53 protein-coding genes and 1 tRNA gene (2 of these 54 cut by a window edge) are annotated in these 57,671 nt (G+C 56.2%); 27 read left to right on the top strand and 27 right to left on the bottom strand.

All coding sequences use genetic code 11. From position 1 onward, the window contains the following. From COL8621_RS16910 to COL8621_RS16890, 5 genes are all read right to left on the bottom strand, one after another. Nucleotides 1–338, bottom strand: the 5' portion of a protein-coding gene (locus tag COL8621_RS16910) for a hypothetical protein (RefSeq protein WP_141137908.1). Its footprint begins 1,801 nt before the window's first position; the window shows 338 of its 2,139 coding nt (coding positions 1–338); the start codon lies at nt 336–338; the stop codon falls past the left edge of the window. After that, entirely contained in the window at nt 335–1,201 is an 867-nt protein-coding gene (gene motA / locus COL8621_RS16905; RefSeq protein ID WP_093968440.1) for a flagellar motor stator protein MotA, read from the bottom strand. Before motA ends, COL8621_RS16910 begins: the two co-directional genes overlap by 4 nt. 70 nt (nt 1,202–1,271) lie before the next feature. Further along, nucleotides 1,272–1,856, bottom strand: a complete 585-nt coding sequence (locus tag COL8621_RS16900; protein ID WP_093968439.1) for a MotE family protein — start codon at nt 1,854–1,856, stop codon at nt 1,272–1,274. After that, nucleotides 1,853–2,272 carry a DUF6468 domain-containing protein gene (locus COL8621_RS16895; RefSeq protein WP_093968438.1) on the bottom strand — a complete coding sequence of 140 codons (420 nt, stop codon included), beginning with the start codon at nt 2,270–2,272 and terminating at the stop codon, nt 1,853–1,855. The genes COL8621_RS16900 and COL8621_RS16895 overlap by 4 nt, the downstream gene beginning before the upstream one ends. Before the next feature lie 10 nt (nt 2,273–2,282). After that, complete coding sequence (locus COL8621_RS16890) at nt 2,283–2,774, bottom strand: flagellar basal body-associated FliL family protein (RefSeq protein ID WP_093968437.1); 492 nt, start codon at nt 2,772–2,774, stop codon at nt 2,283–2,285. Nucleotides 2,775–2,902: 128 nt separating this feature from the next. Between COL8621_RS16890 and fliF the strand changes: the two genes are divergently transcribed. The 5 genes from fliF (at nt 2,903) to COL8621_RS16865 (ending at nt 7,497) form a co-directional block, all read left to right on the top strand. Beyond that, nucleotides 2,903–4,480, top strand: coding sequence for a flagellar basal-body MS-ring/collar protein FliF (gene fliF / locus COL8621_RS16885; RefSeq protein ID WP_093968436.1), 1,578 nt, complete (start codon nt 2,903–2,905; stop codon nt 4,478–4,480). Further along, the gene (locus COL8621_RS16880; RefSeq protein ID WP_093968435.1) at nt 4,480–5,067 is read left to right on the top strand and encodes a FliH/SctL family protein; all 588 of its coding nucleotides are present in this window, start codon (nt 4,480–4,482) and stop codon (nt 5,065–5,067) included. The genes fliF and COL8621_RS16880 overlap by 1 nt, the downstream gene beginning before the upstream one ends. After that, entirely contained in the window at nt 5,060–5,338 is a 279-nt protein-coding gene (locus COL8621_RS16875) for a FliM/FliN family flagellar motor switch protein (RefSeq protein WP_093968434.1), read from the top strand. The genes COL8621_RS16880 and COL8621_RS16875 overlap by 8 nt, the downstream gene beginning before the upstream one ends. Next, entirely contained in the window at nt 5,338–6,066 is a 729-nt protein-coding gene (gene fliP / locus COL8621_RS16870; RefSeq protein ID WP_093968433.1) for a flagellar type III secretion system pore protein FliP, read from the top strand. The genes COL8621_RS16875 and fliP overlap by 1 nt, the downstream gene beginning before the upstream one ends. Nucleotides 6,067–6,192: 126 nt before the next feature. Beyond that, complete coding sequence (locus COL8621_RS16865) at nt 6,193–7,497, top strand: UDP-glucose dehydrogenase family protein (protein WP_093968432.1); 1,305 nt, start codon at nt 6,193–6,195, stop codon at nt 7,495–7,497. A gap of 21 nt (nt 7,498–7,518) precedes the next feature. On the opposite strand, the gene COL8621_RS16860 is transcribed toward COL8621_RS16865, so the two are convergent. The 7 genes from COL8621_RS16860 to COL8621_RS16830 all read right to left on the bottom strand — a co-directional run bounded on the left by COL8621_RS16860 (nt 7,519) and on the right by COL8621_RS16830 (nt 16,035). Beyond that, a complete protein-coding gene (locus tag COL8621_RS16860; protein ID WP_093968431.1) occupies nt 7,519–8,721 on the bottom strand; it encodes a glycosyltransferase family 4 protein in 1,203 nt (400 codons plus the stop codon). 150 nt (nt 8,722–8,871) lie between these two features. Continuing rightward, entirely contained in the window at nt 8,872–10,695 is a 1,824-nt protein-coding gene (locus COL8621_RS16855) for a polysaccharide biosynthesis protein (protein WP_176438524.1), read from the bottom strand. Nucleotides 10,696–11,555: 860 nt separating this feature from the next. Then, nucleotides 11,556–12,572: a GDP-mannose 4,6-dehydratase gene (locus COL8621_RS16850; RefSeq protein ID WP_093968429.1), complete on the bottom strand. Its 1,017-nt coding sequence runs from the start codon at nt 12,570–12,572 to the stop codon at nt 11,556–11,558. Between the two features lie 89 nt (nt 12,573–12,661). After that, entirely contained in the window at nt 12,662–13,819 is a 1,158-nt protein-coding gene (locus COL8621_RS16845; protein ID WP_093968428.1) for a DegT/DnrJ/EryC1/StrS family aminotransferase, read from the bottom strand. 10 nt (nt 13,820–13,829) lie between these two features. After that, nucleotides 13,830–14,516, bottom strand: coding sequence for a PIG-L deacetylase family protein (locus tag COL8621_RS16840; RefSeq protein ID WP_093968427.1), 687 nt, complete (start codon nt 14,514–14,516; stop codon nt 13,830–13,832). After that, nucleotides 14,513–15,427 (bottom strand): methionyl-tRNA formyltransferase, encoded by a 915-nt coding sequence (locus COL8621_RS16835; protein ID WP_176438523.1) that lies wholly within the window; start codon nt 15,425–15,427, stop codon nt 14,513–14,515. Before COL8621_RS16835 ends, COL8621_RS16840 begins: the two co-directional genes overlap by 4 nt. Continuing rightward, the gene (locus COL8621_RS16830) at nt 15,424–16,035 is read right to left on the bottom strand and encodes a sugar transferase (protein ID WP_093968425.1); all 612 of its coding nucleotides are present in this window, start codon (nt 16,033–16,035) and stop codon (nt 15,424–15,426) included. The genes COL8621_RS16835 and COL8621_RS16830 overlap by 4 nt, the downstream gene beginning before the upstream one ends. A gap of 232 nt (nt 16,036–16,267) precedes the next feature. On the opposite strand from COL8621_RS16830, the gene COL8621_RS16825 reads away from it, so the two are divergent. The 5 genes from COL8621_RS16825 (at nt 16,268) to COL8621_RS16805 (ending at nt 23,729) form a co-directional block, all read left to right on the top strand. Then, a complete protein-coding gene (locus tag COL8621_RS16825; protein ID WP_093968424.1) occupies nt 16,268–17,395 on the top strand; it encodes a glycosyltransferase in 1,128 nt (375 codons plus the stop codon). A gap of 417 nt (nt 17,396–17,812) precedes the next feature. Beyond that, nucleotides 17,813–19,732, top strand: a complete 1,920-nt coding sequence (locus COL8621_RS16820; protein WP_093968423.1) for a GumC family protein — start codon at nt 17,813–17,815, stop codon at nt 19,730–19,732. Next, nucleotides 19,713–21,119, top strand: coding sequence for a hypothetical protein (locus COL8621_RS16815; protein WP_093968422.1), 1,407 nt, complete (start codon nt 19,713–19,715; stop codon nt 21,117–21,119). Before COL8621_RS16820 ends, COL8621_RS16815 begins: the two co-directional genes overlap by 20 nt. Next, nucleotides 21,116–22,465, top strand: a complete 1,350-nt coding sequence (locus tag COL8621_RS16810) for a lipopolysaccharide biosynthesis protein (RefSeq protein WP_093968421.1) — start codon at nt 21,116–21,118, stop codon at nt 22,463–22,465. The genes COL8621_RS16815 and COL8621_RS16810 overlap by 4 nt, the downstream gene beginning before the upstream one ends. 31 nt (nt 22,466–22,496) lie before the next feature. Further along, nucleotides 22,497–23,729 carry an O-antigen ligase family protein gene (locus tag COL8621_RS16805; protein ID WP_176438522.1) on the top strand — a complete coding sequence of 411 codons (1,233 nt, stop codon included), beginning with the start codon at nt 22,497–22,499 and terminating at the stop codon, nt 23,727–23,729. Here the strand turns inward: COL8621_RS16805 and COL8621_RS16800 are convergent. Beyond that, entirely contained in the window at nt 23,705–24,616 is a 912-nt protein-coding gene (locus tag COL8621_RS16800; protein ID WP_093968419.1) for a sulfotransferase family protein, read from the bottom strand. The two genes, COL8621_RS16805 and COL8621_RS16800, sit on opposite strands and share 25 nt — an antisense overlap. Nucleotides 24,617–24,821: 205 nt before the next feature. Here COL8621_RS16800 and COL8621_RS16795 point away from each other — a divergent pair, with 205 nt between their 5' ends. From COL8621_RS16795 to COL8621_RS16785, 3 genes are read left to right on the top strand one after another with little or no spacing between them, the layout of a single operon-like run. Then, nucleotides 24,822–26,084, top strand: a complete 1,263-nt coding sequence (locus tag COL8621_RS16795; protein WP_093968418.1) for a polysaccharide biosynthesis/export family protein — start codon at nt 24,822–24,824, stop codon at nt 26,082–26,084. A 36-nt stretch (nt 26,085–26,120) separates the two neighbouring features. Further along, nucleotides 26,121–27,311: a glycosyltransferase family 4 protein gene (locus tag COL8621_RS16790; protein ID WP_093968417.1), complete on the top strand. Its 1,191-nt coding sequence runs from the start codon at nt 26,121–26,123 to the stop codon at nt 27,309–27,311. Further along, the gene (locus COL8621_RS16785; RefSeq protein WP_093968416.1) at nt 27,308–28,138 is read left to right on the top strand and encodes a sulfotransferase family protein; all 831 of its coding nucleotides are present in this window, start codon (nt 27,308–27,310) and stop codon (nt 28,136–28,138) included. The genes COL8621_RS16790 and COL8621_RS16785 overlap by 4 nt, the downstream gene beginning before the upstream one ends. Here the strand turns inward: COL8621_RS16785 and COL8621_RS16780 are convergent. The 5 genes from COL8621_RS16780 to COL8621_RS16760 are packed head-to-tail and all read right to left on the bottom strand — an operon-like array spanning nt 28,133 to nt 33,589. Continuing rightward, entirely contained in the window at nt 28,133–30,091 is a 1,959-nt protein-coding gene (locus COL8621_RS16780; protein WP_176438521.1) for an acyltransferase family protein, read from the bottom strand. The genes COL8621_RS16785 and COL8621_RS16780 overlap by 6 nt on opposite strands. Next, nucleotides 30,072–30,977: an NAD-dependent epimerase/dehydratase family protein gene (locus COL8621_RS16775; protein ID WP_093968414.1), complete on the bottom strand. Its 906-nt coding sequence runs from the start codon at nt 30,975–30,977 to the stop codon at nt 30,072–30,074. The genes COL8621_RS16780 and COL8621_RS16775 overlap by 20 nt, the downstream gene beginning before the upstream one ends. Then, a complete protein-coding gene (locus tag COL8621_RS16770; protein ID WP_176438520.1) occupies nt 30,974–32,011 on the bottom strand; it encodes an ATP-grasp domain-containing protein in 1,038 nt (345 codons plus the stop codon). Before COL8621_RS16770 ends, COL8621_RS16775 begins: the two co-directional genes overlap by 4 nt. Next, nucleotides 32,011–32,802, bottom strand: a complete 792-nt coding sequence (locus tag COL8621_RS16765; protein ID WP_093968412.1) for a metallophosphoesterase family protein — start codon at nt 32,800–32,802, stop codon at nt 32,011–32,013. The genes COL8621_RS16770 and COL8621_RS16765 overlap by 1 nt, the downstream gene beginning before the upstream one ends. After that, nucleotides 32,792–33,589: a sulfotransferase family protein gene (locus COL8621_RS16760; protein ID WP_141137906.1), complete on the bottom strand. Its 798-nt coding sequence runs from the start codon at nt 33,587–33,589 to the stop codon at nt 32,792–32,794. Before COL8621_RS16760 ends, COL8621_RS16765 begins: the two co-directional genes overlap by 11 nt. An 80-nt stretch (nt 33,590–33,669) precedes the next feature. Here COL8621_RS16760 and COL8621_RS16755 point away from each other — a divergent pair, with 80 nt between their 5' ends. From COL8621_RS16755 to COL8621_RS16720, 8 genes are all read left to right on the top strand, one after another. Next, a complete protein-coding gene (locus COL8621_RS16755) occupies nt 33,670–34,245 on the top strand; it encodes a GtrA family protein (RefSeq protein ID WP_093968410.1) in 576 nt (191 codons plus the stop codon). Next, nucleotides 34,242–35,852 (top strand): glycosyltransferase family protein, encoded by a 1,611-nt coding sequence (locus COL8621_RS16750; protein WP_093968409.1) that lies wholly within the window; start codon nt 34,242–34,244, stop codon nt 35,850–35,852. Before COL8621_RS16755 ends, COL8621_RS16750 begins: the two co-directional genes overlap by 4 nt. Nucleotides 35,853–35,944: 92 nt before the next feature. After that, nucleotides 35,945–36,754: a glucose-1-phosphate cytidylyltransferase gene (gene rfbF, locus COL8621_RS16745; protein WP_093968408.1), complete on the top strand. Its 810-nt coding sequence runs from the start codon at nt 35,945–35,947 to the stop codon at nt 36,752–36,754. A gap of 6 nt (nt 36,755–36,760) precedes the next feature. After that, nucleotides 36,761–37,852 (top strand): CDP-glucose 4,6-dehydratase, encoded by a 1,092-nt coding sequence (gene rfbG, locus COL8621_RS16740; protein WP_093968407.1) that lies wholly within the window; start codon nt 36,761–36,763, stop codon nt 37,850–37,852. Nucleotides 37,853–37,898: 46 nt separating this feature from the next. Next, on the top strand, nt 37,899–39,086 hold the full coding sequence (locus COL8621_RS16735) for a DegT/DnrJ/EryC1/StrS family aminotransferase (protein WP_093968406.1): 1,188 nt from the start codon (nt 37,899–37,901) through the stop codon (nt 39,084–39,086). A gap of 29 nt (nt 39,087–39,115) precedes the next feature. Then, the gene (locus COL8621_RS16730; RefSeq protein WP_093968405.1) at nt 39,116–40,075 is read left to right on the top strand and encodes an NAD-dependent epimerase/dehydratase family protein; all 960 of its coding nucleotides are present in this window, start codon (nt 39,116–39,118) and stop codon (nt 40,073–40,075) included. Then, nucleotides 40,072–41,076, top strand: coding sequence for a glycosyltransferase family 2 protein (locus COL8621_RS16725; protein WP_093968404.1), 1,005 nt, complete (start codon nt 40,072–40,074; stop codon nt 41,074–41,076). Before COL8621_RS16730 ends, COL8621_RS16725 begins: the two co-directional genes overlap by 4 nt. Nucleotides 41,077–41,079: 3 nt before the next feature. Next, nucleotides 41,080–42,174: a glycosyltransferase family 4 protein gene (locus COL8621_RS16720; RefSeq protein ID WP_093968403.1), complete on the top strand. Its 1,095-nt coding sequence runs from the start codon at nt 41,080–41,082 to the stop codon at nt 42,172–42,174. Nucleotides 42,175–42,180: 6 nt separating this feature from the next. Here the strand turns inward: COL8621_RS16720 and COL8621_RS16715 are convergent, their stop codons facing one another. The 5 genes from COL8621_RS16715 to COL8621_RS16695 all read right to left on the bottom strand — a co-directional run bounded on the left by COL8621_RS16715 (nt 42,181) and on the right by COL8621_RS16695 (nt 48,025). Further along, entirely contained in the window at nt 42,181–43,287 is a 1,107-nt protein-coding gene (locus COL8621_RS16715) for a flagellar basal body P-ring protein FlgI (RefSeq protein ID WP_093968402.1), read from the bottom strand. Continuing rightward, complete coding sequence (locus COL8621_RS16710; RefSeq protein ID WP_093968401.1) at nt 43,284–44,297, bottom strand: flagellin; 1,014 nt, start codon at nt 44,295–44,297, stop codon at nt 43,284–43,286. Before COL8621_RS16710 ends, COL8621_RS16715 begins: the two co-directional genes overlap by 4 nt. Before the next feature lie 2 nt (nt 44,298–44,299). Next, complete coding sequence (flgK, locus tag COL8621_RS16705; RefSeq protein ID WP_093968400.1) at nt 44,300–45,751, bottom strand: flagellar hook-associated protein FlgK; 1,452 nt, start codon at nt 45,749–45,751, stop codon at nt 44,300–44,302. A 27-nt stretch (nt 45,752–45,778) separates the two neighbouring features. Further along, nucleotides 45,779–47,074: a flagellar hook protein FlgE gene (locus tag COL8621_RS16700; RefSeq protein WP_093968399.1), complete on the bottom strand. Its 1,296-nt coding sequence runs from the start codon at nt 47,072–47,074 to the stop codon at nt 45,779–45,781. A gap of 78 nt (nt 47,075–47,152) precedes the next feature. After that, nucleotides 47,153–48,025: a flagellar motor protein MotB gene (locus COL8621_RS16695; protein ID WP_093968398.1), complete on the bottom strand. Its 873-nt coding sequence runs from the start codon at nt 48,023–48,025 to the stop codon at nt 47,153–47,155. A gap of 204 nt (nt 48,026–48,229) precedes the next feature. Between COL8621_RS16695 and COL8621_RS16690 the strand changes: the two genes are divergently transcribed. The 5 genes from COL8621_RS16690 to COL8621_RS16670 all read left to right on the top strand — a co-directional run bounded on the left by COL8621_RS16690 (nt 48,230) and on the right by COL8621_RS16670 (nt 53,201). Beyond that, on the top strand, nt 48,230–49,159 hold the full coding sequence (locus COL8621_RS16690) for a VOC family protein (RefSeq protein WP_093968397.1): 930 nt from the start codon (nt 48,230–48,232) through the stop codon (nt 49,157–49,159). Nucleotides 49,160–49,165: 6 nt separating this feature from the next. Further along, a complete protein-coding gene (locus tag COL8621_RS16685; RefSeq protein ID WP_093968396.1) occupies nt 49,166–49,765 on the top strand; it encodes an alpha/beta hydrolase in 600 nt (199 codons plus the stop codon). Nucleotides 49,766–50,026: 261 nt separating this feature from the next. After that, nucleotides 50,027–51,001: an ABC transporter substrate-binding protein gene (locus tag COL8621_RS16680; protein ID WP_093968656.1), complete on the top strand. Its 975-nt coding sequence runs from the start codon at nt 50,027–50,029 to the stop codon at nt 50,999–51,001. 87 nt (nt 51,002–51,088) lie between these two features. After that, on the top strand, nt 51,089–52,141 hold the full coding sequence (locus COL8621_RS16675) for an ABC transporter permease (protein WP_093968395.1): 1,053 nt from the start codon (nt 51,089–51,091) through the stop codon (nt 52,139–52,141). A gap of 10 nt (nt 52,142–52,151) precedes the next feature. Next, nucleotides 52,152–53,201 carry a quaternary amine ABC transporter ATP-binding protein gene (locus COL8621_RS16670; RefSeq protein ID WP_093968394.1) on the top strand — a complete coding sequence of 350 codons (1,050 nt, stop codon included), beginning with the start codon at nt 52,152–52,154 and terminating at the stop codon, nt 53,199–53,201. A gap of 109 nt (nt 53,202–53,310) precedes the next feature. On the opposite strand, the gene COL8621_RS16665 is transcribed toward COL8621_RS16670, so the two are convergent. The 4 genes from COL8621_RS16665 to COL8621_RS16650 all read right to left on the bottom strand — a co-directional run bounded on the left by COL8621_RS16665 (nt 53,311) and on the right by COL8621_RS16650 (nt 56,951). Then, nucleotides 53,311–53,386, bottom strand: a tRNA-Thr gene (locus tag COL8621_RS16665). A gap of 50 nt (nt 53,387–53,436) precedes the next feature. Then, a complete protein-coding gene (locus COL8621_RS16660) occupies nt 53,437–54,924 on the bottom strand; it encodes a heme biosynthesis protein HemY (protein ID WP_093968393.1) in 1,488 nt (495 codons plus the stop codon). Nucleotides 54,925–54,935: 11 nt separating this feature from the next. Continuing rightward, a complete protein-coding gene (locus tag COL8621_RS16655) occupies nt 54,936–56,207 on the bottom strand; it encodes a COG4223 family protein (RefSeq protein WP_093968392.1) in 1,272 nt (423 codons plus the stop codon). Nucleotides 56,208–56,267: 60 nt separating this feature from the next. Beyond that, nucleotides 56,268–56,951 carry a uroporphyrinogen-III synthase gene (locus COL8621_RS16650; protein ID WP_141137905.1) on the bottom strand — a complete coding sequence of 228 codons (684 nt, stop codon included), beginning with the start codon at nt 56,949–56,951 and terminating at the stop codon, nt 56,268–56,270. A gap of 133 nt (nt 56,952–57,084) precedes the next feature. Between COL8621_RS16650 and tsaD the strand changes: the two genes are divergently transcribed. Next, nucleotides 57,085–57,671: the 5' portion of a tRNA (adenosine(37)-N6)-threonylcarbamoyltransferase complex transferase subunit TsaD gene (tsaD, locus tag COL8621_RS16645; RefSeq protein ID WP_093968390.1), read on the top strand. The gene runs 511 nt beyond the window's last position; only the first 587 of its 1,098 coding nucleotides appear in the window; its start codon is at nt 57,085–57,087; its stop codon lies off the right edge, out of view.

Below are 57,671 nucleotides of genomic sequence, written 5' to 3'. Positions count from 1 at the left end.
ATGTCGACCACAATACGCCCCGGTGAAACCTCGAACGCATCGACGTGGCATTCACAGGTGACCGACAGGTCTAAGCGTCCGGGGCGGGCAACAATATTGGCCAGCCGTGTTCGCGGGATGTAGTAAAATACCTTGCTTAGATCAAACGTCGTATCCGTGTTTTCCAGAACAAGAGTGTAGCCATCGCTGCTGGCCTCAACAGACCAGTCGACCCGCGTGCTGAGCGGAACCACTAACCGAGAGAAATCGGCGTGCTCACCCGATCGAACACGCACCGTTTCGGCACGGGCGGACGTGGCAAAGAGAATTGCAAAAAGAGCCAAGCCTAGGATTCTCATGCTGCGTCCTTTGTCGCCTTTAGCGCCTCTTCAAGGTCATTGAAGCTGGGGCGATAGTGGCTTGGCGTGTTCTGGCGTCCCACTTCGATGCAAAGGTTCATTGAATGGTTATGCAGATTCGCGACCAAGACTTCGCGGATCAGTTGGTAAAAGTGACCGTCTTCTTCAACGACCGTCTTAACCTTCGCCGCAAAAGGCCCCACCAACCCATAGGCAAGAAACACGCCCAAAAATGTGCCCACCAGCGCGCCGCCAATCAGTTTGCCCAAAATTTCGGGGGGCTGATCAATGGATCCCATTGTTTTGATCACGCCCAAAACCGCCGCAACAATTCCAAGCGCCGGAAGCCCGTCTGCGACTGTTTGCAAGGCATGACTGGAATGCATTGCATGGTGCAGGTTTGCGTCCATCCGCTTTTCCAACACCTCTTCCACCTGATGCGGATCATCGTAGTTCATTGATGCCGAACGCAGCGTATCACAGATAAGATCGACGGCCTCTCGATCCGCCGAAATCCTGGGGTATCTTTGAAAAATCGCCGAACTGTCTGGTCCTTCGATATGCTCTTCCAGACCAACGGGGTTTTGACGCGCCAGCCTTACAAGCTCAAACAGCAGACACAGAAGGTCGCGGTAATCATCGGGCTTCCACTTGGGGCCTTTGAACACCTTTCCCAGATCTTTGATCGTATGCTTGATCGCCGCCAGATCGTTGCTGATGACAAATGCACCAACGGCGGCACCACCGATCATGGTGAATTCGTAAGGAAGGGATTTCATGATAATCCCCATCTTGCCGCCAGCGGCCAAATAGCCGCCGAAAACCATAACGAAGATCATGATGATACCTACTATGCCGATCATTCGCTGTGCTCCGTTTTTTTCGATGAATCAGTCGCTGAAATGGTCGCATCCGATGGTAAAGAAACCCTGATCATTCGGTTGGCGCGTTTGCATTTCGGCCAGCCAAAATAACGCTGATCAGATAAGCGGTTTCGGGTTCCAGCCCGGTAAGAATCGCCGCGGCAGAATCGGCGCGCATGCGACCCAAGAAGCCGGCGGCAAATTCCGGGGCCATCGCGCCAAATAGCGAAACGGCATCTTTCGGCTTCATGCTTTCGTAGACGGAGGTCAGCCGGGCAAGGTCGCTTTCGGCGGCGCTATCGGCCAAGGTAATCGTCGCCTTAAGATCCCCTTCTGCGGCTTTTAATGCCGCCAACTGAACGCCAATCTCTTCACGGGCCAAATCTAACGTTTGCTGTGTTTGCAGTTGCGCGGTTTCAGTGATTTCAACCTTTGCCTCTCGCTCCTGCAGGGCTGCCAGAAGCATGGCAATATCGGGCGATGGCCCGCATTCGTTCGGCTGAGGAGCTTGGCTTGTAAACGCCTCCACCTGACGTGCGACGGCAAGGCCGGTGCCACTGCCCAGACGAATAAACCCGGAAATCGCCAGCATAGACGCCACGATCAGCAGCGCGCCACGCCCAGCCCGGCGGTTTGATCTTACCAGCTTTGTCATTCGGCCACCTCTGGTCGGCCGCGCAATATCAGCGGGTCGGGCTTTCCAACCGCTCGTGAACGAATGAACGAAAGCGGTCTTTCAGACGTTGATTTCGGCTCTAATTCAGTCTGTTTTGGCTTTTCGTCACCCATGGGTACATCGTGCAGAGATGCGACCAACAGCTCTAACCGCTGGGCAACGCCGTCTGCACGGTCGGTAAGTTGGGTAAGGGTTCCCGACGAATCTTGGGCGGAACTGCGCGCGGCGTCCAAGGCTCGGGTCATGTCATCGACCTGGGTCGATAATGCTGCGATCGCGCCGCCAACGCCTTTTTCAAGGTCATTGAAACGGCGCAGCCGGCGAGCAAGGATCATACAATAAAGCGCCGTGCCCAAAGCCCCGGCCACAAGAAGAATATCAGCGATCAACGCCATTTTTGCGCCCTCAGTTCAAGACAAATTCAGTGATAAGAAGATCGCGCACCTGACCCTCGCCGGTGACGATCTGGATGCGCCGCAACATCTGTGCCCGCAGGCGCACCAGCGTGGCGGATGTTTCCAAATCAGCCACATCAACGGCGCGAAGATAGCTGTTCAGGACGTCCAGAATGCGGGGCATCAAGTTGGTGACTTCAACCTCATGTCCGGGAACAACTTCGACAGAGGCGGCAAATTTCAAATGACGATTCGGAGATTCGGGCCCAAGCGAAACAATCAGCGGATCCAGCGCAACGAACGACACCCCGCTATCCTTTGCATCGTCTTTCTTGTGATCCTTGTCCGCCGCTTTTTCACCACCGATCGGCAAGTGCACCTTGCCAGAATAGACCGCAAAAAAAGCACCTGCGCCCAGTCCAAGGGCGAGGATCAGACCAATAAGAAGCGGTAACTTCGATTTCTTCGGCACCGGTTCGTCGGCAATATCTGTGGCTGCCATGTTCTCGTTCCATTCTTGTAACGCTCCTCCTTCTATACGCGGGTGGAAGCTAACCGATTGTTAAGCCTGATCAGGGAAGGATGGAGAGAAGACGGGGGCAGAAGCCCTGCAATAACCGGAGTATCGTCGTGCAACAGCTTACCGCTGTCTGGTCCAGCTTAGATATGCGTAAACGCGCCGTCGTTGCGCTTTCCACCATCGCCATGTTTGCAGCAATTCTTGCCATGTCCCGCATGGCCGCCGCGCCGAATATGGCGCTGCTATACTCTGGTTTAGAGGGGGGCGCGGCTGGAGAGGTTGTTCAGGCACTTGAACAGCGCGCCGTACCTTACGAGGTCCGCGGAGGGTCCATCTTTGTGGACAGTTCCCAGCGTGACGAATTGCGTATGACGCTGGCAAGCGACGGGCTGCCTGCGAATGGATCATCCGGGTACGAACTGCTTGATTCGCTGTCTGGGTTTGGGACCACCTCGCAGATGTTTGATGCTGCCTATTGGCGGGCAAAAGAAGGAGAACTGGCGCGCACGATCCTTGCCAGTCCACATATTCGTGCCGCGCGGGTCCATATTGCCAACGCGTCCGGCCAACCCTTCCGGCGCGACCTAAAGGTGTCTGCGTCTGTGACCGTGACGCCTGCGGGCGCGGGCTTTTCCAGTGCGCAGGCCAAGGCGCTGAGGTATCTCGTCGCGTCCTCTGTCGCTGGGCTGGCTCCTGAGGATGTCTCGGTCATCAACGGCACCGATGGTGTCATTCTTGTCGGGGACACTGGGGCGTCACAGACGGGCGAGGCAAACAATCGCGAGGCCGAGTTAAGGCAAAATGTAGAGCGTTTGCTTGCCGCCCGTATGGGTCCGGGCCGCGCGGTCGTCGAGGTTTCCGTTGAGACGGTGACAGACAGGGAATCGATTGTTGAAAGGCGGTTCGACCCCGACACCCGTGTGGCAATTTCGACTGACACTGAAGAACGCTCTACATCTGCCAATGATCAGGGAAGCGGCGCGGTAACGATTGCCAGCAATTTGCCCGATGGGGACGCTGGGACAAACCGTAATTCATCCAGCACCGATTCCGAAACGCGCGAAAGGGTCAATTACGAAGTCTCTGAAACTCAGCGCGAGGTCTTTAAATCGCCGGGCGCCATCAAACGCCTAAGCGTTGCCGTGTTGCTTGATGGTGTGCGTACCGTCGGGCCAGATGGCAAAGAGGTCTGGCAAGCGTTGCCTGCCGAAGACCTCGCATCACTGGAAGAGCTTGTTGCCTCCGCAGTTGGCTTTGACGAAGCGCGCGGTGACGTCATCACCTTAAAGTCGATGGAGTTCCAACCCGTCCCGGCATTGGGCACGGCAGCTCAGCCCGGGTTGATCCAGCGGATGGACATGAACCCGATGGAAATTCTGCAGCTGGGTGTGCTGGCGATTGTTGGAATCATCTTGGGCCTGTTTGTGGTCCGCCCCATCCTTCTGTCAAAACCGGTGCCGATCAGTGCAAGCCTGCCACCGCCTGCCACGCCCGGTTTAGATGGAGAGATTGAGACAGGCCAACCCTCGGTAGAGACGATGAATTTAGTCTCTGATACGGCCCAAAATGCCCTTCCAGTCGCAGTGACAGACCCCGTTGATCGTTTGCGCCAAATGATCGACGACCGCAGCGATGAAACGGTGGAAGTCCTTCGAACTTGGCTGGAAGAAGATGAGGAGCGCGTCTAGTGACACAGCCTTTAATTCTAGAAGATTTCACACCAATCGCACTGCCCAGCACGTCAGATGACCTAAACCCCGAAGGTCGCTTGGAAGTCTATGAAGAGGGGTACAAAGCTGGCTGGGAAGATGCCGCTGCGGCCGAAAACCAAAGCCAGACGCGCATCGCGCTGGACCTTGAAAAGGCGCTTCAGGACTTGTCGTTCACCTATCACGAGGCGCGCACACATGTCTTAAACAGTCTGGCACCGCTGCTAACGTTGATGGTCGATCAGGTTTTGCCAGATTTGGCCCACAGAGGGTTCGCTCAGGCGCTGGTGGATGTCACACGCGAAGCTGCCCACAAAGCAGCGGACGACCCTGTCGAACTGGTGGTGAACCCGGCAAATTATTCGTCCGTGGACGCAGTCTTACCAGCCGACTTGCCGTTTTCGATCACGCTTGTCCAAGATCAAAGCTTGGGGCCCGGTCAGGCCTATCTGCGGCTTGGTCAGTCAGAACAAAGCTTCGATATCGACTCTGTCCTCGTCAGCATCAGCACCGTCGTTTCAGATTTCCTTGGCGCTCAAAACGAAAAAGAAGTGAAGCATGGATAACCCCGAAAACACCGCTCAACAAAACCTTCTGACCAACGTCCCGTTGGAGGTCACTGTATCCGTCGGGCACGCACGCCCGATGATCAGCGATTTGCTTAACCTCAAACAGGGGGCCGTTCTGGCGTTGGACAAGCGGCTGGACGAACCCGTGGAACTTTTTGTTGGCGACAAGCTTATCGCCCGGGGCGAGCTTGAAGAATTAACCGGCGATCAGGCTGGTCAGCTTGCCGTGCGCTTGACCGAGGTCGCAGACCTTAAAAACAGTCTCTAATGCGCCTTAAATCACTTACCATATTCGCGGCCCTATTCTGCACACTCGCGTTTCCCGCAGTGGCCCAAGAGGTCACCATATCCATGGGCGAAGGCGGGAGCTTAACAGGGCGAAGTGTGCAGCTTATCGCACTTATTACCGTGCTCAGCATCGTCCCCGGGCTTGCGATTATGCTGACGTGTTTTCCGTTCATCGTAACGGTTTTGTCGATCTTGCGTCAGGCAATCGGGCTACAGCAATCGCCGCCGAACATGCTTATCGTCACGCTGGCATTGTTTCTGACCTATTTCGTGATGGAACCAACGTTTTCGCAAGCCTGGGACCAAGGACTAGAACCGCTGGTCGAAAATGAGATCCCCCTAGACGAAGCATTCGTCCGCGGGATCGCCCCTTTCCGCAGCTTCATGGCCGCACGCGTCGATGAAGAAACCTTCGCCTCGCTTCACAGCCTCCGGCCCCAAGCGGACGGCACGACCTTATCCAATGCACCGCTTTCCCTTCTGGTTCCGTCGTTCTTGTTGAGTGAGATTACACGCGCGTTTGAAATTGGCTTCCTGATCTACCTGCCGTTTTTGATCATCGATCTGGTTGTTGCGGCGATCCTGATGTCGATGGGCATGATGATGGTTCCGCCAGCCGTGGTTTCGATGCCGTTCAAGCTAGCATTCTTTGTCGTCGCCAACGGATGGACGCTTATCTCAGAGGCATTGGTACGCGGATATTTTTGATTGCGACGAATCCGCCAAATTGTGGAGAATCTGACTTAACTAGGAAGGTTACCGCCCGCCTCTCTTGACTTGTCCGGGCCGATCCACCATCCCCTTGTGTAGTTTCAGTTTTCCGGGAACGTACACATGAAGATTGCGATGATTGGTACGGGCTATGTTGGGCTCGTTTCTGGAGTTTGTTTTTCCGATTTCGGACATGAAGTAATTTGCGTGGACAAAGATCCACGTAAAATCGAGATGCTAGAACGGGGTGAGGTTCCTATTTACGAACCTGGCCTTGATGAGTTGATGGAAAAGAACGTCGCCGCTGGGCGTCTGTCTTTTACCGGCGACCTTAAGAAAGCCGTGGATGGCGTTGATGCAGTGTTTATCGCTGTGGGCACTCCGACACGCCGTGGCGACGGCCATGCTGACCTGACATATGTGATGGCCGCAGCCGAAGAAATCGCAAACGCCCTTACCGGCTATGCGGTAATCGTTACGAAATCGACCGTTCCGGTTGGCACCAACCGTCAGGTCGAAGAAACCGTGCGAAAAGCAAACCCAAATGCAGAGTTCGACGTCGCGTCGAACCCTGAATTCCTGCGTGAAGGTGCTGCGATTGACGATTTCATGCGCCCTGATCGCGTTGTGGTTGGCGTTGAATCCGAACGCGCGCAACAGGTTATGGGCGACATTTATCGCCCATTGTTCCTGCGCGACTTTCCGATCGTTTACACCGATCTGGAAAGCGCCGAGATGATCAAATACGCCGCCAACGCGTTTTTGGCGACGAAGATCACGTTCATCAACGAGATCGCCATGCTGTGCGAACGCACCGGTGCGAATATCAAATCCGTGTCCAAAGGCATGGGGCTGGATGGGCGCATCGGCAACAAGTTCTTGCATGCCGGACCTGGTTATGGTGGCTCTTGTTTCCCGAAAGATACCTCTGCGCTAGCGCGGATCGGGCAGGACCATTCCGCGCCACTTCAGATCACCGAAACCGTGATCAAGGTGAACGACGAAATCAAACGCCGTATGGTCGAAAAGCTTCAGGATTTGCTGGACGGCAGCTTTAACGGCAAGACCGTTGCGGTTTTGGGCGTAACTTTCAAACCCAATACCGATGACATGCGCGAAGCACCGTCTTTGACAATTGTTCCTGCGTTGATCGGTGGCGGCGCGAAAGTGCGCGTCGTTGACCCTCAAGGCCGTCGCGAAGGTGAAAGCCTGCTGCCCGGCGCAACATGGGTCGAAGACACCTACGAAGCCGCCAAAGACGCCGATCTTCTGGTTCTGCTGACGGAATGGAACGAATTCCGCGCGCTGGACCTTGGCCGCCTTGCAAAAGGAATGGCGACGCCGCGTATGGCAGACCTGCGCAACATCTATGACGAAAGCGACGCGACACGCGCCGGTTTCGAAAAATACGTTTCAGTCGGTCGCTGAAGCTGAATTTCCTGCGGCGGCTTATTGGGCCGCCGCAGTTTCCTTTTGACCGAGCTCCTCAGTCAACAGTTGCGGCGCGACTTCGCCCTCTAGGCCCATCGTGGTAAGAAGCAGGCGATTGATTTTGTGTACATCGTAAACATCGCAGGCCAGTTTCCGGCCTGCCGCACCCATCTGTGTGATCAGCGATGGGTCACGAATGAACTTTGCCATCGCCTCGGCCAAGCGTTCAGCGTCATGCGACGGGACAACAAAACCCGTTTCACCGTCGCGGATGGTGGTTCCACACCCCGGCGCGTCGGTGGTTATCACCGCACGGCCACAGGCCATAGCTTCCAAAATGGTGCGCGGAACCCCTTCACGCAGGACGGTCGGCAAGACAAAAACACCCGAATCCTGCAGGAATGGTCTCACATCACGGGTTTCACCAAGATAGTTTATCACCCCTTCGCTGACCCATTGATCAAGCTCTACACGCGTGACGGCATCGGGGTTGGTGTCCATCGGGCCAAGGATGCAAACCTCTGCCTTCAGTCCCTGAGCCTTTAGCCGCCGTGACGCTTCGACCAGCACGGGGATACCTTTGCTTTTCAACAAACGGCAAATCATGATGAAACGGACCGGGTCAGTCGGCGGCGGCGGCGCGTTAAACAAAGACGTATCAACGCCCGACCCAGGAACCGCATGCAATGGCACCGAGTCCGGAACCAAACGAAACTTGCGAATATCCTGCTCTTCGCTTGGGTTGTAGTAGAACGCGCCCTTCAATGATTTCAGGGCAAGACGGTGAAGCCGAACCGTGGTTGCACGCACCAGCGCGCGCTTGCCGGTTGGGTTTTCTTCCATGAACGCATAGCCCAGCCCGGTGAACAGCGCATATTGGTTTGGCACCCCGGCCAGCCGCGCCGCCATGCCGCCATAAACGATCGGCTTCATCGTATAGGGCACGATGTGGTCCGGTTTTTCCTTTTTGAAAATGCGATACAGGTCAACAAAGGTCTGGAAGTCCTGAACAGGGTTTGTGCCGGTGCGGTTCATACGGACATGACCGTGCCGGATACCCCATTTTTCAAGGATCGCAGCCGTCGGTTCGTCAATATCCGGCGCAAGGGCCAACACATCGTGCCCGTTAGCGACCATGCGCTTTAACAGCTCTATTCGGAAGTTAACCAACGACCAGCCGTACCCGGCAATAACGATGATTTTCTTGGGTAATTGTGACATGCAAAATCTACTCGACCTTCGGGTAATCTATGGCCCGATACTGTGCGTCTTAGGTGAATTGTCCAAGCCCGAAGAGCCGCCGCTGGCAATAAATCGGCGCCGCGTTGCGAAACGCGGCGCCTTAGTTGGTTATGCCATACGATGAAGCCGTTAAGCGACGTCGACGGTATCTTCGTTCTCGCTTGTCTTCACAGGAAGACGTTTCAGCGCCGAGTCTTTGTAGCCCGGAACAAGTGACGCCAATGCGGCGATCACATCGTCTGGGTTCCCGTCACGGGCCGCAACCTCCAGCTCGGCCATCGTTTGGCGAAGCGTGGCCAGACGCACACCATTAGGCCGAGCCGCACGAACGCCTTTGATCGGGCTTTCGTGCATCTCTTCATTTTCGTCGAACAGCTCTTCGAACAGTTTTTCACCGGGGCGGATGCCGACAATTTTGATGTCGATGTCCACACCGGGGCGCAGGCCAGCCAAGCGGATCATACGTTCGGCGACATCGATGATCTTTACCGGATCACCCATATCAAGAACGAAGATTTCGCCGGTGCCAACGCGATCTTCCAGACCATGCGCAGAGGCCAGCAGGGTCAGTTCCACCGCCTCGCGGATGGTCATGAAGAACCGCTCCATCTTGGCGTCGGTGACGGTCAGCGGGCCACCCTGAGAGATCTGGCGCTGGAACAGCGGGATCAAAGAGCCGGACGAACCAAGCACGTTACCGAACCGCACAGTCATGAAGCGGGTCTTGCTGCCGGCGTGAACCGCCGCACGATCCTGTGCCTGACAATAGAATTCGGCAACACGCTTGGTTGCGCCCATTACGTTGGTGGTATTCACCGCCTTGTCTGTCGAAACCTGAACCATCGCCAGCGCGTTATAGCGGCTGGAGGCATCGGCCACGTTACGTGCGCCAATAACGTTGGTCAGAACGCCTTCGCACGGGTTCAATTCGACCATCGGCACGTGCTTAAGCGCGGCGGCGTTAAACACCAGCTCAGGACGATGCTGATCGAAGATACCCATCACCCGACGACGGTCGCGAATGTCGCTCATATGAGCGCGGACTTTCACGTCCGGGAACATCTGATGCAGGTCCATGTCGATGGCGTACAGGTTGTATTCGCAGTTATCGATCAGCACGATCTCTTCCGGCTCAAGCGAGGCAACCTGACGGGTCAGTTCGCTGCCGATTGAACCACCGGCACCAGTGACCAGAACACGGCGTCCCTTGACCATCCGGCTTAGCATTTCGCGGCTGATAACCTTTTGCGGACGATCCAGAATGTCGGCAACGTCCACTTCCTGTGTGTCCAAGCTGCGCGGGTCTTTCATTTCGCGCAATTCGCCCAGACCCGGCAGCTTCGATACCTTCACGCCGCTGCGATCCGCCCATTTCAACAGCTTCTGCATGGCGTCGGCATCGAAATGGGTGATCGGCTCAGTCAGGACCAGCTTGCGGGGCTCCATACGTTCGGCTGTCATCGTGGCGATGACGTTGTCGATGTCACGGATAGAGCCAAGGATCGGCACGTCATGGAAGAACAGACCCTGTGTACCGCTGGAATCGTCAAGGATGCCCACCGGAACAAAGGTGCTATTAGGGTCACGGAGTATCGCGCGCAGGTACAAATCGCACGATACACCCGTGCCCACCAGAAGCAGGGGGATTTCTGCCTTGCGCTGACCCTCTTCGGTGCGCTGGATCGAGCTCCAGCTGCCGCGACGGGCGGCAACCCGGATAGCACCAAGCATCGAGAGAGAGACCAAGATCTGGATGACAAAAGTTGACCTGGGGATAGGATTCAACTCTGGCAATGCAGCCCAGACAAAGGCCACGGACAGGCACATCAGCAAAGACGCTTCTGCAATGGTTTTAAGGTCCCGGACGGACGTGGACGCCACGTGGCGACGGTAAAGACCGACAACCGGGAACAGCAATGCGCCTGCGACCATGGAAAGAGGTACAAGCGTCAACAATGGAGCATAGCGGGGGGCCTCATTAAAAAGGCCGAGGCGAAGAACCAACGCAAGGGCTATAGATACGCCGCAGATCATAATATCAGCTGCGAAAAGCCGTTTGTTTGCGTTGGTGCCTCTAATAATCGAAAAGTATGATTTTTTCAGTCGATCCACGATGATGGTGGCCAAGTGGCCCATCCCTGAATCTTCTGGTGAATAAACTTTAACTTTGGACATTATACCAACCTGAACAATTGAACGAACTTAGCTATTGACGTGCCGGGGCACACCTGAATGCGGAATCCCCCGCTTTCGAATTTTTTTGCATAGACCCCGATTAAATTCCGGGATTTCTATTTTATCAAATTGTCAGAAATTCTCATTTCTGCAGACCGCACCACAACGCAGTTATACGCGTAGCTTTACTTCCCTCGTAGGCAAGAATTTGCGTTTTAGCCTCAGAATGGAAGCCAAATATTGCTTATTTTTGCCAAGTTTCCCCTTGATCGACGAGTATGGAATCGCTGACTTTTCGAGGCTTTTGATGTTAAATCCTTTAAATTTAACCATTTATTATAAAATTGCATTGTTAATACTTGTGGCAAGAATGTGTCCAATCTAGGCGCCTATTTTTTAGGCATTACCCCGTATCATGGTGGCCCGCAAATCACGCTCCCTCTAAGGTTGTGCGTATTGAACGGCCAAGTTTACCTTACGTCCGTTGATTCGGGTTGCCAGGTGCGAATCGGTGCTGAAAATCCGCTGCGGATTCGAAGACGGCTGGTGCCAATTCAACGCAAAGCCCAAACCACTTTGGAAACAATCACGCCCTTAATTTCTTGATTGTACACCAATAAATTGCGCGGGTATTTCTTCTAAACGTCATAGAACTCGCGATACCAATCCACGAAGGATTTAACCCCCTCTGGCACCATCGTCTTTGGCTCATAGCCCGTCAGGCGCTTTAATAGGCTGGTATCCGCCCAGGTTGCGGGTACATCCCCAGGTTGCATTTCCATAAAATTCTTTTTGGCTTCGCGGCCGATCGCACCTTCGATTGCGTCCACGAAATCCATAAGCCGCACCGCTTCGGAGTTCCCAATATTGACCACGCGAAAGGGCGCAACTGGCGAAAGACTGTCGCCATCAACAATGTCGTCAGCCGACTGCGGGCGCACCGGTGGAACGTCAGCCAGCAGCCGGATACCTTCGACCAGATCGGTGACATAGGTGAAATCGCGGCTCATATCACCGTGGTTATAGATGTCGATCGGGTCACCATTCAAAATGGCGCGGGTAAACTTGAACAAGGCCATGTCCGGGCGCCCCCACGGCCCATAGACGGTGAAGAAACGGAACATCGTAATCGGAATGCCATATAGATGCGCATAGGAATGCGCCATCGCCTCGTTCGCCTTCTTCGTCGCGGCATAGAACGACATCTGCGTGTCGGCCTTGTGCGTTTCGGCATAGGGCATTTCGGTATTCGCGCCATACGCGGACGACGTAGAGGCCATCATCAAATGCGCCGTCGGGCATTGGTGCCGCACGGCCTCTAACAGCTCAAACACGCCAATAAGGTTGGATTCCAAGTACGAACGAGGCTCGTCTATGGAATAGCGCACACCCGCCTGTGCCGCCAAATGCACGATCAGATCTGGTTTCTCTTCCTTCAGAATGTCGCTTAGCACGCCGGGGTCTTCGACCCGCGCGATGACAGCCCGGAAATTGGGTGATTTGTTTAGGATCGCGTGGCGCTGTTCTTTTAGTGAAACGTCGTAATAATCGGTCATCGCGTCCAAACCGACAACCTTATAGCCATCTGCCAAAAGGCGCTGGCAAAGATGAAATCCGATAAATCCGGCAGAACCGGTGACAAAAGCTTTTTGCATGACAACGTCTTCTGATTGGTAGTTGGCGGTTATTCTCCTTAGACCGACACGTTCGGAAAAACGAGGGTGATCAACAGTTTAACTTTCAATTAAGCCGTAGCGTCGTGCGAAATCGCCAAAATGCAATTCGCAAGGTCGTTCATTTCCTCTTCGCTCCATGTGGGGTCGACGAGGAATGCAAGGCTGGTTTCCCCCAACTCTTGCGCAACTGGAAGGCCGTCAGGCGTGATGCCATTGTTCGAAAAGACCTTTTCCAGATAGATTTCAGAGCAGCTTCCAGAGAATGCCGGAAACCCTGCTTCAGAAATTTCAGCAACAATGCGGTCCCTGCTCCAACCGGGGGCCAGGTTTTCGGGCCGGACAAAGCAATAGAACCGGTAAAATGCATGGGTCACGCTGTCATCGGGCATGGGAACACGAAACAGCGCGGACTGTTGCAAAGCCTTCGCCAGAATCTTGGCGTTGCGGGTGCGCACGTCCCGCCAATGGTTCAGCCGGACCAACTGAACACGGCCCAGCGCGGCCGAAAGACCCGTCATCCGAAGGTTTGTGCCGATATGTTCGTGCAGCCAGCGAAAACCGGGCGGATGATCGGTGTTGTGTACGGTGTCATAGTCTTTGCCATGGTCTTTGTACGACCACGCCTTTGACCAAAGCGCGGTGTCATTTGTCACCAAAAGCCCACCTTCACCGCCCGTCGTCATGATTTTATCCTGACAGAACGAGAATGAGCCAAAGGTGCCGAACGTCCCAACGTGGCGATCCCCGATCATCGCGCCATGCGCTTGGGCGCAATCTTCGATGACCCACAGGCCATGTTCGTTCGCCAAATCCATGATGGCGGGCATATCACAGGGCCAACCCGCCAAATGCACGGGGATGATGCCCTTTGTACGCTCTGTAATCAGCGGGGCGATGGTTTCGGGCGTGATGTTCTGCGTATCGGCGTCAATTTCAGCGAAGACGGGGATGGCACCGAACAGTAACAGGCACGAGGCAGACGCGATAAAGGTGCGCGGCGTTACGATGACTTCGTCACCCGGTTGAAGGTCAAGGCAATGTAGGGCCGTGTTCAACGTCACGCTGCCATTGGCCAGTGCAAGGGCGTGCTTTACGCCGATGGCGGCACTGTATTCTTCCTCAAACGCGGTGACATCGGGGCCGGTCCATGCGTTGACCTTGCCCGAACGAAGCACGGCGCTGACGGCTGCGATCTGGTCTTCGTCGAAATGTGGCCATCTTGTCATCAGGTTGCCCTCAGCAAACGTGGCGGATCATGATAAAGCCTTCGCAGGCCATTCGGTGAACTGTTGCCCCGCGCAACGTCGCCAGTGCGCGCAGGCTGTTGATGGAACGTTCATGGGGCGCTTCGCGGACCTGACTTTCAAACAGGGCGAATGCCTCTAACTTTTGCTCAAGCGTGTCGGTGATATCGACAAACACGTTGGGCAAGAACGCAGGGGTCAGATAAGGCGCGTTCCAATTGGTTTCGGACAGCGTTTCATAGGCAAGGATTGTCGCAGGATAGGCCTCTTGATGCGGGCGGCTGGCCACCAGCGATGACAAAAAGACCAGCTGATGATCCATATGAATGTCGCCCAGATGCGGCGCAAAGATCAAATCGGGGGCAAGGTCGCGCACCAGACCGCCAAGGGCTGCGTTCAGTTCCTTGTGGGGTAACTCCGAAAGTTCAGCGGCGGGCAGATCCAGCCAATGTGTCTCTGTTACGCCCAAATGTTTGTGCGATAGGGCGGCCTCGGCCCGGATGCCGGCAACCATTTCATCGGAAAACGCGGGCGGGCGGCCACGGGTAACGACACATACATGAACCGGGCGGCCTATCGCGGCCAGCTTGGCCATCGTGCCGCCGACGCCCAGCACCTCATCGTCGGGGTGGGGGGCGATAACCAAAACAGGGCCAGTACCATAAAGAGGCGCAATCATTTCAACATTCCAAATTTGCTGTGTAATTTCGGGCGTGTGTCAGGGCCGTGCCAGTCGGTAACGTTCAAACACTGGCCGTCACCGCACATCACGGTAAGCGTATCACCATCAATCGCCTGAATTTGGCCGGGCATCCCGATATAGCGCGCGCTGTCTTCGCTGCGGGTTGCGGCGGTTATCACCACCTGCGTCCCATCTGCGCCATAGGTGAAAGCCCCCGGATAAGGCGGCCCAACAGCCCGGATCAAACGATGGATGTCTTCTGCGGGCTGCTGCCAATCGATCAAGCCATCTTCGGGCCCGCGGCGCGCGCAAATGGTCGCCTTGTCATGGTCTTGCACCCGGCGCGGCACGTCGCCAGCGGCCAAACGGTGCAACAAGGGGGGCAACAGCTCTTTGATCGCATCAAGCTGTTTGTCGTACAGCCCCCGCGCCGTTTCTTCGTGCGGATCGATCGGAAAAACCAGTTGCGCAGCGATATCGCCGGTGTCCGCCCCGTCGCCCAGCCAAAAAATTGACGCGCCAGAACGGTCTTCGCCCAACAAAATGGTCCAGGGGATAACCGCACGACCGCGCAGTTTGGGCAACGCCGTGGGGTGATACCCAAGGCAGCCGATACGCGGGATGGCGCGGAATTCTTCGTTGCACAGTTGAGACCAGCCGATCACCAGAACCACATCTGCATCCACATCCCGCAGCGCCGCAAGCGTTTCAGGCGCGTTCGATTTTTGGGTGTGGTGCACCTTGATCCCATGCTGTTCGGCCAGCGGGCCAAGATCAACAAAGTCAGAGTGCCGCTTTGCCAAATCGGGCGGCAGCGTCACCACCAATGCAGGCGCCCGGTCGCACGCGCACATCGTTTCCAACGCGCATTTCGTGCTTTCAACTGCGCCGACCAAAACTGACTTCATATTGTGGCCCCGCCAATTCCAGACTGCGCCAGCCATGTTTCAGATTCAGCCAAACGGCGGTCATTTCGCCGTTCGCCAAACAAGACAACGCCCACGGTTTCGGCCAGGATTTTCATATCCAGCGCAAAGCTTTTGTGTTCGGCATACCAAAGGTCCAACTTCAGCTTTTCTTCATGCGTCAGGTTGGTGTTGCCACTGACCTGCGCCCACCCGGTCAGCCCCGGACGCACGGCACAGCGCCTCTCTCCCAGTTCACCGAAGTCGCGGATGGTTTCTGGCAAAAGCGGGCGCGGGCCAACCAAGGCCATATCACCACGCAAAATCGCGAAAAGCTGTGGAAGTTCATCCAAACGGGTGCGGCGCAGAATGGCCGTCAGCCCGTTTTGACGATCAGCATCGGGCAGAAGGTTCCCGTCAGCATCACATTCCTCTGTCATGCTGCGAAACTTATGGATGCGAAAGGTCTTGCGCGTTTTCCCTGCACGCACTTGAGAGAACAGGATTGGCCGCCCAAGTGAAAAGCCGACAAGGACAGCCGTAATAGCCATCGGAATCAACAAGACAATAGCAGCACAAAAAACAGCGCAGATTTCAATAATGCGCGGCATACCCAAAAAGGCCCCTTACCACCTTACAAATTACTAAAGTTAACAAAAAATCTAATTTCTTTTGGTTAATACTGCACTTGCAGCGGAAATGGTCAAGCCCGTTCACCCTAGCATCGCCATGCAACAGGTTATTGAAAATCACCGGTTTTCCGGCTTGGTAGAATGCGATTGATTGAATAAGGTGCCCGCGTTGATCCGCGAATTGCGCGGTGTTTGTTTGAGTATTTGATTAATGAAAGTTCTACATTCGATTACCGGCACAAATGTCGGCGGTGCCGAGATTATGCTGTACCGTTTTTTACGTGCACTAGGTGACAGTGCAGCGGATCATGCCGTTGTTTCGCTGCTTCCGCATGGGCCAATTGGCCAACAAATCGCTGATTTGGGTGTTCCGATATACAGCGCCGACGCGGCACCCGGTGCCCCCTCGCCCAGTGCCCTGATGCGCCTTCGGGGGATCATCCAAAAGGTGTCGCCTGACGTCATTCAGGGGTGGATGTACCACGGCAATCTGGCCGCGAAACTGGCGACCATCGGAATGCGCGATCGCCCTGCGATCATCTGGGCCGTCCACCATTCGTTGCAGGACATCAAAAACGAAAAACGCTCTACGCAAGCCGTCGTTCGGGCCTCTGCCTTCCTGTCGGGTGGGATAGAGGGAATCACCTATTGCTCATCCGTGTCGCAAAAACAGCACGAGGCGGTCGGCTTCAAAAGCCAGCGCGCCGTGCTAATTCCCAACGCGATCGATTCCGACGAATTCAAACCAGATCATGACGCAAAAGCGCGCCTGGCAAAGCTGTGCGGCATCCCAAGCGAGCGGATCATTATCGGCAACGTTGCCCGTGATCACCCGATGAAGGATCAGGCCGCCATGGTGCGCGCCACCGCGGACCTTCTGGAAAAAGGGTATGACGTTCAGGCGGTGATTATTGGCAGTGGCCACAGCGATGGCCAAGCGCGCCGCGCCGCGGGCGAACTGGGCATCGATGATTGGGTGACCACGTTTGAAACCCGCTCTGACATTGCGGAAATCGTGCCGGGGTTCGACATCTTCCTGCTTTCCTCGGGCTGGGGCGAGGCTTTCCCGCTTGCCGTTGGCGAAGCGCTGGCTGCGGGTGTGCCCGCTGTCGTGACGGATGTGGGCGACAGTGGCTGGCTTGTCGGCGATTGTGGGATCGTTGTTCCACCGGGTGACGCGATCGCGCAAAGCGCCGGTGTTGAGAAGCTGCTTAAGCTTTCTGACAGCGCCCGAAAGGGAATCGGACTGGGCGGTCGTGACCGCGTTCGCGACCTCTTTTCGATGGATGGATACATCGCTGCGCATGATGAGTTGTACAAAAAGGCAGTACAAAGATAGGCTTGACGATCTTGAACAGTCAGATGAACCGCGCAATAGTTAACCTGTTTTCTGTTTCGTCAGGTTGGTCACAGCTAAGAAGTTTATCCACATTACGGGATTGTATTTCTATCGCTTTGGGCGTCCTTTCTCCGCAGTGTTTTAAAAGATGGAATCGATTTTCGGTTTCAATAGTCGATTGCCCGGTGCCAATTTTTGACCGGATCAGCGCTTTGGGGGCTGCTGGTGTTGGCCAATTTTTTGGGTCAGGGTTTGGTAAATGATAATGATTTCAGGTGGTGTGCCACTAATTATGCGTTTTATGGATCGTTGGTTTTGCGACGAAAAAAGCTTCGGTTCGAATGCACGACGGGTACAGCCTGAACCCGCGCCCTGTTGTTTTTTCACGCAAGGGGCCTGGGGTATGGAGTTCGTATTATGACGAAGCTTAGCGCGACGCCCCCAAGGATTTCGCTGCAAAATACCGCCGAACAGAACGGCGGCGTATATTCAAACCGCCCTTCCGAACGTATCGGAATGGAGGATATTTGGCTGATCCTTCGGCGCAATCTGATGATGATGGTGACGATCATTCTAACCGGGATGCTCGTTGCCGCAGTTGTCGTTCTTAGCCGCGACAAAGTTTACAATGCGCGGGCAACTATCGTTCTGAATCCAGCGGATACGCGCGTTAAACTTTCATCCTCGCAGCTTGAATCGGTCGATTTGACGCGCGCTGCGGTGGAAACTGAAATTGATGTGCTTCGCTCCCGCGAGTTTGCTTGGCGTGTCGCAAGATCGTTGGAACTGATGGAAAACCGCAGTTTCAACCCCTTCATCACCGTCGAAGACCCACCCGGAAGAGCCGAACAGCGCGACCTTGTTTTGAAAAAGCTTTTGTCCACCTATGCGGTGTTCCGGTCGGGCGAAAGCTTCGCCCTTGATATTTCGGCCAACTACTCTGATCCAACGCTTGCAGCGAAAATCGCCAACGCGGTCGCGGGCGAATACATCGCGCAGTCCCTTGCCGAAAAGCAATCAGATGCCACGAATTCAATCGAATTCCTGCACGCCCAAATTTCGTCCATCGAACAGAGCCTTTCGGAAAAAGAGGCTGAGGTCGCCACATATATCCGCGCCTCTAACCTGGATGACAACGAGCTGTCGGCCAAATTGCGGGCAGAGTTGGAGCGGCTAAAAGCGATCCACGAACTTCAGAAATCTGGTCAGGGCCAAGGCACCCCCGAAGAGCTTGAACAGCTTGGTATCGATCTGGCCGAAAAAACCGCTGCTCTAGAAGAGCGGACACGGGCAGAGCTTCGTCTGCTTATTCTTGAACGTGCGCTGGAAACGGAAAGAAACCGCTATCAGTCGCTTGTCGGACGGCTAAGCGACATCGAGGCGCAAAGTAACATTCTGGTCCCCGGCGCGCGTCAGGTCACCTTTGCCGAGGCGCCTCAGAGTCCGTCGTCGCCAAACATCAAAACCGCGATGGCGTTTTCATTTGTCGGGTTGGTCGGCCTGTCCTTCCTTCTTGCCTTTCTGCTTGAAGGGCTTGACCGGCGGGTCTGGAATGAAAAACACACGATCCGCGTAACAGGCTTGCCCAACTTGGGCTATATCCCGCGCGTCGACGGGTTGGGCCGCGACGCAGACTTCCAACCGGCGCAATATATCAAAGACAACCCACGCTCGGCCTTTGTGGAATCTCTGCGGGCGTTGTTCACGCTTCTAACGCGTTCACAAAAGACGCGGCAGTCGCCAATTATCATGATTAGTTCAGGCCTTCCAAACGAAGGAAAGTCGACCATCGCCGTGTCACTTTCGGTTTCAACGGCCAACGAACGCAGGCGGGTGTTGTTGATCGATTTTGACATTCACCGCCAAGGTGCCTCCAAGATGTTAGACCTGCCCAAGGTCGATCTACGCGCCGAAGATGTGCTGACCAAAAAGGTTCCGTTGTCGGCCTCTATTCAATCTGAAACCGGTATCGAAAACCTGCATTGCCTAACCTTCAAACGCGACTCGGGCTTTCCAAGCTGGCTGTTTAACGATCCTGAATGCCACTCAACACTTGATGAACTGCGCGAAGAATACGATCTTATTATCATCGATACGCCACCGATTCTGATTGTTGACGATGCCAGCCGACTGGCATCCGTGGCGGACGAGGCTTTGTTGGTCGCCCGCTGGGGCGAAACAACCGAAGATATTTTGCGCGACGCAGCAGAGCGTCTGCGGCAAATTGGTGTAACCGTTACAGGCACAGTCATTACAGATGTCGATGTGACAAAACAAAGGCGTTACGGCTATGGCGGATACGCAAGCTATTATGCTTATGGCAAAGACTATTACTGACAAACTGGCAAAGGTCGCCTTTCTTTTTATTACATTTATTTCGACAGGGTCAGCATTCGCATTAGGGGACGATGCCTTTCCCAACGCGCTTGGTTTTGGGGTAGACGCAAATGGTTGGCGCGGCGGCAAAGTTATCAATGTGACGTCACTTGCCGATTCCGGTAAAGGGACGTTGCGCGCGTGTGCCGAAGGCGGCCCCGCAGCACGTGTGTGTGTGTTCAAAGTCAGCGGAACGATCGCGCTAAACAGTTCGATCCGCGTGGGGGCAAACGTCTATATCGCCGGACAAACCGCACCCGGAGGCGGAATCCAGCTTAGGTTGGCACAATCTCAGGCCTCTCCGTTGCTGATAAAGAACACCAACAACGTCCTGATCCGGTATCTAAAGTCCCGCCCAGGCCCAAGCCCACAGCCCAGCGCAAGCGTTGATGGCGTCACTATCGAAGACAGCACCGATGTTTACTTGGATCATATGTCCATCGCGTTCGCGACGGATGAAAACGTCAACATCCACGTATCCAGCGGAGTTTCGACCAATATCACGATCGCCAACTCAATCATCGCTTATGGGCTGAACCACGCTAACCATCCCGATGGCAGCCATTCCAAGGGCATGCTGATCTGTTCAAGCGAAGGTTCGGGAAATAGCTGTGGGCGCATTTCGGTCTTGCGCAACCTGATCTCTCATAACCGCGACCGGAACCCGGATATCAAGGGCACGTCCATCGGCCCAATCGAGTTTCTGAACAACATCATTTACGACCCGATCAGCCAGTTCGGAGAGTTTTACAACCAACTTGGCGCGACCTCGGTCAACTATATTGGCAATGTCGCCTTGTCGGGCCCAAGCACGATCAACCAAACGCCCGAAGCCGTGCAGGCCTTTAACTCTGTCCCGGCCAACCAGTTCAAGATCTTCGTGCGCGACAACAAAGCCCTCAAACGGCGTCAATGCAACCGGGTCACCCGTTTCGCAGTGCTGAACGCCGCCGCGAAAGAGGCGCGCGTGACCCGCGCGATACGCCCTTTGGCCACACGAGCGATGACATCAACCGACGCCTTCGTTTCGGTCCTAAGCGTGGCGGGTGACCGTTTGCCCACCGGCGGGCATCTGGATTCATTGGACATCAAAATCCTTAACAACGTTCAAAACTGTACAGGATCCGTAATTGATAGCGTGTTGGAAGCCGGTGGATGGCCAAACCCGGCCGCCGGCACAGCCCCCAAGGATAGCGACGGTGACGGGCTTCCCGATACATACGAAGCGTCAAACCCTAACCTGAACCCGAACCAAGCGTCCAACGTATGGGCCACTGACCCGACCTCTGGCTGGTCGCATCTGGAAACCTATCTATCCTTGCTCGCCGGGGACTTTGTGACTCAATGAGCATGTTCGAACGGTTCAAAGCTGACCTGACAGGCGACGCGGTTTTCAATCGTGTTCTGAAGAATATGTCGTGGTTGTTTTCCGCTCATATCATGATCGCCGCGCTGGGATTGATCAGCCTTGCGGTAACCGCGCGGGCATTGGGGCCCGCAGGTCTGGGTATTCTGGCAATCGTTGAATCCTATGTCCGCATTGTTGACCGGCTGTTGCGTCTGGAACCGTGGCAAGCCGTCATCAAATACGGCGTCGATGCGTTAGAGCGCGAAGAAAAGGGGCGGTTCCACCGGCTGATCAAGCTTTCGATTCTGATCGACCTTGCCGGCGGGTTCTTGGCGGGTTCTGTGGCCATTGCACTTGCATGGTTCATCGCGCCGCGTCTGGGCCTGCCGGACGATGGTTTCAAATATATCTGCCTTGTCGCGCTTGCCCTGTTCCTTTCGCTTCGCCCTACGGGCATTGCGGTGCTGCGCATTTATGACCGGTTCGACAAACTGGCCAAACTGGACGTGTTCGTGGCCGTGTTGCGGCTGGTGCTATGCGTTCTGGCCTATTGGTTTGATCTGGGCATCTGGGCGTTTCTGGCGATCCTGCTGGTTCAGAGCCTTGCCGACGGCATCTTGGCCTTTGTCTATGCCTTGATTGAGCTGACCAAACGCGGCGACCATCACATCATGCGGACCCGCGCGCGCGACGCGATTAGCGAAAATCTGGGGTTCCTTCGCTTCCTCTGGAACTCCAACTTCAACGTGATTTTGCGGCAATCGTCCCAGCGATTTGACGTGATCATTCTTGCCGCGTTGGTCGACCCCGCCGCGGTGGGCTTCTTTCACGTGGCGAAACGCACCGCAAACGCAGCCCTTAGGTTTGGGCGCCCATTGCGTCAGGCGATATATCCAGAAATCGCACGCATCTGGGCACGGGGCGAAGTGGCGCGTTTTGCCCGCGTGGTAACCCGGACAAGCACGCTGGTCTTTCTTGTGGCCTTCGTTTGCTTCGTTCCCATCGCGCTGAACCTCCCCGCCATCCTTGCAACCTTCCTTGGCGAAGAATTCCGTGACGCGGCTAGCCTTGTAACGGTGCAGGCCTTGGCGGTTATTGTGTACCTTAGCGGGATCATTCTGAACCCCACCTTGCTGAGCATGGGTAAAGACAAAGAGCTGGTTCGGATCACCATCATTGCCACCATCGCGTTTTTCGCGCTGTTCGTGCCGCTTGTGAAAACGTTTGGTGCGACGGGTGCCGCGATCAGCCACTTGCTCTTTAACCTGATCTGGATGGCTGGATGCCTTGTGTTCCTATGGCGGGAAAGTCAGCGGCGACGGGCAAACAAGGTATCAGATGTATAATTCCGGGTATCATAACGGACCAGGCTCAGGCATGGCGGCTGCGTATGGTCAAATTCGCAATCCCGTTCTGGAACGCACAGAGCTTTTCCTCGTGACGCTCATGGTGTTCTTCGCACCGATGAATTACCTGCGCCTAAGCAGTCTCTATTTCACCCTAAGTGACGTGACTGGGCTTTTTGCCCTTCTGCTTGTCATCGTGAACCGCCGCCTTCCGCTGAATTTCTTCGGTGCGGCAACCGGGCTTTGGCTGTTTTCGTTTGCCCTGTTTACCGGCGGGTTGCTGATTGGGAGTCTGGTAAATGGCTCTATGACCTCGGGTATCGTGATTTTCGTGCAGTACACATACTCCATGATCTTGATCCCCATTGTGCTGGCCAGCCGACCGTTTGAGCAAACGGTGATGCTTACCAAGGTCTTTGTGTTAGGCGTCGCCGTTACGATGCTACACGGCGCGTATCTGGTTCATTTTGCGGACGACCCACCGGTACGTCTGGTATCAGGTAGCGGCAGGTTGCGTTCCCTGATCGAACGGGAAAACGCTGCGGCGGGGCTTGCAGCAATCTGCATTACATTCACCCTCTGGCTGTTCTTCGTGAAACGCATTTCTCTACCGCTTTGTCTGCTGCTTTTCGCGGCGCTGTTTTACGGCGTTCTGCTGACGGGGTCGAACACCGGGATTATCGCCACAGTCATTGGCATTTCCAGTTTGGTGCTGTTCAGCCGGTCGCGCAAACTGGTCTTTGCCACTTTGGGCCTTGGGGTGCTGGCCGTCGTGGTTACCCTGAATTGGGGCGATTTGTTCCTGCCAGAGGTGTTCCAAAAACGCGTACTGGGCGCGCTTGAATCTGGCGATCTACAAAAAGCGGGTACCTTCGAAGATCGGCTGTACCTGATACGAGAGGCCCTGGGCATCGCGAACGACAGGCTGTTTATCGGGTTGGGCGCAGACCAATATCGCGTTCTCAGCGAACACAGCGCGCCGGTCCACAACGCCTATCTGCTGATCCTAAGCGAAGGGGGGCTTATGTCCCTGATCGGAATGGCGGGCCTGATCCTTACCGGCATGTATCTGGGCACCGCTGCGATGCGCGAAAATCACAGCTATATGACCGGCGTTCTAACGATAACCATCGTGGTGTTGTTCGCGCTGATGCTAAATGCGTTCGCTCATTTTTACGCGCGGTTCTGGAACGTACCGTGGGTCTTGGCCCTTGCGCTAAGCGTTGCCCATGCCGGGTATCAACCTGACCCCGATGACATGTAACCGTATCGGCGAAGCTGTTCAGAGGTCACGCGCACAACCTTTTGCTGGTCGGCGGGCGTCATCTTGTCTTCCCAATTGTTGTCAAAACGCAGGGTTAGATCCTTTTTCATGCGAATACGGCTGCCTGCCATCTGGTGCGCAGGCATGATCGGCTGAGACTGTTCCAGCGCGGTGCAAATTGCCGACAGATCCATCCCAGTCGCGGCACCGATACGGGCGAACTCTTCTGCGGGCTGGGCGGCGAAATCTTCGTATCGGACGCGCACAAATTTGTCGGCCCCCACCTTCCGGCCAAGCCGTTCGGCAAAGCTGTTGTACATGCGCCACCGAATGGCGGTGCGATAAGGCGAACGCGCCTTGATCTTTTTCTGCACGCCCTTTTCGACATCAATTTCCATCGGGCGCGACATGGCATTGGCGACCCCGCGTGCATCACGCACCAAATGAATGACCCTAAGGTCGATCTGATCACTTTCAGCCAAGGCCAGCCCACGACCCGGCATTTTGGATGAATCCACCAAAACATCCGTTCCCGCCGCATCGGCGACCCCCTGAAACAGGCTGGCCGACAAATCCGCATAGCGTTTCACCGCCCCAAGGCCCAGTATCCGCGCGGGTGACACAAGCGGCTCCACCTGTTTGGCGAGGGAAAAGAACCCGTCAACGCCACCTGCCTGTGGCAACCATTGCGCCATCACGTCGGGCCAAAACTGGCATTCCTGAATGCGGGCCCCGCAGGCACAATATTCGTTATTTGCCCAAACATGGCGGCACATGGCGGCAATTTCGCCCGCGCCAAAGATTTTAGGATGCTGCCCAAGTGCAATATCTAGGATGGTCGAACCGCTGCGACCGTAACCAACGACGTAGATAACTTTCAAACTCACTTTAGGTGCCTTCCAAACAGCAAATCACTTGAAAAAATGAACGAATCTATGCTCCACTCTGTGCCATAGAACTTTTCCATCATGTGATGGTCAACTGGCCTGCGTATTACCGGCCACCGCGATTTGGAGCGTAATAGCATTGGACGACCCAAGTTGCGGTAAGTGGCCATACCGGATCGCAGGGCAGAGGCTTGAATATCCCCGTATGATGAAAACCCTGAAAGCTTTGATTGATATGAGAATTACCTGCTACGCGATGGTCTGCGCCATTGCGGCCTTGTTTGCCAATACCGCCGCCGCCGCAGACGCCTATCTGCTGAACGACCAAGACAAGCTGCTTCTGCGCGTCGGACAATGGAGCGCGCCAGAGCAAAGCTTTGTGTTTTGGAACGGGCTAAGCGGTGAATATGCCATCGGGCCAGACGGCAAGCTTTCCATCGCCTTGGTGGGCAGCGTCGAAGCACAGGGCAAAACCATCGAAGAGCTGACAGTTGAAATTTCTCAGCGCATTCAAAACGTGGTGGGGACGACGGCGCCGCCTGCCGTTTCGCTGGAAATCATTGCATATAAGCCGATCTATGTCGGTGGTTCCGTCAACGCGCCCGGTGCCTATCCGTATCGGTTCGGGATGACGGTGCAACAGGCCATTGCCGTTGCTGGCGGCCCCCCGCGCGCCGCGATCCCGCAAGAGACCGTTCCGCGCGAAGCCATCCGTCTGAGGGGCGAGATTGAGGGGTATAAGACCCGCATCGCCCGCCTTGAAATCGAACAACAACGGTTCGAAGCAGAGATTGCCGCATACAGCGGCCAGCAAGGCGAAGCTGGTACTTTGCCACTCTCGCAAACGGATGCAGCCGCGTTAGAGGCGAAAATCTTCGAGACGAACCAGAATTCGATCGAGGCGCAACAGACCCGCATCAGTGACCTTCGCACCCTATTGCAGGTCCAGATCAAGCGGCTGACCGACGAAATCAAACTGCGGGACGAACAAATCGTATTGGCCGCGCAGGAATTGGCCAATGTGCAGACGCTTCAGGAAAAAGGGCTGGCTGTGAATGCACGGCTGACCTCTCTTTCCACGGCGCTGAACGATCTGGAGGCGAAACGCATCCAACTTGAAATTGCCAAGCTGACCGCAGAACAGCAACTGAACCTTACCCAGCGCGATGAACTTTCCTTGCTGGATGACGCGCGCCTGCGCCGCATGTCCGAACTGAAATCATCGCAGATTGAGCTGGACGACGTGAAAATCAGGCTGGCCACCGCGCTTAGCCTGTATTCCGAAGCCGTAGCCCGCGGCACAATTGACGATGAGGCCGACCTTGAATTACCGGATCCGATTTATCGCGTGACGCGTCACAAAGATGATACCGTTGAACAGCTTGTTCTGCCCGCAACCGGCGTTCTTAAACCGGGCGACACGCTGCAAGTCGTGTTAGAAGACAGTTTTGAAGCGAGTGGGAATTAGCCCACCGATATTTTTTGAGTGTTCTAGGTTTTTTGAATGAAAAAGATTTCCATCCTTTACCCCTTTATCGGCGGGCCGACCGTCGGTGGCAGCCACATATCCGCGTTGAAGATGATCGCCGAACTGGACCGTGAAAAATATGATCCCAAGATCGTATTGCATCACACAGACGGCGAATTAGGCACTTATATCCACAGCCTTGGCCTTGATTACGAAGTGCTGCCGGATATCGAGATTATGGCCCCCAAATATAGCCGGACAGAGCGCAATGTCTCTGTTCTGGGCTATGCGTTCAAAACCTACGGCGCGATAAAGGCGGTGCTGCGCAGGTTAGACCCGGACATCGTGCATACGAACGACGGGCGCATGCATTCAAACTGGGTCATCCCCACCAAGATGAGCGGGCGGAAATTCATCTGGCATAACCGCGAGGGGCCTTCGGGCACGGGCGTGAACAAGCTTGCACCGCTGTTTGCCGACCGCATCCTAAGCGTTTCGTATTTCTCTAAGCCACAAAAGCCGATCAAGTCGGTCGACAAGATTTTCAGCGTCATCCGCAGCCCGTTTGAGTTTACCAAAACCGTGCCCGATAAAGCCGCTGCGCACAGCATGATCGCCAAAGAACTGAACCTGCCGGAAAACAGCATATTCGTTGGCTATTTCGGCGGCTTGAACGACCGCAAACGCCCGCTGAACTTTGTGCGCGCCGTTAAGGAAATTCAGGCCGAAATTCCGGGGCGGCCCGTTCATGGTCTGCTGTTCGGCAAGGTCATTTTACCCCAATCAAAACTGGATGAGCGCGCGATGGCATTGGCCGCTGATCTGGGTATCGCGGAGCAGGTGCACCTAATGGGCTATCGCAGCCCGATTGAGGAGTACATGGCTGGCGTTGATGCCCTGCTGATCACCGCAGTGAACGAACCCTTCGGGCGCACCCTGATCGAAGCTATGTATCTGCGCACCCCCGTTATCGCGACCCGCCACGGTGGCAACCCCGAGGCGATCACAGACGGCGAAACCGGGTTTCTGGTAAAGCCGGAATCGCCCGAGGCATTCGCCAAACCAATGGCCGACCTAATGCGCGACCCGACGCTTTTGAACCGTATCACCGAAGCGGCCCATAACGACGCGGCGAACAATTACGGGCTGAAGCGGACGGTAGATGCCGTCAGCAAAGTCTATGACGAACTAGCAGGGGTATCAGCCCCCCAGGGGGTAAGCGCATGATCGACCGTCCCGTTGATTTCCTGATTATCGGCGCGGCGAAATGCGCAACGACTTGGCTGCAAAACTCGCTGCAGAACGACCCGTCGATCTTTATGCCCGACGCCGAACTGCACTTCTTTTCACGTGAATACGACCGGGGGCTGGATTGGTACACGAACCACTTTACCCCGCGCGATGACAGCGTGATTTTGGGTGAAAAGTCGAACTCCTACCTGACAGAAGAAGACGCCGCACAACGGATCAAAGACACATATCCGAACGCCCGCTTGATCCTGCAGATGCGCAACCCGGTCGCGCGTGCCTATTCGGACTATTGCATGCTCTATCGGCGGGGTGCAGTGTCTGCCGACATTGAAAAGCATCTCGACCCTGATATCGCGGCTGATCAGCGGTTTATCCACAACGGTCGCTACGGCCATCACATGACCCGGTTTCTGAAGCTGTTTCCGGCGGAACAGTTCCTGTTTCTGTTCTTTGAGAATGTGAAGGTCGCACCGGAAACCCAGCTTGCCCAAATCGCAAATCACATTGGGTTCGAAGGCACGTTGTCACCGCCGCTTGGCAAAAAGGTGAAAGACCGCAGGGCCGCGATGGTGCCCCGCCCCTTGCGCGCAGCCATTAAGCCGCTACGCCCGTTGCTGGACCCGCTTCGCAACACCGCGCCGATGAAGTCGCTGCGAAACATGGTGGCCAAGCCCGTAGTCTATCCGCCGATCACGCCACAGCTGGTGGAAAAGCTTGATGCCTATTTCCGCCCCGATGTGAAGCTGTTGGAGGAGATCATGGGCAAAGACCTAAGCGACTGGATGGACAACCCCGGGCTATAGGCCGCCGTCGAACACCTTGCCCAAGATCGGGCTGATCAGTTTGGCGCCGTTTTCCGAAAGGTGGTCGTTGTCTTTGTAAAGAAGCACGCCATCGCGGCTGGCATGGCACAGCGCATCGTCACACAGCAGCCTATCGGGGATCAGCCCAATCGCGCCGGTCTTTTCAACGATGCTGGACAAGGCCGAGCGTGCACTTTCGCTGCGCGACAGATGCTCTTGGCGGGGGGTTGATAAGTGTTCCGCCGCAACCGCACCGCCCCGCATGGCGACGCGGGGAATGTCATGCGCGAACTCTGGCACAGGATAGATCAGGAACACTTGCTTTCCATCTGCCATCAGCTTCGCCACCGTCTTTCGCAGATGGGTTTCCAAGGCCTGCGCGGGGGGCAGTTTGTCTGACGCGGTAGAGACTAAATTGACGTCGCCAGCGTGGCCAAACGCCTCTAACGGGCCATAGCCGATGCCATCGAAATAGGCGGACCAACGCGCGATGATGACCACCTTGGTAATGCCTTGTCCCGCCGCACGGTCGGCCACGCGCGCGTTGAAGGTTGGACAGTCGTAATATCCGCTGCTGATGCGCTCGATATCAGCCACAGGCGGGCAACCGGGCCGGGCCATCATAATCGCACTGGTTTCAGACCTTTCAGCTTGCCGGATAAACTCTGGCAGCACAGCGATGGCGTGACTGTCCCCCCAGATCAAAACCGTCGGATTAGCCGCAGTGCCGAAACGACAGATCAGGTCTGTCGAGCTATCACTTTTAAGCGTTTCAGGGCAGGTTCGTGACGGTTCAAACCGGGCAATCTTTTGGAATTTGGTGGCGTTGTCCGGCAACCGCGCCGGAAAACCCGCTGTCAGGTGCGCGGCCACACCAAACCCAATCGTCAGGGCAGACGCCGCGATCGCCGAACTGAACACACGCATTGGCGCAATCCGCCAGCCATCGCCAGTACGGGCGCGAAACGGCTGTTCCACATACCGCCACGACAGCGCCGAAAGCAGCAGCGAAAGCGCGAAGATCACCGCGACCTGCAACGGCGAAAGCGCATCAACCAGCCAATATTGCGCGATGACAAAGACCGGCCAGTGCCACAGGTAAAACGAGTATGAGATTTTGCCGATACCAACCATCGGCCGCGTAGAAAGCACGCGCCGAACTGCCGACTGCGCACCGTTCCCCGCAACGATAATCGCGCCTGTCCCCAAACAGGGCAAAAGCGCAGTAAGCCCCGGAAACACCGTGTTGGGCGTGTAAAAGACGGACGCGGAAAGGATCGCCAGCAAACCCATTCCGGCCAGAACCGCGCGATAAATGCCATTCCGTGGGGCGGGCAGCGCCACAAGGGCGATCCAACAACCCACGCCCAATTCCCAAAACCGGAAGGGCATAAGGTAAAAAGCCGCAGCGGCATCACGGGTCAACATCCATTGCGCCGCCACTAGGCTGGCAAGGGATAGGCCAAGCATGACCCATCCCGCCCGCCGTAGCGCCAGCAACAGAAGCGGAACAACGAAATAGAATTGCTCCTCCACGGCTAAGGACCACGTGTGCAGCAGGGGTTTCAGATGAGAGGCGGGGCCGAAATAGCCATCCTCAAGCCAGAACAAGATGTTAGAGGAAAACACCGACACCGCGACCGCGCTTTGGCCAAGGTTACGGTAATCATCAAGCGCGAAAACAGACCAAGACGCGATCAGGCTGAACGCAATGACAGGGAAAAGCGCCGGGAAGATCCGGCGAATGCGGCGTTCGTAAAAGTTGCGGAACGAAAACCGGCCCGCGCGCATTTCATCGCTGATCAACGACGTGATCAAATACCCCGAGATCACGAAGAAGACATCGACACCGACATAACCCCCAGAAAAGCCCGGCACGCCGTAGTGGTAAAATACCACCACCAGAACCGCGATTGCGCGCAGCCCGTCTATGTCAGGGCGATAAGCGCGCATGACCCCCATTTCCCGGCAGGAACGCCTCCTGCGCCATCATGGACAAACCCATTTCAAGGCCCACAATCGGGCGATACCCAAAGGCGGCAGCCGCCCGTTCGCAGTTCAAATCAAACCGCAAAAACGGCGGGCTAGGGTCTGTTTCCTTGCCAACAGCGACCTTGCCCGCGCTGGCAACTGAAACAGCAGTATCGGCTATGTCACGAATGCTGTGAATTGCCGGGCCTGCAACGTTAAAAATGCCAATGATCTGCTGTTCGGCCACCGCCAGCGCGGCCCGGCACAAGTCATGCGCGTGGATCAGGTTCAGACGGTTTTCAGACCCGGTTAGGGTCAATTCCTGCCCGTCTTTCGCTTTTGCAAGAAAGCTTGGCACTAACTGCTCTGCGGCCATTCCAAACCCGTAGACGGAAGAGGGGCGCAAAATGGCAAGCTTCATCCCCTCGGCCGAGTAGTGGCGGAGGACATTTTCAGCAAGCACCTTGGACATGGCATAAAACCCGCCAAAACCGCTGATCATTGTCGGGGCGGATTCGGCGATGACAGGCGCGTGCGGGTTTGCGTAAACGGTGCCGCTGGACAGAAAGACAACTGCCTTGCGCCGGCTTGCGGCCCATTCCCCCAGATTAGCGCAGGCCCGAACGTTGGTGTCAAAAAACTCGGCCGCTGTTGATCCTGACGCCGCCTGAGGCCCCGGAATCTTGGCGGCGAAATGGAATATCACATCCGCATCACCGAACAGGGCATCAAATGCCTCAAACGAGAGCCATTCTGTCAAATCCCAATCGGCCCGCGTGACGGTGCGACAAGACACGCCACGTTGGCGCAATAGGGCCAGCATATGCCGCCCAATCATGCCAGTAGATCCGCTCAGCGCGGTTTTCATGGCTTCGGTGTGCCGTAAAGGCTGAACTGGCCTCCGGCCTCCGGTGAAATAGCGCCCTGTTCGCTTAGATCAGCGAGGTCCGCGCGGTTAAGAACAAGTTCGCTCCAATACCGAAGCACGCATTTGTCGAACTGAATATCGGGGGAATAGGAAAGCCCGCGATCATGTTTCAGATAGTATTCTACCGGGTTGAACCCCAGCTGCGCGCAGAATGGCGTGGTGCCCGAAAAGCGGCTGTTGATCTCAAATATCTTGGGCGTGCCTTCACGATCCAACCGCAGTTGGAAGTTGCAGGCACCATCGATGCCAAGGCGCGATGCAACGGCCGTTACATATTCTTCGATCACCGCTGATTTTTCAGGAAACGCGCGGTACGTGTCGCCCGAGCGTAAATCGCGCCGAAGTGGCAACACTGGCGAAAGCGTGCCCCCCGCGCCGACAATCGTGCAGGTATATTCAGACGCGGCATCGCCCACGGCTTCTTGCACGACGGTGGTTTCTGGGTCGCCGTCATATGCCTCTAACGCGGCGCGGTTACGTGCCAATTCCACCCCGATTGAGCGGAAACCGACCGCTGGCTTCACGATCACGGGGAATTCCAGCGCGTCATCTTTCAACGCTTCGGCAAGTGATATCGACGCCGGATACGGCAGGCCATTGGCCTTTAGAAAGTCAGAGGTCTTCTGTTTGTCATCTGCGATGCGCACCGTTTCGGGCGAACAGGCGACAACCTTTACCCCGAAGCGTTCCGCGAACATCGCTTTGTTTTCGGCGCAATAGGCCAGTTCGATATCCGTGCCGGGGATGTAATAATCCACCTGTTCAGCCTCAAATATCTTGGCCAAAGACTCGACATACGAGGGGGAGCGGCACCCTTCGACGATATAGGCACGATCACAGGCATAAAGGCCAGCGGCCTGCGGGCTCATATCGCCGCCAATGATGTGCAGGCCCATGTCGTCGATCAGCTTGAGGGATTTAATAACCCCCTGCCCAACGCCACCACCGGCACCCGTCACTAAAACACCAATCACTACGTCTTCTCCAAATATGAAATCAATTTTTCCTGTGTGGTCGATGACATCCCCGATTGTGCAATGATCCCCTTTGAAGGGCCCATGTCCACACTCAGCTGATGCAGGTGGGCCTTAATGGTGGCCCCGTGGATTGAAATATCTAAAAAGCTAAGGCCAGTGCCGCGCGATTGGCCAACTGCGCCTGAATTCATCAATAAGATCTCGCCATTTGCCGGGGCGATCCATTCGTCGGCGGGCATGTTCGTGACTTCGTTGGTCGGGGACAGCATCTTCATGAACGAACGGTGCGAGTGCCCGAACACGCCTGCCAAATATCCCCTGTCCCTCAGTGTATTTGCCGCCCGTTGCCAGCCGTCAGCGTCAGCAACATAGGACCAGTCACCATACTCATAAGGGTTCGCATGCGCGATAAAGACCGGGCCAGCCCCGAAGCTATCTTTCCAGTCATACCGATCTGCCAACCGCATGCCGGCCAGTTTGTTGTGTGTCCAACGCACCGACTCCCGCACGAATTCGGGCGTCTTGGGGTAAAACGGCTGCTTCCCCTTATCCAGATCAAAATAGAACTGATCGTGGTTGCCGCGGATAAAGACCGTGTCGAACTGTCCTGCCAACCGATCAATCCCCTGCAACACCTCGTGGGGTTGGCCGCCATAGGTCAGTAAATCACCCAGCACGATCAGCTTGTCATAGGTGTGCTGTGCCAGAACCGATTCTGCGGCACGCAGCGCATCTGCGTTGCCGTGGACGTCAGATATGACTGCGAGGCGCTGCGACTCACTTTTCATAACCAAACGCGCTCATGATGCCAGAGGCCTCTTTCCAGAAAATTTCCAAATGCTCAGAGGTAAGCGCCTGTTTCCACTTCCCACGAGAGTCATAGATCGGCTTGCTGGTTTCAGCAGCCCGCTTGGCCATGTTTCCGTCTTTGATCCAGCCGTATCCACTTCCTGTGCCGGTTATCATTTCATCCGAAAACTCCAGACCAAGGGCGTCGCACAGCCGCTGTAGCTCTGCCGTTGGGTCGGCGACGATGTCTTCATATCGCGTCTTGATGATGCTGGCGTGACCATCCAGCGCAAGCACCTTCTGGTTGTCTTGGCACCAGCGTTCCACAGCGAATTCAGGCGACATCCCGCGTGACATGAACGATGCCATCACATCACGCCCGTCGCGCGTAATGACAACGATCCGCGCATTGGGCACCACCTTCAGAATCCGATCAATGCAGTGCAAATGCTTTGGCGTCTTTTCCACAAAGCCCGACAGGCCAAACTGCCTTGCAAGATTGACCCAAGAGCGTACGACCTCTTTTGCGGTCATCAGGCTTTTCTTGGGAAAGAACACACCGCTTTCGTACCCAACCATCAACAGCTTGTCAGACCGCCCCAAGATGGACGCAAGCAGCGACGTGCCGCTATGGCCACAGCCCACCACAAAGATCGGCGCGATGCCTTCGGTGTTCAGCGGACGAACGACCGCATTCTGCGGGAGGTTGTATAGCTGCATCGCAAAAAATGATGCTGCCGAACGCAGGTCTTTGCGACCATCAATGTCGAATGAAGTCCTAAACAAAATAAAATCCAAAGCTTCCGGGCAAAAAGAACGAAACCAAGGCGAAAACCCCAATCCCGGGCAACGGACGGCACAAATAAATGCCGCATAATACACCGCCGAAGTTTCAGCCCGTTTCTACGATATTGCAACCTCTTTTGTCGGATGTTAGGCCACAAGCCATTGTAAGAAATGATTTTGCGCTAAGCTTAGCCTGTGCCATGGTTACCCAGCAGCATTACGCTGTGATTGTTTTGGATATGTATTTTTTTGACAAGTATCTCATTCCCGAGCGGACGCAGCGATTCATGCGTTTTGTATTGGTCGGACTGCTTAACACCGCTTTCGGTTACAGCGTATACGCAGCATTTATCGTGCTGGGAGTTACGCCTCAAATCGCTCTGCTCATGCAATTTGTCATCGGAGCGATCTGGAACTTTTTTACCCATGCCCGGCTGGTTTTTGACAGCCGCGGTTATCGACGCTTACCGATCTATCTTGCCTGCTATGCGCTGGTCTATGCGATCAACGCAATTTTATTAAAACTGGCTCTTTTGGCCGGACTGGGCCCCCTCGTTGCACAGGCCCTAATATTACCGATTACCGTTGTTCTGTCCTTTGTGTTGATCTCTCAGGCACTCCAAGGCGGGGCACCAAAAGTTAGAGAAAAAACATGACTCGTTCCGATAAATCGCGCCTACCCCGCCCCGGCGAAGGCTCTTTGGTAACCATCGCCGCTTTTGCGGGAATTCTGCTTTTAATCATCTACGGCCGCATAATGGGATACGGCATTCGCAAAGACGAAATGATGTATGTCCCGCCGGCAAAATTGATGCCGGATATGTCGATCTATGGCGACTTTTTCTACAATCACGTCCCGTACTCCGCTTGGATGTTCCATTGGGTTTACGAACTTGTTGGCGGCGGCAACGTTCTTTACGCGGCCCGGCTGACGGTCTTTGCCGGTTGGGTCCTTCTGGCAATATCGGTCATCCTGATCATGTGGCGCATGACGCGTTCACGCGCGGTCGTTTTGTTTTCCGTCGTGCTTATTCTGGGCAACGATCTGCTACTTTCAACGCCAGGCATGGCAGGCAGTAACAATTTCCTGCCGCTGCCCTTTGCCTTCCTTGGCTTGGGCCTGTTCTTGACCGAAACCCTTTCTCACAAGCAGCGGTTTTTGATCTTGGTTCTAAGCGGCATTTGCCTTTCGGTTGCCGCAGGGATCAAGGCCAGCGCGGTTGTTTTCATTCCGCCCATCGCGATCGGGGCATTCTTCTTGCCCACGCGCATTTCGTTTGGTCGGCGCCTGTTTCGCGTTGTCTTACCGCTGGCGCTGGGTGGGGCCATTGGCGCCGTCCCGCTATTTTACTATCTGAATTCCAACCCAGACCTGTTTCTGGCCCACGTGATTGAATTTCATACCGGGCCGCATGTTGATTATTGGAAAGCCAACAAAGCACTTGAACCGGGGCTTGCGCTGGGCTTGGCCGGGAAAACCCAACTTGCCTATCAGCTTTGGTTTACCGGTACGAACCTGCTTTTGGCCTTCGCCGCGGTGTTCTTCACCTTCCTTGTGTTCATTCAGCGGCGTCGGATTCATTCGCCGAAATCAACGGAAACCGGACAGATAATCGTGGTCCTTACGACCACCGCGCTTACCCTGTGGATAAGTTTCGTGCCGACCCCGGCCTTTCCGCAGTATTTCGTGCTGCCGATCATCAGCCTCATACTTCTGCTTGGGATTTTGTATCGCCAGTTTGGTCCTCAACGAAAGATCATGGTGCCGCCCGCGCTGGGGGCGGCGACATTGCTGATTTTGGTCTCTGCTCTGCCGCGTTATGCGCCCGGCACCGCCACGTTCATTGACCCACGCACGACCGAACACGCAAAAGTCGCCGCCAGCGCAGAGTTGATCCGCCAAAGGCTGACCAAGCTTGGCTTGGAAGAGGGCAAGGTCGCGACGCTGATGCCGATCTATCCGGTTCAGGCCGGGCTAAAGGTGTACCCGGAATTCGCGACGGGGCAGTTCGCATACCGAATCGTTCCGTTCACGGATCCAGAATTGCTAAAGCAATATCGCGCTGTCGGGCCGGATGGCTTGTCGAAATTCTTTAGCGCTGATCCACCTTCGGCGTTCCTGCTTGGGTACGAGCCGCTGTTAGAAGCCCCGCTTTTGAATTTCGCTGAAAATAAGGGGTATCGGCGGATCAACGACATGACGATCCCCAACCGCTATGGCGAGGGTTTTCTTTATGTCCGCGAACCTGCGGATTCCAATTAATGCACACGCCGATGTTGCGATATTTGCGCGATCACCCATAGTGAGACACAATTGATTTTGTATTTTTATATTGATGTTAAAGGGAAGTTCCCATGAAGGTATTGCTGCTTGCTGGTGGGCTTGGCTCGCGCCTTGCCGAAGAAACAGTGAGGATTCCCAAGCCGATGGTCGAAGTCGGCGGTCGCCCGATTATTGTTCGGGTCATGGATATTTACAGCCACTTTGGGCACAAAGATTTTCTGGTCGCGGCGGGGTACAAATCGCTTCTGCTGAAGCAGTTTTTCATGAACTTCCACCTTGCGTCGAACGACGTGTCTGTCGACCTTGAAACCGGCACGACTGAACTGCTTCCTGTGCGGCCGAATGACTGGAAGGTTTCGATTGTCGACACCGGGTCGCACACGATGACCGGCGGGCGCGTGTTGCGCCTGCGCGATCAGTTGCAGGATGGCCCGTTTATGGTCACCTATTCCGACGGCGTCGGGAACATCGACATTGACGCGCTTTTGAAGTTCCACAAATCGCACGGAAAGCTGGCGACCGTGACAGCCGTGCAGCCCCCCGCCCGCTTCGGCAACCTTGAACTGGACGGTGATCAGGTCAGCGAATTCACCGAAAAGGTCCGCAAGCACGAAACCTGGATCAACGGCGGGTTCTTCGTGTTTGAGCCGGGCGTGATCGACTATATCGACGGCGACAGCCAACCGTTGGAGCTTGAACCCCTGACCCGCATTGCCCGCGACGGGCAGTTGATGGCGTATAAACACCACGGGTTCTGGCATCCGATGGATACGGTCCGTGACCGCGATTATCTTGATACGCTGTGCGGCGATGCGACCCCACCTTGGCTGAAATTTGACGATGGCGCGAATGACTCTGGTTCGCCTTTGACGCGGCGGTAGACGTCTATGACCGGAACGAGCACGGCTGATTTCGGCGGCGTCTTTCAGGGCAAACGCGTTCTTGTGACCGGGCACACCGGGTTCAAGGGCGGGTGGCTGTGCCTGTGGCTGCGGCAGTTGGGGGCACGGGTGACCGGCCTTGCCTTGCCGCCCGAAACCACGCCTTCGATCTTTGACTGTTGCGCCCTAGATGGCGTTATCGACAGCCGGTTCGCCAATATCAACGACAGCGCCGCATTGGCCACAGCACTGAACGGCGTAGACGCGGATATCGTCATCCACATGGCCGCGCAGGCGATTGTGCGCGCGTCCTACGACACCCCTGCTGAAACCTTTCTGACCAACGTGGTTGGCACCGCGCATGTGCTGGATCAGGCCCGCGCGATGCCCTCGCTTAAGGGCGCGATCGTTGTGACCAGCGACAAGTGCTATGAAAACAACGAATGGGTCTGGGGATACCGCGAAAATGACCCGATGGGTGGGTCCGACCCCTATAGCGCCTCAAAAGGCGCGGCAGAGCTTTTGACGGCCTCTTACCGGCGGTCATTTTTTTGTGCCCCGGAGGGCCCACAACTGGCCAGCGCACGGGCGGGCAACGTGTTTGGCGGCGGCGATTGGGCAGCTGACCGGCTGATCCCCGACATCATCCGCGCGACACTTGCCGAAAAACCCACGGTCATTCGCAACCCGGCCAGCGTGCGCCCGTGGCAACATGTGATGGAGCCTTTGTCGGGTTACCTTACCCTTGCCGCGCGGATGTTGACCGGTGACCGCGTGGACGAAGGGTGGAACTTTGGCCCCGACAACGACGCTGTGGTCGAAGTTGAAACCCTTGCCGCACAGATAAGCGCGGCGTGGGGCAACGGCGGGCCACGGTTTGAATTCGGCCGACGCAGTGACGCATTGCACGAGGCCAAGATTTTGAAACTCGATAGCACCAAGGCCGCAACCTATTTGGGCTGGCGGCCGCGGCTGACACTTGATCAAGCCATTCAAATGACGGTGGAATGGTATCGAAAACAGGCCGAAGGCGCCGATATGCGCGCCCTGACCGAAGGCCAAATTAGCCGCTACTGTGAATTGGCGGCAAAGGGATGAATTGCACGGCCCCGGCATTTTCCGACGGCCCGACAGGAGTAACGATATGCGCGTAAATTACGGCCAGACCGTTCATGGCGAAGAAGAGATTGAGGCCGTTGTTAAGGTCCTTAGAACCTCGACCCAGATGGGCCCACATGTGCGCGAGATGCAGGAGAAAGTCGCTGCCCTGTTCGATAAACCGCACGGGATCATGGTGAATTCTGGTTCTTCGGCGAACTATCTTGCGATTGAGGTGCTGAAGCTTCCAGAAGGCGCAGAGGTGATCACCCCCGCCCTAACGTTTGCCACCACCGTCGCGCCCTTGGTGCGCAACCGGCTGATGCCCAGCTTTGTTGATGTGGAACCCGGCACCTACAACATCGACGTGAACGCGATTGAGGAAATGATTACGCCAAACACCAAGGCCGTGATGATCCCGTCGCTGATTGGCAACCTGCCAGACTGGGCCCGCATCCGCGAAATCGCTGACAAACACGGCCTGAAAGTCGTCGAAGACAGCGCCGATACCCTTGGCGCGACCATCGGCAACAACAGCACCGGCGTGTATTCCGATATTTCCACGACCAGCTTTTATGGCTCTCACGTCATCAACGGCGCAGGCAACGGCGGGATGCTGTGCGTGAACGACGAAGAAACCGCACGCAACGCGCTGCTGTTGCGATCATGGGGGCGCACGTCGTCGCTGTTTGTGGAATCCGAAAAGATCGAAAACCGCTTTAACGTCGAACTGGATGGCATCAGCTATGACGCCAAATTCCTGTTTGAGGATTTGGGGTACAACGTCGAACCCTCTGAAATCAGCGCGGCGTTCGGGTTGGTCCAGCTTGGAAAGTTGGATCAGAACATCACCGCACGTGAACAGAACTTCAAAGCGCAGTATGATTTCTTCAAGCAATACGAAGATTGGTTCATCCTGCCGCGCCAATTGCCAAACTCACGGACGGGCTGGCTGGCATTTCCGCTGACAATCCGCCCGGATGCCCCGTTCATGCGCCGCGAATTGCAGATCTATCTGGAAGAGCGGGACATTCAGACGCGGCCCGTGTTCACGGGCAACATCCTACGCCAACCGGCGATGAAAAACGTACCCTGCAAAACGCGCGATGGCGGCTATCCGGAATCCGATGCCGTAATGCGCGGCGGGATTTTGTTAGCCTGCCACCACGGGCTGGACGACGCCCAAATCGGGTACATGCATGAAACATTTAAGGCGTTCGCTGACAGGCTGTAGCGGGCGCAAAACAACAACGGAGGCCCCGAATGGCGCGGGTTCTGATCACTGGCGGGGCTGGGTTCATCGGCTCACATCTGGCGCGGGCATGCCTTGCCCGCGGGGATGAGGTGACGGTGATTGTCCGCGCGTCGACCGACCTGTGGCGCCTTGCCGACATCGCTGGCGAACTTGACGTGTTGCCCATCGATTTGACCAACAGTCAGGCCGTGCGCGCCTGTTTGGCGGCAAAGCGGCCCGAATTCATCTTCCATCTGGCGATCCAAACCCGCCGCGCAGGGGTGCCGGACTATTCGGATGTGATGATTGGATACCAAGACGATCTAGGCGCGTTAGTAACGCTTGCAGTGGCCGCAGCCAACGCCGACGTGCCCCCGCGCGCCTTCGTTCGGTGCGGCACCTTGGCTGAATACGGCAGCGGCATCGCCCCCTTTGACGAGGACCAGCGCGAAGCGCCGCTTGATGCCTATACCGCCGCCTTGGTCTCTGGCACCCACTACCTTCAAATGATGCAATCGCGCCTGCCGTTTTCTGGCACGACTGCGCGGCTTGGCCTGACATATGGCGCGGGGCAATCCACGGGGTTTCTGGTGCCTGCATTGATTGAAAACTGTCTGACCAGCAACCGGATGGAGCTTCGCCACCCGGATGACATGCGCGACTTGATCCACGTTGACGATGTGATTTCCGGCCTGTTCGCCATTTCCTATAACAGGGCCGCCGCCGGGCAAGTGATCAACATTGCAACTGGCATCGCGCCACCGGTTCGTGAGATCGCCGCGCTGATCGCGGAATTGACCGGCGCTAATCCAAAGCTGCTGCATCCCCACAAAAACGCAGGCACCGGGGGCATTCCCGACTTTCGCGCCAAGACCGAAAAGGCCAAGCGCCTGCTTGGTTGGCAATCAACTATCCCGTTTGGTGAAGGGTTGGCACGCACCGTCCGCGATGCCCAGCACCGCCACACAAGTACAGAGTTGACGCAATGACCCAACCCTCCGTGCCAGAAACGACGTTCCTGTCAGTGCTTATCCCCGCCTATAACGAAGAGGCCACTGTCGAGCGCGCCTATACCGAAGTTTGCGCCGTGTTAGAGCCGATTGCGAACCTTGAATTCGAAATCATCGTCACCGACAACCACTCAACCGATCGCACGTTCGAAATTCTGATGGGCCTTGCCGAAAAGGACGCGCGGTTAAAGGTGATCCGCTTTTCGAAAAACGTTGGGTATCAGCGCTCTCTCTTGGTGGCGTATCAGTCCGCATCGGGGGATTGCGCCATTCAGCTGGACTGCGATCTGCAAGATCCGCCCGATCTGATCCCCGATATGTTGGAAAAATGGCGCGAGGGTCATCAGGTTGTCTATGGCGTGCGCCGGTCGCTGAAAGACGGGCCCGTGACCGCGGCCATGCGGCGGTTGTTCTATTTCGTCATCAACAAATTGAGCGAGGATGATCTGCCCCTGAACGTCGGAGAGTTTCGACTGGTGGATCGGCGGATTCTGGATGAGTTGAAGACCATCCGCGACAGCTCTCCCTATTTGCGTGGTTTGATCAGTGCCATGGGGTTTTCGCAGGTCGGTTTCGAATACGACCGGCAGGCCCGCATTGCGGGGGAAACCAAGTTCCCCTTCAAGGCCATGCTGTCACTTGCCATCGATGGCATCGTGAACCACTCGCTCGTGCCGCTTCGGATTGCTTCGTTGGTTAGCCTGACGGTCGGAACCCTGACGTTTTTGCTGTTGGTGGGGTACCTCGTAGGGAAGCTTCTGTTCGGTCAGGAATGGCCGGCAGGTTTTGCCACGACCACTATGATGTTGTTGATGTCGATCATGCTGAACGCAATGTTCTTAGGGATCATCGGGGAATATCTGGGGCGTGTCTTCATGCAGACAAAGAATATGAACAAGCCCATCATCCAAGCACAGCTTAACGTCGACGATACAACACAACAAACAGCCGAATTTCATCATTTCGAGGCCAGGAAATAGACAATGCGCACCGTTTTTATTCAAATTGGCCTTGGCGCAGGTGGTGCCGAAAAAATCATCGCCATGCTGGCCCGACATCGTGCCGAACTTGGTGACGAAGTTCATGTAATTGCGATGAATTGCCCGGCCGACGGCCCGTATTTCAAATACCCCGACAACGTTACGCTTCACGTGATGGACAAAGAGACCCCGAAACGCGTCAGGTTCCTTCAGCTAAGGCGGCTCCTTTTCATCCGGCGAACGCTGAAAGAGCTTCAACCCGATGTGGTGATCTCCTTCCTGACGAAAATCAACGTGCTGACACTTCTTGGTAATTTCTGGCGTAAGTTCCCAATTATCGCCTCCGAACGGAACAACCCAAAAGCACAAAAGAACAACGGCCTTTGGCGCCACCTAAACAACCTGACATCCGTGACTGCCGATTTGGTGGTCATGCTAACGCACAAGGCGTTAGGTGAACTGCCGGACAGCGTGCGTAGAAAAGCGATCGTGATCAACAACCCCTGCGGCGAATTTCCCGGCATTTCGTTTCAGCCTAAGGGCCTAAAACGGGTCGTGTCGGCGGGGCGTCTTGATCACCAGAAAGGGTTTGATCACCTGATCACCGCGTTCGATATCGTGCGCAAAGCGCACCCCGATGCGACGCTCACAATCTTTGGCGAGGGCAAGGAGCGCGCGCCCCTTCAAAAGCTGATCAACAAACTTGGCTTGAATGACGTCGTCACCATGCCCGGCACGACAAAGCGCAACGGATCATGGATTGAAAAGGGCGATATCTTCGTTCTTTCCTCGCGTCATGAAGGGTTTGCAAATGTGGTCGCCGAGGCGACGGTTGCCGGCATTCCAACGGTTTCAGTTGATTGCGATTACGGGCCGCGCGAAATCATCAGATCTATGGAAAATGGCGTTCTGGTTCCGCTTGGCAGCACCGATGCATTGGCGAACGCGCTTGTCCTTTTGTTAAATGATCCCGACCTGCAGAAAAAGTTCACCGCGGCGGCACAGATTAACCGTGAACGGTTCATGCCTGAAAAAATTCTGTCGCAATGGGACAATGCCATCGACACGGTCATGGCCGCACGAAGCGAAAAGGATTAGCCTCCTTTATCGCACAACGAATTCAGCATGCAGGGCACCGGCGGCTTTTATGCTTTTGAGGATGTCGATCATATCACGCGGTGACACGCCCAGCGCATTCAGGCCCTGAATAACCTCAGAGAGCGAGGTTCCGCCCTGAATTTCGGCCAAACCTGTTCCCTCCTCTTCCTCTAGCCCCGCAGTGGTGCGCGGAACCACGACCGTTTCGCCAGTGGCGAACGGGTTTGGCTGCACAACTTCGGGCGTTTCACTGATGCGCAGGGTCAAATTGCCCTGAGATACCGCGACACGCGAAATCCGCACATCTTCGCCCATGACGATCGTGCCGGATCGCTGGTCAACCACGACACGGGCCTTGCGCTGCGGCTCTACCTCGATGTTTTCAACGCGCCCAAGCGCATGCGCCGGCGACGCCGCGCGGGTTTCCGTAATATCAAGCTGTACCGTTCCGGCATCCAGCATAAGCGCCACCGGGCGACCGAACGCTTTGTTCAGCGCGGTTTCGATACGGCCCGCCGTTGTGAAATCTGGCGTTCGCAACGCCAGCCGAAGGGTTTTCAAAGATGCAAAGTCGAAATCGATTTCACGTTCCACGCGCGCCCCGGCGGGAATAACGCCAGCGGTCGGAACGCCCTGAACCACCGACGCGCCATCGCCTTCGACGGACGCGCCCCCCGCAATGATCGTGCCTTGGCCAACCGCATATATTTGCCCGTCGGCCGCGTTCAGCGGCGTCATAATCAGGGTGCCACCCAGCAGGCTTTTGGCGTCGCCAATCGCCGAAACCGTGACGTCAATTTGCGACCCTGCCCGGGCAAAGGGCGGTAGCGCAGCAGTGACAAATACAGCCGCCACATTCTTTGGCCGGAACTGTTCACCAGTAATGTTCACGCCCAGCCGTTCCAAAAGGTTCGACATGATCTCTTCGGTGAAGGGGGCATTGCGGATGCCGTCCCCGGTGCCATTCAGGCCAACAACCAGACCGTACCCAATCAGGTCATTTCCCCGAACGCCATCAAACTCTACCAAATCTTTGATACGGATCGGCCCGGCGAAGGCATTCTGCGTGAAGCTTGCGATGATCAGCGTTAGGGCGATGATGAACTGCTTCATGACAAGTAATCCGTCAAGCTTAGCCGCGAAAGCCGCGCCGTGATCGTGTACAGCGTTTCGATCTGAGCCTGCACAGATTCCAGTTCTGTCGCGACTTCGTATGGATCGACACCCACAATTTCTGACTTGGCCAGCTCCAATATCGCTGATTTAGAGGTGTTTTCGACTTGGATCGTCTCTATCCTTTCTTGCGCAGTGCCCAACGTTCCCTGAAGGGCCGCCATGGGGCCGCTGGCTGTCAAAAGTTGTTCTGCCGATGCCTTCGCCAATTTGGCCCGTTCTGTTGTGTCACCTGCGAACAGACCGCCATCTGCCAGCAATGCGCCCATCGCCAAGCCGCGTATCACGTCACGGATAGATTGATCTTCGGCGGTGATGCTTAACGATAGTGTTGCACCATCACCCAAGCGCACGTCGCCAATCGGTTCTTCGCTGCCCACATAACCGACGGTTTCAAAGCCGCCACCGCGGGCGTTAAACCAAGCCTCCATGACGTCAGAAACACCTTGGGCGGTTGTCTGTCCTGCTAGGGATGTTTGCAGCGCCGCCATCATTTCATCGCCCGAAATAAGGGGCGCGCGGTCTGTCGCCATTCCCGAAAACAATGACCGCCCCGCAACGGATGCGTTAAGCGCGCCGATGGCTTGATCCAGCTTTTCGTGCGCATCTACGCCGGTGCTGGTTAACAGGTTCGTTTCAGGGGAGCTTGCCGCAATCAAAAGCGACGATTCCAAACTAGACGCTACATCGGATACGTTTGTCAGGCTGGCCTGCATGGCAGCCGTCATTAACGCGGCCTCTGAACCGGCCATTTGGTAGGACGACAGCGTGTTGAGGCTGTGTTCGATCGCCGAAAGCGGCGCGAAATCACCCGAAACCAGCTTCGCAGGGTCCGCCGACTGACCGCTTGTCAGTTCCTGCGCAAGGGTGGAAAGCCGCGTTTTAAGATCAGAGTTATAGCGGCGCATTTGCAGGTTTTGCGCCAAGTCGCCAATTGCAACGGTGGTCATGGTCAAATCCTTAGCAGGGTATCGATCATCTCATCGATGGTTTGAATAACGCGAGCGTTGGCGGAATAGCTTTGTTCGATCAAAAGCAATGACTGCATTTCGTGATCAGTATCGACGCCACCGGCACGCTCTGCTTCGCGCAGGGTTTCTGCTTTTGCTTGGGCGAAACTTTGGTTTGCTTCAGCGTTCAGGCGTTCGGTGCTGACCGTTGACAAGAACTCTGCCGAAAGGCCGGCAGCGCTGCGCGCGGCACCGGTGTAGGTTCCCGATGACGCGATCCGGTTTTCGTTCAACGCATCTGAAAACGCATTCAACAACGTGCTGTCGCCCACCGCGCCGGGATCAGTGGCACCCAGACCGGCGCGAAGATGCCAAACTGCGCCGCCCTGATCGGGGTCAACCAAGGCATTGATCGAAAGCCGCGAAGACAGGCCGACCTCTTGCGCGGGGTCGAACGACCCGCCCGCATCCGTAAACAACCCCGGCGCGCCGGACGCTGTTGTGGGGTCCACACCTTCGAAGCGTTCGATCAGGTCCCGTGCAAGCGCATCAAGGTCGGCCTGCGCATCAACGGCCAAAACGTCGCGCTGATCAAACAGCGCCTGCAAGCTGCCCCCCGCGATCGGCGAATATGGCCCGGCGACGGAAATCGGCTGACCGTTCAGCGTAAGGCCAGACAGCGCGCCAGATTCGATTTTCATCTCTGGAACGATGGTGCTGGCGGGCGTAAAACCGAACTCTGCTGGTTTACCTTCTAACAATGTTGCGCCGGTTTCGGTGTAGATCGCGATTTCGCCATGATCCCGCTGTACGACCCTGACTGGAACGATTTCAGCAAGGTCATCAACCAGCACCTGACGCTGATCCATCAACGCGGCGGTATCGTTTCCCGACCCGTCCTGAAGCCGGATTTGGTGGTTCAGGTCCGCGATCTGTTCCAGCCGGGTGTTCAGCGTGCGGACCTGCGCATTGATACCCTGTTCGGCCTCGGCCCTGAGGGTTTGGATTTCATCAGATATGTTCGCGAATTGATCAACGACACCGTTTGCGGCCGTCAGCACATTGGCAAGGCGCGCATCAGAATCTGGCCTGCTGGCGGCCTCGATCAGGGCGCTGTCCAGCGCGGCGATGCTTCCTGACAGGGAATTTGCGCTGTCAGGCGTGCCAATCGCCACCTCTAGGCTGGAAAAGAAATCGACATATTGTTCGGCGTTGGCAGCCGACGCATCGGCCAACCGGCGGTCCGCCAGCACCTTGGTGTCGATTTCCCGGCGAACCCCATCAACACGCACGCCAGCACCCTGATCGCCCAGCGCCGCGGCCGAGCTTTCAAGGACTCGTCGCCCGTACCCTTCTGTCGTCGCATTGGCGACGTTGGCAGATACCACTTCGGCCGCGCGCGCCGCTGCGGTTAACCCAGACAGGGCGTTTGAAAGTGAGCTTGAAATTGACATGGCAATTCCCCCTTAAACGTCGATCAATCAGCGCTTGATGTTGGTGGTTTCCTGCAACATCTCGTCCACCGTCTGGATGATTTTGGCGTTCGACGAATAAGCCCGCTGGGTTTGGATCAGATGAGTCAGTTCGGCCGCCACATCGGTTGCGGATTCTTCGCGCGCATAACCAACGACCGAACCCGTAGGCCCATCCCCAGCGTCCCAAAGGAAGAACGCGCCGCTTTCGTGCGAAATTTGATAGGCCTGATTATCAAGCGCGACCAAGCCGTTCGGGTTAGGCACATCAACCAGCGGGATTTGATAAATCGTGCGGGTAAAACCAGCGTCATAGATCGCGTGGACGAAACCGTTTTCGTCAATCTCAACCGATGTCAGGTTCCCAACAGGAGACCCATCTTTGGTAATCGCGGTGGGCGCAAACGTGTCCGATAGTTGCGTCAACCCGCCCGGATCACCCGGCGCGCCAATCGAAATTTCGATCGGTCCGCCATCAACGTTGATCGTCACAGTCCCTTCGGTTGCGTCATATGCCCCGCCCGAAACCGTGGTCACAGATGCAAGCGTGCCCCCGTTTTCCCGGCTGTCATCAAATGTCAGGGTGTATTCACCCACCGTAGCCCCACCCGATGCGGAATCTGTGATGACCATCGTCCATTCATTTGACGACCCCACCCCCGGCACCGTTGGCGTGAAATCCACCGAAAGCGTCTCTGACGTGCCTAGATTACCGAAATATTCCACCGATAGGTTCAGCGTGTCACCAGAGGCACCAACCTCGGTTTCCGAGGCTGGTAAATTCACGCCAACCGACATTTTCGTCGTCGGATCACCCGCAAATTGGTTGATATCAACCTGCACCGGTTCCAACCCGTCGACGGTATCGCGCGGATAAGCGGGGATCGTGCCATCCGCCGATGCAGGCCAACCCATCAAGACCATCCCGGTGTCGGAGGTCAGGACGCCGTTTTCATCGGGACGAAACGATGCGGTGGTCATCATATACATGGGCAGGGCACCGCCCGCCTCGACAGCGGTGGTATCGGTAACCGGCACCATGCCGCGGCCCGACACGGCAATGTCAGTCGCGTTTGATGTCGCAACCAGCGGGCCACGTTCGTCAATCAGCTTATAGTTGGTCGCACGAACACCACCTGCGGACCCGCCGCTTGCGCCATCGATAACCATGGAATGAAATTCAGTGTCCGACCGTTTGTAACCATAGGTCGACGCATTCGCGATATTGTCGGAAATGGTGGCAAGGCGGGCTGCGTTTGCGTTCAGCCCGGCCACGCCCGCATTGAGCGAGGAGGAAATCGTCATCTAAAGCGCCTTTCTGATGCTTTGGCTCCGGTATCTGACTCAAGCGATACAGACCGGCGCTTAACACGGCGCTAATAGCTAAAATGCCGATGACTTTCCCGTTGGCCCCTCTGAACGCAGCAACACAACCTCGATCCGATTGTTGCGGCGGGCCGTCGGATCAGGGGCAACCAGTTTGCGGTCGGCGAAACCCGTCACACGCTGAACCCGGCGCGCGACAATGCCGTCCCCCTCCAACAGTTGGCGCACGGCATGGGCGCGCCGTGTCGACAGGTTCCATGATGGATCTTGCACCAAAGGCCCCGCATGGGCACGGGTGTGCCCCCCCACCGCAATGGCGTTTTCGACCAGCGCGAACACTTCGGCGATAATGCTGGTCAGGGCTTCCATTTCAGGGGTCGGGGTATCCGTGCCATCCAGAAAAAGCCGACTGTCGTTTAGATCGAACAACTCAACAATCAGGCCTTCGTCGGTGACGCGGGTCACGATGTGCCGCATCGTGCCGTCACTTACCATACTTTCGCCAGAGCGCGCGGTAAGGGCTTTTTCCAGCTCCTCTTGCATCGCCTGCATCTTTTGCACCTGTTCTTCGGCGCCGGTGGGGGACAAGCCGCTTGCCCCAACTGCCTGCTTGTTTGCGGTGGTATGACGCCCCGACGCACCGGTCCCATTTTGCGCCATGGTGTTTTCGGAAAAGACACTGTTGCCGCCAAATGCACCGTCGCCACCGCCTGAGATACGGTTCACCGGAATCGTCGGATGAAAGTAATCCGCAATCCCTTTTCGCTGTTTTTCCGTTGTCGCGTTAAGCAGCCACATCAGCATAAAGAAGGCCATCATGGCCGTCACGAAATCAGCATAGGCTACTTTCCAGGCCCCACCATGGTGCCCACCGCCGCTGATAACCTTCTTTCGCTTGATGATGACTGGCGCATTGTTTGACGCGCTCATCTTCACCACCTCATATTCACCCACAACAGGGATAGCAGCCGCAGGATTAACCCGCGTTTAACAGTTAAAATTCGCGCGATTTCTGGGGTCGCTTGGCGTTTTGGTGCGATTTTGCACAGACTTGGTTTTGCATTTGGGGTTTCTTTGCACGCCAACAGGCCGATATTTCCCTCAACCAAAGATTCACGCCGAAGGAGGCGACCAATGCTGAAACAGATCAACGGCCTGCACCATGTTACGTCGCTTGCCAGTGGCGCACAGGAAAACAACGACTTCTTCACCAAGGTGCTCGGCCTGCGCCGTGTGAAGAAAACCGTGAACTTCGACGCACCGAACGTTTACCACCTGTATTACGGTGACGAACTTGGAACGCCCGGGTCCGTCATGACCTATTTCCCTTTCGAAGGGGCCAAGGGTGGGCGCGCTGGTACGGGCGAGGTTTCCACGACATCCTTCACCATCCCCAAAGGCACTATTCCCGCATGGAAAGAGCGTTTAGCGACCTTCAACGTGGCCGGGTTAAGCGAAGACACGCGGTTTGGTGAAAACCGGCTGTTGTTCCGCGGGCCTGACGGCGATGCCTTCGCCCTTGTCGAAGGCGAAGATGACCGCGCCCCATGGATTGGGAACGGCGTTGGTGAACAAACCGCCATTCGCGGCTTCCACTCTGCCGCGATGCGATTGGCGGATGAGGGGGCCTCGGCCGAGCTGTTGAGATTTATGGGCTACGAAGAAATCGACCAGCAAGGTGCCATTAGCCGCTTTGCCGTTCCCGGTGGCAACGGCGCAGATGTGATTGATCTGGAAACGGTCAGCGCGCCATCGGCGGGCCAAGGGGCCGGGTCCGTGCACCACATCGCGTTTTCGGTCGACAACCGCGACGCACAGCTAGAGGTGCGCAAAGCCCTGATGGACACTGGGTATGATGTAACCCCGGTCATCGACCGCGACTATTTCTGGGCGATCTATTTCCGCACCCCCGGCGGCGTGTTGTTTGAAATTGCCACCAACGAACCCGGCTTTGATCGCGACGAAGACACCGCGCATCTGGGCGAAGCATTGAAGCTTCCCGATCAGCACGCCCATCTTCGTGAGGTTCTGGAACAAAAGTACCTCTCTCCGATTAAGGACTAAGTGCGAATGGCTGACTATATCACCCGTAAGACGCCCGGCACGCCGAATGGAACGCTGATCTTTATCTTTCACGGCACCGGCGGGGACGAAAATCAGTTTCACGGCTTTGCACAGGAATTGATACCCGGCGCGACCGTGATCTCGCTGCGCGGGGATGTGTCAGAAGGCGGCGCATTGCGGTTTTTCCGCCGGCGTGCCGAAGGCCTTTATGACATGAACGATCTTGCCGTGCGGGTCCGCGCATTGGCCGGGTTTCTGGAAAAGCAAAAGGCCGACGTCGCACCAACGCGCACTATCGGCCTTGGATATTCCAATGGCGCGAACATCATGGCGGCGATCAGCTTTCTGCATCCGTCGATCTTTGATGATATGGCGCTGATGCACCCGCTGATCCCGTGGGCACCAGATCCGCAACCCGGCCTGTCCGCGTCGCGCGTGCTGATCACCGCGGGGCAGCGTGACCCGATTTGCCCCGCACCAGAAACCCAAGCTCTGGCCGACTACTTTAGCGCACAAGGCACCGACGTGACCTTGGAATGGCACCCAGGCGGGCATGAAGTGCGTGATACAGAACTTACCGCCCTGCGCGCATTTCTAACCACGTAAGCGGCTGATAAAATTAGAACATCCGGGACCACCACAGGCCCGCGCCCCCACGTATTTACGTAGGGTAAGCACAGCGGCTTACCCTAGAGGCATTTGAAAAGCAGTAAGTTTTTGTGCTATCCAAAGGCAGGCCGACCTCGGTTGGCACGAATTTGAACTGGAAAACAGTCACGGCGGAACCACAATACGTTGATGAGCGCGCCTAGAATTAAGACCCGGCAAACAGTTCACGGGCACCAATCTTCCAACAAGGGAAATATGATGATCTCCAAACTCTTTAAATCCAGCGCTGCTGTTGTAGCGTTTGCTGGCTTTGCGTCCGGCGCACAAGCGTCTTGCGGCGATGTTACAATCACTGAAATGAACTGGGCCTCCAGCGCGGTTGTGACCTCTGTTTCCAAATTCCTGATGGAACAGGGCTATGGCTGCACTGTGACGACGGTTCCATCTTCGACTGTACCATCGCTGGTATCTGTTGCTGAGACAGGCAAGCCCGACATCGTAACCGAGCTTTGGATCAACGGTGCCCCTGCGTACAACGAACTGCAGGACGCTGGTAAAATTGAAACCGTGGCTGACGTGCTGTCCGATGGCGGCGTCGAAGGCTGGTGGGTTCCCCAGTACATGGTTGATGCAAACCCCGAGCTTGCAACAATCGAAGGCATCCTAGCCAACAAAGACCTTTTGGGCGGCCGTTTCCACAACTGCCCCGACGGCTGGGCCTGTAAAAACACCAACGGCGACTTGGCAAAGAACTTTGGCCTTGTTGACGCTGGCTACGAAATCTTCCTGCACGGTTCAGGCGAAACGCTGGCAACCTCCATCGCGTCTGCGTTCGAAAACAAAGAGCCTTGGTTGGGCTACTACTGGGCACCAACAGCGATCTTGGGCAAATACCCAATGGTGTCTGTTGATCTGGGCGTAGATTACAACGAAGAAGTCTTCCTTTGCGCGGCGAACGCTGAATGTACTGCAGAGGGCGTTTCCAGCTGGCCTGTTGGCCCGGTTAAAACCATCGTAACCACCGACTTCTCGTCGCGTGAGCCTGACATCGCTGCCCTGATGGCGAATGTTTCGTTCACCAACGCGCAGATGGGTGAAATCCTTGCATGGAAAGAAGCAAACAACGGCTCTAACGAAGAAGCTGCTGTATTCTTCCTGACCAACTACAAGGACGTTTGGGCCGATTGGATCAATGACGCCGCGAAAGAAAAGCTTGCAGCACTGCTGCAATAATCGATCTTTCTAGTTTGGGGCGCGTTTCGCGCCCCAAATCTTATCTGGTGCGTCCTGTGCCGGTGAAACGACACCCAAGGAATAAACATGGCTGCGTATGACGGGCTTTTCCAGACGCTTGGATTAAGCGATTGGTGCGATCAAAACAAAACCGACGGGCCGATGACCATGGCCGAGTTGTTGGCGCAATCCGGCAAGAAGAGCGACGATACCGCCTCTGCCGAACCTGCGACATCATTCTGGGACACACCGTTCCCATCGTTGGATGAACTTAACCAATCTTGCAAATCCATCGCTCGAACACGGGATATGACCTCGTGGGTGGAAGAGCTGTTCTTGTCAGTGAAAGACACGCTTAAATTCGTGCTTGATCCGCTGACACAGCCGCTCAGCTGGGCGCTGGACGGGTCTTTGTGGCTGTTTCAGGCGCTTCCTTGGTTTGTAATGATCCCGCTGCTGTTGCTGGTCGTCTGGGCGGCAACGCGGTCTTGGGCCTTGATCGGCTTTGTCGCCGTGTCCTTCCTGTTCCTCAGCTTTATCGACCACTATGTGCCCGCGATTCAGACCCTATCGATCATCTTTGTCTGTACGGGCTTCTGTGTGGCGCTGGGGGTTCCGATCGGAATTCTGATGTCGCGCAGCAATGCGTTACAGCGGTTCGCGATACCAGTGTTGGACATGCTGCAAACGCTGCCGACCTTCGTTTACCTGATCCCGCTGATTTTCTTGTTCAGCGTGACGGAATCCAAGCTCTATGGCATCGCCATTATCCTTTACGCAATCGTGCCGGTCATTCGACTGACAGACCTTGGCATCCGCCTGGTCGACCGTGACGTGATCGAAGCCGCCGATGCCTTCGGGATGAGCACACGTCAAAAGCTGTTTGGCGTTCAGATCCCGTTGGCGTTGCCCAACATCATGGCCGGTGTGAACCAAACGATCATGATGTCTTTGGCGATGGTGGTCATCGCGTCGCTTGTATCTGCGCCGGGCCTTGGCGTTCTGGTGCTGCGTGGTATCCGCAACCTTGAATTGGGCGTCGGCCTTGTGTCGGGGCTGTGCATCGTGCTGCTGGCCATCGTGTTGGATCGCGTCACCAAAGCATCTCTTAGCCGCATCAACGCCGCGCAACAGCACTAAGGAAACGACCATGACAAACGATCCCAAAGTGTCGATCCGCGGGCTTTACAAGATTTTTGGTAACGACCCCCAAAATGCTTTGCAGCATGTCTATAACGGCATGGGCAAAACAGAGCTGTTGGAAACGCACGGCCATGTGCTGGGCCTTCAGGACATCAACGTTGATATGCAGCCCAACGAGGTGACGGTCATCATGGGCTTGTCCGGTTCGGGCAAATCCACGCTTATCCGGCACCTGAACCGGCTGATTGAACCCACCGCGGGCGAAGTTATCGTCGATGGTGAAAACGTACTGGACTATGACGAAGCAGCACTGCGCCAATTGCGCCAGCAGAAGATGTCGATGGTGTTTCAGAAGTTCGCGCTTTTGCCACATCGCACGGTTCTGCAAAACGCGGGCATGTCGCGCATCGTCCGTGGCGAGGACGAGGAAACCGCAAACCTAGCCGGCCAAAAATGGCTGGATCGCGTGGGTCTTGGTGGGTTTGAGGGGCAGTACCCTCATCAGCTTTCCGGCGGTATGCAGCAACGTGTCGGCATCGCGCGCGCGCTTGCGTCTGACAGTGACATCATGCTGATGGACGAGGCATTTTCGGCGCTTGATCCGCTGATCCGGACCGACATGCAGGATCTATTGCTGGAACTTCAGCAAGACCTGCACAAGACCATCGTTTTCATCACCCACGACCTTGATGAGGCGTTGAAACTGGCCGATCATCTGGTGATCCTGAAAGACGGCTATGTCGTCCAACAGGGGGAACCGCAGGACATTCTGCTGAACCCCAACGACCCCTATATCGAAGACTTCGTCAGCGACATTAACCGCGCCCGCGTATTGCGCGTTCGTTCGGTCATGAAGCCGCTGAACGGGGCTGACAGCTTTGCCGGGGTGGTGGATGCCAACGACAACCTAGAAAAGCTGATCGAACTTTCCGGCGGCGACACGACCTACGCCTATAAGGTTCAGCAGGATGGTCAGGACGTGGGTATTCTGGACATGAAAGATCTGGTCCGCGCCCTCGTTCCCGCGCATGCCAGTGAAAGCACCGTGACGCGCTAACTGGCCCCTCGCAAACGCACTTCCGGCACGCGACAGAACTGTGCCGGAAGTCATCCCGCAGCCTGATTTCCAAGCCTAGGTTCAACCCGCTACTGATGAATGCTGGTGATGGTGCCTCAAGAGGGACTCGAACCCCCGACCTTGTCCTTACGAAGGACCTGCTCTACCAGCTGAGCTATTGAGGCTTGGTGGCGCGGCTTTTAGCACCGTCTGAAAGAGGTGTGTAGCCCTAATTTTAGGCCTTCACCTCTTCCTCGGGTTCCAAAACTTCGGCCTCTTCCACCGGTACTTCTGTCGCGTCGGTGGCGTCAGTTTCAAACACTTCTTCGGCGGCCGAGTGATCCGCCAAAGCACCGACAATCAGTGGAAGCATTTCAACCGAATGGGGCATTGTCATTTCACCCATTGGCGCGGTTTTCCACGACATGGTGTCAAAGCTGCTGCAATGATCACAGACAGGCGCCCAAGCCGCGTGCGCGGTGCCGCAACTGTCACAAATCCACTGTGGGCCACGCGACGCCGTCAAAGCACGGGTCAACCAGCCACGCACGACGCTGTCATCGACACCTTCGCCACGCTCAATCGCGGCCATCAACGTCAGTGAACGCGCTGTAGGTTCTTTTTCAGCCAGATCGCCCAGCGCTTTTCGGGCACCGGGGAAATCTTCGGCAGCGATGCTAAGCTCGGCCAGCAACATCTTTGTTTCAGGATGCTCTGGCGCGATTGCCGTCAGGGCGCGGAACCGTTTGATCCGCTCTTGCGGGTTTTCATCAGGTTTGATTTCGGCGAACGCGGTTGCAAGATCTGGGTGCGGCTGCACCTCCCAGGCCTTCTTGATTACGCGGGCCGCATAGCGTGGTTTGTTTTGCTCAATATAAGTCCGCGCGGCCATGGCGGCGGCTGGGATCAGATCGGGCGACAGACGGTTCGCTTCGATCGCGGATTCGCGCGCCTCGATCGTCTTGCCTTCGCCCAGCACATCGCGCGCTTCGGATAGGGCAAGCACCGCATCACGACGCTTGTGCACATCACGCGGAAGCGCACCGTGTTTCAGCTTTGCGTTCAGCGTTTTACGCGCGCCGGACCAATCCGCCTTTTCCGCCTGAAGACGCAGAAGCGTGTCTTGTGTTTCTTCATGGGCTGGCTTCAGCGAAAACGCTTTTTCCGCCAGCTTCAGCGCGGTGTCTGTGTCACCGTCTGCAAGCTTTTGCTTCATGATTCCGCGTACACCCACAAACCGGGTCCGGTCATCCTGAAGCAGTTGTTTGTATACCTCTTGCGCCTTTTTACGGTCACCCGCCATTTCCGCCGCTTGCGCGGTCAGAAGGTTGGTCAGTTCCGGGCGGTGCAGCAGGCGTTCAGCCTTGGCAGCTTTGGAAATTGCATCGCGCCCATCGCCCGAGGCAAGCGCCATCATGCCATCAGCAAGCGCCTTGAACCCGCGCCGTTCGCGGTTGCGGTTGAAATAGCGGGAAATGGCGGTTTCATCACCGGTCAGGAAACGCAGCAGCGCCACCAAGAACCCGGCAAGCTTCATCACAAGCCAAACCAGAACCACCAGCAAAAGCGCACCGATAATCGCCTGAAGCGGGCCGAGGGTGAATTCCCAGCCGCCAAATGCAATGCGCAGGCCAGCGTCACTTTCCATCAGCATACCAGCGCCGATGGTCAGGGCCGCAACAAGCACGACGAAAAATAGGATCTTAAGAAGGGACCAAAGCATCCGTCGTGTCCTTAGTTTGCGTTTAAGCTGGCGGCCAGATCGTCGGCGGCAGCCAATGCATCAATACGGGTTTGCACTTGGGCAACCCAACCAGACATCGCCTCTTGCCCAGCTTCGGGCAGGGTTGCGATTTCACTAAGTGCGGCTGCCAGCTGACCACCGCCAAGCGCGGCTTCGGCGCGCGACAGCACGGCATCCGGGTCGTCACCTTCACGCGGTGTCAGCGAACGCGCGCCAACCTGTGACCGCAAGAAGGCACTGAATCGATCACTGGCGTTGTCACCAGCCTGCGCGCGCAACGACGCATCCAGCGCGTCGCGTGCTGGCTGTGAAAACCCTTGCCGCAGGGCCTGAAGCGTTGGAACGCCGTCGGCGGCCGTTGCGGAAAGTGCTGGGGGAACTTCGATACCGTCCAATCCGGACAACGCGCTTTCAAAACCGCCACCCGCTTCCAGCGCGGCGCGGACACGCATGATTGCAGCGCGCGCTTCCAAATCTTTTGCACGCGCGGCGGCGGCGTCGATCTCTGCGGTGGCGCTATTGGCAGCGGCGGATACGTTTGCCGCAAGCTCTTCGTTATGGGCACGCTGGGCTGCAAGCTCGTTGCGCATCGCCGCCAGCTCTCGCTCATAGGCGTCGACGGCCCCGGAAATATCGCCGCCCGTGCTAACCGGGCGCTTTTCGATTTCGGTCAGGCGGGTGTCGATTGTTCCCAACTGATCGGACAAACCTGAAACCGTGCCGGAAATCTGGCTAAGCCCATCTGTGAAACTGCCCTGCGCCGCTTCGATCTTCGCCTCGATTTCAGCGGTGTCATTCTGACCCGCTTGCGCCTTCAACTGACCGCTAAGGTCGGTCACGCGGGCGCTTAGGGTTTCAATCCGTTTACGCTGTTCATCCAACAGTTCGGCTGTGTTGCTGTTTGCGCCGATCTTCAGGAAGGGAAGGTCAACTGGCCCAATGAATTGCGCCGCGCCAAACCCGATGACCGCTGCAAGGGCACCGCCAAAGACCGTACCCCAAAAACCGCTGCGCTGTTTCTGCGGGGCGGGGGTTGGTGCAATGGCTTCGACCGCTGCCTCTTCGGCAAGGTCTTCGACCACGTCAACCTCTTCAGGGGCTTCAGAATCTTCGGGCTGATCAACTGTTTCTGGCTCTTCCAGCGCAGGTTCAGCTTCCGTTTCAGATTCTTCCACCACAACAGCGTCTTCAGAAACGATGGTTTCCTCTGCCGGTTTAGCGTCAGATCCTTCGGTTTCAGTTGATTTCTTGGATCCAGCCACGGAGTCCCCACCCTTTTTTAACGTCAAACAAATCACAGCAACTGGCCGCGCAACCTAAGTCTAGCTTGGCCGGTGGTTACCCTCAAGGCACTGGAGTGCGTCAATAAGCCAACCAAGCGCATCCAGCATTGCCTCTGAGGTCGGAACGGACGCTTGTTTTAACCACGTCGGCTTCGGGCCGGTCCACGCATTTGTCACAGCCTCGCTCATCGTGGCGATTGCAAGTGGCGCACGCGTGCTCTGCGCGACCTCGGACAAAAGCATCGCGCTGCGTGGCGAAAAGATCGGCAACAGAACGGGCGTCGTGCCTGCCAGCACTTCAAGCGCATTCTGGCTCAATTTCTGCGGAGTTTGGTCATACAGCACCTGTTGCGCGCATCTTTGGCCCGCCGCCGTCAACCGGCGCGCCACATCACCGCGCGCATTTGCGCCGCGCAAATGCACCAGCTTTCCCCCCGGCGGATTGGCCGTCAGATAGTTCACAAGAGAGGACGCATCAGAGCCAACTTCACGCGCCCGCAACCCCAAATTTCGCGCCGCCTGCGCCGTCCGCGACCCCACGCAATAGGCGGCAAACCGCCGGTCTGCGACCAAAGTCCGAAAGGCACGCACGCCATTTTCGGACGTAAAAATCAGCCCCGACACGCCATCCAACCCGATTTCGGTATCTCGCATGACGATTTGCAGGATCGGGGATCTGATGATTGGGATCGTATTTCCGAATCGTTCGGCAAATTCGGTCACGAACCGCTCCGCTTGCGCGTGCGGTCGTGTCAGCAAAAGAGTGGGGGTGTCAGCCGTCACGTAAACCTGCCGGGATTGTCTGAAACCTTCCTCGGTGATACCTGCCGGGAAGGAAACACGCAACGGCGGACATATGGGCGACACGCTTACAATCCTTGGTCTTGAAAGCAGCTGTGACGATACGGCAGCCGCCGTCGTGCGCCATTGCGTTGGTGAATCGCCCGCTATTCTGTCGTCTGTTGTGGCTGGTCAGAACGATCTGCACGCGGCTTATGGCGGCGTCGTGCCCGAAATCGCCGCCCGCGCGCATGCCGAAAAAATGGATGTCTGCGTGGAACAGGCCCTGCGTGACGCCGATGTGGCCTTGGGCGATGTCGATGCAATCGCCGTGACCGCCGGGCCGGGGCTTATTGGCGGTGTTTTATCGGGTGTCATGTGCGCCAAGGGGCTGGCCGCCGGGTCTGGCCTGCCGCTGATCGGGGTGAACCACCTTGCCGGTCACGCGTTGACGCCAAGGCTGACCGATGGTCTGACATTTCCGTACCTGATGCTGCTGGTTTCCGGTGGCCATTGTCAGTTCCTGCTGGTGTCCTCGGCTGATGAATTCACGCGCCTTGGCGGCACGATCGACGATGCCCCGGGCGAGGCTTTCGACAAAACCGCCCGGATTCTGGGCTTGGCCCAACCCGGCGGCCCAATTGTCGAGCGTGAAGCCCTGAA

The sequence above is a fragment of the Actibacterium lipolyticum genome (assembly GCF_900184935.1).
GTDB classification, from domain to species: Bacteria; Pseudomonadota; Alphaproteobacteria; order Rhodobacterales; family Rhodobacteraceae; genus Actibacterium_A; species Actibacterium_A lipolyticum.
The sequence above is the reverse complement of the archived record's forward strand: the minus strand, read 5'-3'. Positions and strand labels throughout refer to the sequence as shown.

Bases quoted from the DNA above. Each gene is read 5' to 3' on its own strand.
- COL8621_RS16795 (WP_093968418.1), top strand. From the start codon at position 24,822: ATGATGAAAACCCTGAAAGCTTTGATTGATATGAGAATTACCTGCTAC.
- COL8621_RS16725 (WP_093968404.1), top strand. From the start codon at position 40,072: ATGACCCAACCCTCCGTGCCAGAAACGACGTTCCTGTCAGTGCTTATC.
- COL8621_RS16680 (WP_093968656.1), top strand. From the start codon at position 50,027: ATGATCTCCAAACTCTTTAAATCCAGCGCTGCTGTTGTAGCGTTTGCT.
- COL8621_RS16685 (WP_093968396.1), top strand. From the start codon at position 49,166: ATGGCTGACTATATCACCCGTAAGACGCCCGGCACGCCGAATGGAACG.
- COL8621_RS16675 (WP_093968395.1), top strand. From the start codon at position 51,089: ATGGCTGCGTATGACGGGCTTTTCCAGACGCTTGGATTAAGCGATTGG.
- COL8621_RS16785 (WP_093968416.1), top strand. From the start codon at position 27,308: ATGATCGACCGTCCCGTTGATTTCCTGATTATCGGCGCGGCGAAATGC.
- COL8621_RS16695 (WP_093968398.1), bottom strand. From the start codon at position 48,025: ATGAGCGCGTCAAACAATGCGCCAGTCATCATCAAGCGAAAGAAGGTT.
- COL8621_RS16700 (WP_093968399.1), bottom strand. From the start codon at position 47,074: ATGACGATTTCCTCCTCGCTCAATGCGGGCGTGGCCGGGCTGAACGCA.
- COL8621_RS16845 (WP_093968428.1), bottom strand. From the start codon at position 13,819: ATGACAAGATGGCCACATTTCGACGAAGACCAGATCGCAGCCGTCAGC.
- COL8621_RS16850 (WP_093968429.1), bottom strand. From the start codon at position 12,572: ATGCAAAAAGCTTTTGTCACCGGTTCTGCCGGATTTATCGGATTTCAT.
- rfbG (WP_093968407.1), top strand. From the start codon at position 36,761: ATGACCGGAACGAGCACGGCTGATTTCGGCGGCGTCTTTCAGGGCAAA.
- COL8621_RS16690 (WP_093968397.1), top strand. From the start codon at position 48,230: ATGCTGAAACAGATCAACGGCCTGCACCATGTTACGTCGCTTGCCAGT.
- COL8621_RS16815 (WP_093968422.1), top strand. From the start codon at position 19,713: ATGGCAAAGACTATTACTGACAAACTGGCAAAGGTCGCCTTTCTTTTT.
- fliP (WP_093968433.1), top strand. From the start codon at position 5,338: ATGCGCCTTAAATCACTTACCATATTCGCGGCCCTATTCTGCACACTC.
- COL8621_RS16670 (WP_093968394.1), top strand. From the start codon at position 52,152: ATGACAAACGATCCCAAAGTGTCGATCCGCGGGCTTTACAAGATTTTT.
- COL8621_RS16825 (WP_093968424.1), top strand. From the start codon at position 16,268: ATGAAAGTTCTACATTCGATTACCGGCACAAATGTCGGCGGTGCCGAG.
- COL8621_RS16805 (WP_176438522.1), top strand. From the start codon at position 22,497: ATGGCGGCTGCGTATGGTCAAATTCGCAATCCCGTTCTGGAACGCACA.
- COL8621_RS16860 (WP_093968431.1), bottom strand. From the start codon at position 8,721: ATGTCACAATTACCCAAGAAAATCATCGTTATTGCCGGGTACGGCTGG.
- motA (WP_093968440.1), bottom strand. From the start codon at position 1,201: ATGATCGGCATAGTAGGTATCATCATGATCTTCGTTATGGTTTTCGGC.
- COL8621_RS16710 (WP_093968401.1), bottom strand. From the start codon at position 44,297: ATGACCACCGTTGCAATTGGCGACTTGGCGCAAAACCTGCAAATGCGC.
- COL8621_RS16780 (WP_176438521.1), bottom strand. From the start codon at position 30,091: ATGCGCGCTTATCGCCCTGACATAGACGGGCTGCGCGCAATCGCGGTT.
- COL8621_RS16895 (WP_093968438.1), bottom strand. From the start codon at position 2,272: ATGGCGTTGATCGCTGATATTCTTCTTGTGGCCGGGGCTTTGGGCACG.
- COL8621_RS16830 (WP_093968425.1), bottom strand. From the start codon at position 16,035: ATGCCGCGCATTATTGAAATCTGCGCTGTTTTTTGTGCTGCTATTGTC.
- COL8621_RS16750 (WP_093968409.1), top strand. From the start codon at position 34,242: ATGACTCGTTCCGATAAATCGCGCCTACCCCGCCCCGGCGAAGGCTCT.
- COL8621_RS16875 (WP_093968434.1), top strand. From the start codon at position 5,060: ATGGATAACCCCGAAAACACCGCTCAACAAAACCTTCTGACCAACGTC.
- COL8621_RS16720 (WP_093968403.1), top strand. From the start codon at position 41,080: ATGCGCACCGTTTTTATTCAAATTGGCCTTGGCGCAGGTGGTGCCGAA.
- COL8621_RS16835 (WP_176438523.1), bottom strand. From the start codon at position 15,427: ATGAAGTCAGTTTTGGTCGGCGCAGTTGAAAGCACGAAATGCGCGTTG.
- COL8621_RS16810 (WP_093968421.1), top strand. From the start codon at position 21,116: ATGAGCATGTTCGAACGGTTCAAAGCTGACCTGACAGGCGACGCGGTT.
- rfbF (WP_093968408.1), top strand. From the start codon at position 35,945: ATGAAGGTATTGCTGCTTGCTGGTGGGCTTGGCTCGCGCCTTGCCGAA.
- COL8621_RS16900 (WP_093968439.1), bottom strand. From the start codon at position 1,856: ATGACAAAGCTGGTAAGATCAAACCGCCGGGCTGGGCGTGGCGCGCTG.
- COL8621_RS16660 (WP_093968393.1), bottom strand. From the start codon at position 54,924: ATGCTTTGGTCCCTTCTTAAGATCCTATTTTTCGTCGTGCTTGTTGCG.
- COL8621_RS16735 (WP_093968406.1), top strand. From the start codon at position 37,899: ATGCGCGTAAATTACGGCCAGACCGTTCATGGCGAAGAAGAGATTGAG.
- COL8621_RS16790 (WP_093968417.1), top strand. From the start codon at position 26,121: ATGAAAAAGATTTCCATCCTTTACCCCTTTATCGGCGGGCCGACCGTC.
- COL8621_RS16865 (WP_093968432.1), top strand. From the start codon at position 6,193: ATGAAGATTGCGATGATTGGTACGGGCTATGTTGGGCTCGTTTCTGGA.
- COL8621_RS16820 (WP_093968423.1), top strand. From the start codon at position 17,813: ATGACGAAGCTTAGCGCGACGCCCCCAAGGATTTCGCTGCAAAATACC.
- COL8621_RS16890 (WP_093968437.1), bottom strand. From the start codon at position 2,774: ATGGCAGCCACAGATATTGCCGACGAACCGGTGCCGAAGAAATCGAAG.
- COL8621_RS16775 (WP_093968414.1), bottom strand. From the start codon at position 30,977: ATGAAAACCGCGCTGAGCGGATCTACTGGCATGATTGGGCGGCATATG.
- flgK (WP_093968400.1), bottom strand. From the start codon at position 45,751: ATGTCAATTTCAAGCTCACTTTCAAACGCCCTGTCTGGGTTAACCGCA.
- COL8621_RS16715 (WP_093968402.1), bottom strand. From the start codon at position 43,287: ATGAAGCAGTTCATCATCGCCCTAACGCTGATCATCGCAAGCTTCACG.
- COL8621_RS16765 (WP_093968412.1), bottom strand. From the start codon at position 32,802: ATGAAAAGTGAGTCGCAGCGCCTCGCAGTCATATCTGACGTCCACGGC.
- COL8621_RS16730 (WP_093968405.1), top strand. From the start codon at position 39,116: ATGGCGCGGGTTCTGATCACTGGCGGGGCTGGGTTCATCGGCTCACAT.
- COL8621_RS16755 (WP_093968410.1), top strand. From the start codon at position 33,670: ATGCCGCATAATACACCGCCGAAGTTTCAGCCCGTTTCTACGATATTG.
- COL8621_RS16840 (WP_093968427.1), bottom strand. From the start codon at position 14,516: ATGATTGCGCCTCTTTATGGTACTGGCCCTGTTTTGGTTATCGCCCCC.